This window comes from Methylophilus luteus, assembly GCF_042676265.1.
Lineage (GTDB): Bacteria > Pseudomonadota > Gammaproteobacteria > Burkholderiales > Methylophilaceae > Methylophilus > Methylophilus luteus.
In genome coordinates this window covers 401056-458726 of the sequence record NZ_JBHTKB010000002.1, presented here as the reverse complement: position 1 = coordinate 458726, position 57671 = coordinate 401056, and the positions used below count along the sequence as shown (strand labels likewise).

57 protein-coding genes and 1 tRNA gene (2 of these 58 only partly in view) are annotated in these 57671 nt (G+C 51.9%); 13 read left to right on the top strand and 45 right to left on the bottom strand.

The window, feature by feature from the left end; genetic code table 11:
- The 24 genes from ACFQ1Z_RS11710 to ACFQ1Z_RS11595 form a co-directional block, all read right to left on the bottom strand.
- Positions 1-2392: the 5' portion of a TonB-dependent receptor domain-containing protein gene (locus ACFQ1Z_RS11710; RefSeq protein ID WP_449288890.1), read on the bottom strand. 1151 nt of this gene lie to the left of the window's left edge; only the first 2392 of its 3543 coding nucleotides appear in the window; its start codon is at positions 2390-2392; its stop codon lies off the left edge, out of view.
- A gap of 71 nt (positions 2393-2463) precedes the next feature.
- Positions 2464-3453 carry a FecR family protein gene (locus ACFQ1Z_RS11705; protein ID WP_379057804.1) on the bottom strand — a complete coding sequence of 330 codons (990 nt, stop codon included), beginning with the start codon at positions 3451-3453 and terminating at the stop codon, positions 2464-2466.
- 17 nt (positions 3454-3470) lie between these two features.
- On the bottom strand, positions 3471-3995 hold the full coding sequence (locus ACFQ1Z_RS11700; RefSeq protein ID WP_379057802.1) for an RNA polymerase sigma factor: 525 nt from the start codon (positions 3993-3995) through the stop codon (positions 3471-3473).
- Between the two features lie 327 nt (positions 3996-4322).
- Entirely contained in the window at positions 4323-5132 is an 810-nt protein-coding gene (locus tag ACFQ1Z_RS11695) for a TonB family protein (RefSeq protein ID WP_379057801.1), read from the bottom strand.
- Positions 5133-5136: 4 nt separating this feature from the next.
- Entirely contained in the window at positions 5137-5550 is a 414-nt protein-coding gene (locus ACFQ1Z_RS11690; protein ID WP_379056723.1) for an ExbD/TolR family protein, read from the bottom strand.
- 3 nt (positions 5551-5553) lie between these two features.
- Positions 5554-6192, bottom strand: a complete 639-nt coding sequence (locus tag ACFQ1Z_RS11685; RefSeq protein ID WP_379056725.1) for a MotA/TolQ/ExbB proton channel family protein — start codon at positions 6190-6192, stop codon at positions 5554-5556.
- A gap of 245 nt (positions 6193-6437) precedes the next feature.
- Entirely contained in the window at positions 6438-6929 is a 492-nt protein-coding gene (locus ACFQ1Z_RS11680) for a type II secretion system protein (protein WP_379057799.1), read from the bottom strand.
- Positions 6916-7287 carry a type II secretion system protein gene (locus tag ACFQ1Z_RS11675; RefSeq protein ID WP_379057798.1) on the bottom strand — a complete coding sequence of 124 codons (372 nt, stop codon included), beginning with the start codon at positions 7285-7287 and terminating at the stop codon, positions 6916-6918. Before ACFQ1Z_RS11675 ends, ACFQ1Z_RS11680 begins: the two co-directional genes overlap by 14 nt.
- Before the next feature lie 3 nt (positions 7288-7290).
- Entirely contained in the window at positions 7291-7770 is a 480-nt protein-coding gene (locus tag ACFQ1Z_RS11670) for a prepilin-type N-terminal cleavage/methylation domain-containing protein (RefSeq protein WP_379058011.1), read from the bottom strand.
- 32 nt (positions 7771-7802) lie between these two features.
- Positions 7803-9734, bottom strand: coding sequence for a type II and III secretion system protein (locus tag ACFQ1Z_RS11665; RefSeq protein WP_379057797.1), 1932 nt, complete (start codon positions 9732-9734; stop codon positions 7803-7805).
- Between the two features lie 47 nt (positions 9735-9781).
- The gene (locus tag ACFQ1Z_RS11660; protein ID WP_379057795.1) at positions 9782-10294 is read right to left on the bottom strand and encodes a hypothetical protein; all 513 of its coding nucleotides are present in this window, start codon (positions 10292-10294) and stop codon (positions 9782-9784) included.
- Positions 10291-10854 (bottom strand): hypothetical protein, encoded by a 564-nt coding sequence (locus ACFQ1Z_RS11655; RefSeq protein WP_379057794.1) that lies wholly within the window; start codon positions 10852-10854, stop codon positions 10291-10293. Before ACFQ1Z_RS11655 ends, ACFQ1Z_RS11660 begins: the two co-directional genes overlap by 4 nt.
- Entirely contained in the window at positions 10842-11363 is a 522-nt protein-coding gene (locus ACFQ1Z_RS11650) for a hypothetical protein (protein WP_379057793.1), read from the bottom strand. The genes ACFQ1Z_RS11655 and ACFQ1Z_RS11650 overlap by 13 nt, the downstream gene beginning before the upstream one ends.
- Complete coding sequence (locus ACFQ1Z_RS11645) at positions 11363-12265, bottom strand: hypothetical protein (RefSeq protein WP_379057792.1); 903 nt, start codon at positions 12263-12265, stop codon at positions 11363-11365. Before ACFQ1Z_RS11645 ends, ACFQ1Z_RS11650 begins: the two co-directional genes overlap by 1 nt.
- Positions 12246-13946 (bottom strand): GspE/PulE family protein, encoded by a 1701-nt coding sequence (locus ACFQ1Z_RS11640; RefSeq protein WP_379057791.1) that lies wholly within the window; start codon positions 13944-13946, stop codon positions 12246-12248. The genes ACFQ1Z_RS11645 and ACFQ1Z_RS11640 overlap by 20 nt, the downstream gene beginning before the upstream one ends.
- 94 nt (positions 13947-14040) lie before the next feature.
- Positions 14041-15234: a type II secretion system F family protein gene (locus ACFQ1Z_RS11635; RefSeq protein ID WP_379057790.1), complete on the bottom strand. Its 1194-nt coding sequence runs from the start codon at positions 15232-15234 to the stop codon at positions 14041-14043.
- A 53-nt stretch (positions 15235-15287) separates the two neighbouring features.
- Positions 15288-15719, bottom strand: a complete 432-nt coding sequence (gene gspG, locus ACFQ1Z_RS11630; RefSeq protein ID WP_379057788.1) for a type II secretion system major pseudopilin GspG — start codon at positions 15717-15719, stop codon at positions 15288-15290.
- 24 nt (positions 15720-15743) lie between these two features.
- Positions 15744-17090 (bottom strand): TolC family outer membrane protein, encoded by a 1347-nt coding sequence (locus tag ACFQ1Z_RS11625; protein ID WP_379057786.1) that lies wholly within the window; start codon positions 17088-17090, stop codon positions 15744-15746.
- Positions 17090-18484 carry an HlyD family type I secretion periplasmic adaptor subunit gene (locus ACFQ1Z_RS11620; RefSeq protein ID WP_379057784.1) on the bottom strand — a complete coding sequence of 465 codons (1395 nt, stop codon included), beginning with the start codon at positions 18482-18484 and terminating at the stop codon, positions 17090-17092. The genes ACFQ1Z_RS11625 and ACFQ1Z_RS11620 overlap by 1 nt, the downstream gene beginning before the upstream one ends.
- 10 nt (positions 18485-18494) lie before the next feature.
- Complete coding sequence (locus ACFQ1Z_RS11615; protein ID WP_379057783.1) at positions 18495-20222, bottom strand: type I secretion system permease/ATPase; 1728 nt, start codon at positions 20220-20222, stop codon at positions 18495-18497.
- Positions 20219-21988, bottom strand: coding sequence for a type I secretion system permease/ATPase (locus tag ACFQ1Z_RS11610; RefSeq protein ID WP_379057782.1), 1770 nt, complete (start codon positions 21986-21988; stop codon positions 20219-20221). Before ACFQ1Z_RS11610 ends, ACFQ1Z_RS11615 begins: the two co-directional genes overlap by 4 nt.
- 218 nt (positions 21989-22206) lie before the next feature.
- Positions 22207-24390: a calcium-binding protein gene (locus tag ACFQ1Z_RS11605; protein ID WP_379057780.1), complete on the bottom strand. Its 2184-nt coding sequence runs from the start codon at positions 24388-24390 to the stop codon at positions 22207-22209.
- Positions 24391-24480: 90 nt separating this feature from the next.
- The gene (locus tag ACFQ1Z_RS11600) at positions 24481-25491 is read right to left on the bottom strand and encodes a hypothetical protein (RefSeq protein WP_379057779.1); all 1011 of its coding nucleotides are present in this window, start codon (positions 25489-25491) and stop codon (positions 24481-24483) included.
- A 410-nt stretch (positions 25492-25901) separates the two neighbouring features.
- Positions 25902-29414, bottom strand: coding sequence for a TonB-dependent receptor domain-containing protein (locus tag ACFQ1Z_RS11595; RefSeq protein WP_379058010.1), 3513 nt, complete (start codon positions 29412-29414; stop codon positions 25902-25904).
- A gap of 82 nt (positions 29415-29496) precedes the next feature.
- Between ACFQ1Z_RS11595 and ACFQ1Z_RS11590 the strand changes: the two genes are divergently transcribed.
- Complete coding sequence (locus ACFQ1Z_RS11590) at positions 29497-29670, top strand: hypothetical protein (protein WP_379057778.1); 174 nt, start codon at positions 29497-29499, stop codon at positions 29668-29670.
- An 18-nt stretch (positions 29671-29688) separates the two neighbouring features.
- Here ACFQ1Z_RS11590 and ACFQ1Z_RS11585 read toward each other — a convergent pair whose 3' ends face one another.
- Positions 29689-30651, bottom strand: a complete 963-nt coding sequence (locus ACFQ1Z_RS11585) for a FecR family protein (RefSeq protein ID WP_379057777.1) — start codon at positions 30649-30651, stop codon at positions 29689-29691.
- Positions 30652-30686: 35 nt separating this feature from the next.
- Complete coding sequence (locus ACFQ1Z_RS11580) at positions 30687-31103, bottom strand: sigma-70 family RNA polymerase sigma factor (protein WP_379057776.1); 417 nt, start codon at positions 31101-31103, stop codon at positions 30687-30689.
- Between the two features lie 446 nt (positions 31104-31549).
- Here ACFQ1Z_RS11580 and ACFQ1Z_RS11575 point away from each other — a divergent pair, with 446 nt between their 5' ends.
- From ACFQ1Z_RS11575 to ACFQ1Z_RS11565, 3 genes are all read left to right on the top strand, one after another.
- On the top strand, positions 31550-31954 hold the full coding sequence (locus tag ACFQ1Z_RS11575) for a hypothetical protein (RefSeq protein ID WP_379057774.1): 405 nt from the start codon (positions 31550-31552) through the stop codon (positions 31952-31954).
- 398 nt (positions 31955-32352) lie between these two features.
- Entirely contained in the window at positions 32353-35220 is a 2868-nt protein-coding gene (locus tag ACFQ1Z_RS11570; RefSeq protein WP_379057772.1) for an AAA family ATPase, read from the top strand.
- Positions 35217-36521: an McrC family protein gene (locus ACFQ1Z_RS11565; RefSeq protein ID WP_379057770.1), complete on the top strand. Its 1305-nt coding sequence runs from the start codon at positions 35217-35219 to the stop codon at positions 36519-36521. Before ACFQ1Z_RS11570 ends, ACFQ1Z_RS11565 begins: the two co-directional genes overlap by 4 nt.
- A 147-nt stretch (positions 36522-36668) precedes the next feature.
- Here ACFQ1Z_RS11565 and ACFQ1Z_RS11560 read toward each other — a convergent pair.
- Positions 36669-36753, bottom strand: a tRNA-Leu gene (locus ACFQ1Z_RS11560).
- A 54-nt stretch (positions 36754-36807) separates the two neighbouring features.
- On the opposite strand from ACFQ1Z_RS11560, the gene queA reads away from it, so the two are divergent.
- Positions 36808-37839 (top strand): tRNA preQ1(34) S-adenosylmethionine ribosyltransferase-isomerase QueA, encoded by a 1032-nt coding sequence (gene queA, locus ACFQ1Z_RS11555; RefSeq protein WP_379057768.1) that lies wholly within the window; start codon positions 36808-36810, stop codon positions 37837-37839.
- A gap of 94 nt (positions 37840-37933) precedes the next feature.
- Positions 37934-38806, top strand: a complete 873-nt coding sequence (locus ACFQ1Z_RS11550) for a hypothetical protein (RefSeq protein ID WP_379057767.1) — start codon at positions 37934-37936, stop codon at positions 38804-38806.
- An 82-nt stretch (positions 38807-38888) separates the two neighbouring features.
- Here the strand turns inward: ACFQ1Z_RS11550 and ACFQ1Z_RS11545 are convergent, their stop codons facing one another.
- The 14 genes from ACFQ1Z_RS11545 to ACFQ1Z_RS11480 form a co-directional block, all read right to left on the bottom strand.
- Positions 38889-39521 carry a lytic transglycosylase domain-containing protein gene (locus ACFQ1Z_RS11545; RefSeq protein WP_379057766.1) on the bottom strand — a complete coding sequence of 211 codons (633 nt, stop codon included), beginning with the start codon at positions 39519-39521 and terminating at the stop codon, positions 38889-38891.
- Positions 39522-39585: 64 nt separating this feature from the next.
- A complete protein-coding gene (locus ACFQ1Z_RS11540; protein WP_379057764.1) occupies positions 39586-41295 on the bottom strand; it encodes a proline--tRNA ligase in 1710 nt (569 codons plus the stop codon).
- A gap of 108 nt (positions 41296-41403) precedes the next feature.
- Entirely contained in the window at positions 41404-41997 is a 594-nt protein-coding gene (locus ACFQ1Z_RS11535; protein WP_379057762.1) for a hypothetical protein, read from the bottom strand.
- A gap of 1 nt (position 41998) precedes the next feature.
- The gene (locus tag ACFQ1Z_RS11530) at positions 41999-42508 is read right to left on the bottom strand and encodes a TPM domain-containing protein (protein WP_379057760.1); all 510 of its coding nucleotides are present in this window, start codon (positions 42506-42508) and stop codon (positions 41999-42001) included.
- Complete coding sequence (locus tag ACFQ1Z_RS11525) at positions 42508-43386, bottom strand: TPM domain-containing protein (protein WP_379057758.1); 879 nt, start codon at positions 43384-43386, stop codon at positions 42508-42510. Before ACFQ1Z_RS11525 ends, ACFQ1Z_RS11530 begins: the two co-directional genes overlap by 1 nt.
- Before the next feature lie 19 nt (positions 43387-43405).
- Positions 43406-43999: a LemA family protein gene (locus ACFQ1Z_RS11520; RefSeq protein WP_379057756.1), complete on the bottom strand. Its 594-nt coding sequence runs from the start codon at positions 43997-43999 to the stop codon at positions 43406-43408.
- Positions 44000-44090: 91 nt separating this feature from the next.
- Positions 44091-44813 (bottom strand): hypothetical protein, encoded by a 723-nt coding sequence (locus tag ACFQ1Z_RS11515; RefSeq protein WP_379057754.1) that lies wholly within the window; start codon positions 44811-44813, stop codon positions 44091-44093.
- A 49-nt stretch (positions 44814-44862) separates the two neighbouring features.
- Complete coding sequence (gene rimI / locus ACFQ1Z_RS11510; RefSeq protein WP_379057753.1) at positions 44863-45324, bottom strand: ribosomal protein S18-alanine N-acetyltransferase; 462 nt, start codon at positions 45322-45324, stop codon at positions 44863-44865.
- A 40-nt stretch (positions 45325-45364) separates the two neighbouring features.
- Positions 45365-46066: a tRNA (adenosine(37)-N6)-threonylcarbamoyltransferase complex dimerization subunit type 1 TsaB gene (gene tsaB / locus ACFQ1Z_RS11505; RefSeq protein WP_379057752.1), complete on the bottom strand. Its 702-nt coding sequence runs from the start codon at positions 46064-46066 to the stop codon at positions 45365-45367.
- 48 nt (positions 46067-46114) lie between these two features.
- On the bottom strand, positions 46115-46924 hold the full coding sequence (panB, locus tag ACFQ1Z_RS11500; protein ID WP_379057750.1) for a 3-methyl-2-oxobutanoate hydroxymethyltransferase: 810 nt from the start codon (positions 46922-46924) through the stop codon (positions 46115-46117).
- 77 nt (positions 46925-47001) lie between these two features.
- A complete protein-coding gene (locus ACFQ1Z_RS11495) occupies positions 47002-47640 on the bottom strand; it encodes a deoxynucleoside kinase (RefSeq protein WP_379057749.1) in 639 nt (212 codons plus the stop codon).
- 26 nt (positions 47641-47666) lie between these two features.
- Complete coding sequence (gene folK / locus ACFQ1Z_RS11490; protein ID WP_379057748.1) at positions 47667-48164, bottom strand: 2-amino-4-hydroxy-6-hydroxymethyldihydropteridine diphosphokinase; 498 nt, start codon at positions 48162-48164, stop codon at positions 47667-47669.
- A complete protein-coding gene (gene pcnB, locus ACFQ1Z_RS11485; RefSeq protein ID WP_379057747.1) occupies positions 48164-49540 on the bottom strand; it encodes a polynucleotide adenylyltransferase PcnB in 1377 nt (458 codons plus the stop codon). The genes folK and pcnB overlap by 1 nt, the downstream gene beginning before the upstream one ends.
- A gap of 30 nt (positions 49541-49570) precedes the next feature.
- Positions 49571-50122, bottom strand: coding sequence for a cob(I)yrinic acid a,c-diamide adenosyltransferase (locus ACFQ1Z_RS11480; protein ID WP_379057746.1), 552 nt, complete (start codon positions 50120-50122; stop codon positions 49571-49573).
- 62 nt (positions 50123-50184) lie between these two features.
- Here ACFQ1Z_RS11480 and murI point away from each other — a divergent pair, with 62 nt between their 5' ends.
- A complete protein-coding gene (gene murI, locus ACFQ1Z_RS11475; RefSeq protein ID WP_379057744.1) occupies positions 50185-51021 on the top strand; it encodes a glutamate racemase in 837 nt (278 codons plus the stop codon).
- A gap of 52 nt (positions 51022-51073) precedes the next feature.
- Here murI and ACFQ1Z_RS11470 read toward each other — a convergent pair whose 3' ends face one another.
- Both ACFQ1Z_RS11470 and ACFQ1Z_RS11465 read right to left on the bottom strand, forming a co-directional pair.
- Positions 51074-51262, bottom strand: coding sequence for a zinc-finger domain-containing protein (locus ACFQ1Z_RS11470; RefSeq protein WP_379057742.1), 189 nt, complete (start codon positions 51260-51262; stop codon positions 51074-51076).
- A 37-nt stretch (positions 51263-51299) separates the two neighbouring features.
- Entirely contained in the window at positions 51300-52217 is a 918-nt protein-coding gene (locus tag ACFQ1Z_RS11465) for a branched-chain amino acid transaminase (RefSeq protein WP_379058009.1), read from the bottom strand.
- Positions 52218-52346: 129 nt separating this feature from the next.
- Between ACFQ1Z_RS11465 and ACFQ1Z_RS11460 the strand changes: the two genes are divergently transcribed.
- The 6 genes from ACFQ1Z_RS11460 (at position 52347) to ACFQ1Z_RS11435 (ending at position 56100) form a co-directional block, all read left to right on the top strand.
- A complete protein-coding gene (locus ACFQ1Z_RS11460) occupies positions 52347-52937 on the top strand; it encodes an SCO family protein (RefSeq protein WP_379057740.1) in 591 nt (196 codons plus the stop codon).
- Positions 52938-53105: 168 nt separating this feature from the next.
- A complete protein-coding gene (gene bfr, locus ACFQ1Z_RS11455; RefSeq protein WP_379057738.1) occupies positions 53106-53594 on the top strand; it encodes a bacterioferritin in 489 nt (162 codons plus the stop codon).
- A 9-nt stretch (positions 53595-53603) separates the two neighbouring features.
- The gene (gene bfr / locus ACFQ1Z_RS11450; protein ID WP_379057736.1) at positions 53604-54080 is read left to right on the top strand and encodes a bacterioferritin; all 477 of its coding nucleotides are present in this window, start codon (positions 53604-53606) and stop codon (positions 54078-54080) included.
- Positions 54081-54227: 147 nt separating this feature from the next.
- A complete protein-coding gene (locus ACFQ1Z_RS11445) occupies positions 54228-54443 on the top strand; it encodes a (2Fe-2S)-binding protein (RefSeq protein ID WP_379057735.1) in 216 nt (71 codons plus the stop codon).
- Between the two features lie 208 nt (positions 54444-54651).
- Complete coding sequence (locus tag ACFQ1Z_RS11440; RefSeq protein WP_379057733.1) at positions 54652-55575, top strand: DMT family transporter; 924 nt, start codon at positions 54652-54654, stop codon at positions 55573-55575.
- An 18-nt stretch (positions 55576-55593) separates the two neighbouring features.
- On the top strand, positions 55594-56100 hold the full coding sequence (locus ACFQ1Z_RS11435; protein WP_379057732.1) for an SRPBCC family protein: 507 nt from the start codon (positions 55594-55596) through the stop codon (positions 56098-56100).
- 196 nt (positions 56101-56296) lie between these two features.
- Here the strand turns inward: ACFQ1Z_RS11435 and ACFQ1Z_RS11430 are convergent, their stop codons facing one another.
- Both ACFQ1Z_RS11430 and ACFQ1Z_RS11425 read right to left on the bottom strand, forming a co-directional pair.
- Positions 56297-57010, bottom strand: coding sequence for a M48 family metallopeptidase (locus ACFQ1Z_RS11430; protein WP_379057731.1), 714 nt, complete (start codon positions 57008-57010; stop codon positions 56297-56299).
- A 10-nt stretch (positions 57011-57020) separates the two neighbouring features.
- Positions 57021-57671 carry the 3' portion of a lysophospholipid acyltransferase family protein gene (locus tag ACFQ1Z_RS11425; RefSeq protein WP_379058008.1) on the bottom strand. 66 nt of this gene lie beyond the right edge of the window, so only the last 651 of its 717 coding nucleotides appear in the window; its start codon lies off the right edge, out of view; it ends in the stop codon at positions 57021-57023.

Sequence of the window (57671 nt, the reverse complement as noted above, 5' to 3'; positions counted from 1 at the left end):
AGTCACCATTGGGGCATACTGCAAACTCACTTGGTACGGCAATCACATCACCAATTTCATAGGCTGCCAATCCACGACGTGCTGCAATTTTATTTTTTGTTTGCGTTTCGTTATACCGCGCTGAGACGTTGAAATGCCAGTCATCTACAGGTGTCCACGTCTCGGAGAAATATAAACTTTTTGTCGTATTAGTACCGGCAAAATTATTATTTTCGATTGGCACAAATGCACCTACAAATTGCGGATGTGCTTGTGATGGATCAAGATAACCATTTCTTTGTGCATCAAAAAAACCCAAGCGCTGTGAATTAGTATAATCGGCGCTGGCGGCATCAATAGCTGCACCCACCATGAATTTGTGATGCTCAAGATTCCAGTTAAACTGGATTGAAGCACCATCTACGATTTGATCGATTTGGTTATCAGTCAACAGTGCAGTAGGAGTTCCCTGCACATAGCCTGGTTGCCCAGTACCCGCACCATCTATATAAACGGGATTTCCATTCTGAGTAATTTCATAACCTGGGGAGGGAGAACGGAGAGACAGACAATTTGATTCGTTCGTTGCGGCTAGTATAAATACATAGTTTTTAATTAAATCGGTACCATTAGTGCCAGTAGAGTAGAAGTAATTTGTATCAGAAAGCAAAATACCACTACCTTGACTGTCTAAATTCTGAAGTGTTGCGTCAAAGTCACCATAGAATGAATAGTCACCAATTGCGGGATCAATTGAGCTTCTGCTAGGCGGTGGGGGCGGAGCTACCCTGTTGTATACAATTTGTTCAGTAAAATTACTGAATAAATTGAAGTTATAGCGATAGGTATCTACAAGTCCTTGCTCAGTTATCGCAGCATTCAGATTGCTTGCATAGCCAGGATTCGAGCGGAAATCAACGGTTCCTGGAGCACCTAAATTAGTACCTACATCACTAATGAAATTAGATGATCCTATATCTTCGCCTAAAGTAACATTAATAGGTATAACAAGATAATCAGGTAGCCCATAACGATTACTGCTTGTCGTCGTTGTGAATGTACATGTAAATTCTTCCGCGGAAATACCATTTGCAGGGTCGGCTGGTCTAGGTAAACGCTTAGCTGTTAACTCTTCATCCCAATTTGTCATCACATCAGAACCTTTCTGATGTCGCCTACTATTTCTTCGATAAATCTGACCCGTTATAGAAAAAGTATCATTAACAAAATAACTGCCGCTTAATTGAAACTGTTGCAGTTTGTTTTTAGTTGTATCAGGAGAGGTGAATACGCTGTTTCTATCCCTTTCGTACATCTCGTTTGGCACTAAGCCATTACCCACCAAATCAGTTTGTACTAATAAGGTACTAAAGTTCAGATCTAATTTATCGCCACGATAACTGGCTTTAGTAAAGAGTTGGTTAACTTTACTTGGTGAGTTTGTACGCCAGCCATCTTCTATAAAAAAGTTACCTGCAGCAAATAAACCAACCGTACCATTATTCCAGCCGCCTTCAACCTGCAGCTGTTTACGCCCAAATGAACCCGTTAAAATATCTGCATCTACGCCTGGATTGTTGAAACCGTCTTTCGTTTTAAGTGCAAACGCACCACCCAGAGTATTTAGGCCAAAAATCGGATTTGAGCCAGGAAACACCTCCACACTCTGCAAGGCGTTCATGGGCATCATGTCCCAGTTAACTACATCACCAAATGGTTCATTCATGCGAATGCCATCCAGAAAAACGCTTAATCCCTGAGGAGTGCCAATCTGTGGACCAGCACTGAAACCACGATACTGTATATCCATCATAAATGGATTACCTTGATAATCATTCACTGTCACAGATTGCAGCTTGCGGTTCATCAAATCAGCCAGACTTAACGAATGAGCCTCTTTGATTTCTTTGGCGGAAATGCTTTGTACATTGCCAGGTATTTGCTCTTTTGTGAGTCCCAGACCCGGCAAAGGCCCGATCTCGTAAAAACGTTTAGCACGCACCTCAACGCCTTCAATTTTTAGACTCTGCAAATTTTGTACTGGTTCGGGCTTTATAACTGCCGAGTCACCACTAATCGTAGTTTGTAAACCGCTACCTTGTAGCATCTTTTTCAATGCATCTTGCGGTGAGAGAAAGCCCTTGATTGCTGGGGCTGTTTTGTTTTTGGTAAGTTCGCTATCAAACGAAATGCTGAGACCAGTCTGGTTGGCCAGTTGCCTGATGGATTGATTCAGAGGCTGTGCAGGTATATTGAATTGCTGAGGGAAGCCGGTGCCGTCAGCTACCGCAGGTACTTTTGTATTCAGCTCAGCGGCATGCAGATAAGGTAAGGCAGCACCTGCACTTAGTGTGGATAACACAGCACATGTTAAAAACCTGCGCGTGTACGAGAATTTCTTTGCCATTGCCATCCCTGAATTTCGTCTTGTTGTTGCAATGACGCTTTAGGGCGGCAATATTATGATGTCGATTTTTGAAATTATTATTTATTTACAGATTTGCTTTTAATAACCGTAGCCTTATCAGTCGGCACAATGCGAACCGGCGCCATTTCCGGTAACTGATTGATGAAGGTTTCAATTGAGTTTGCCTTGAGCATAGAAGAAATATGCACCTTACTTGAAACAGGTTGCTCAGCTAGCAATGGCAGCTTGCGGTATCTGGATAAGGTTTCGGCAATTTCATCCAGATCAGCTTCTTCAAACACCACCACGCCTTTTTCAAAGGCAAAAGCATCTAAAGCATGCCTATATGAGCGTGCAGGCTGCGTGCTATCCGTTTTCACTTCCGCGACTTCACCATCGTGCAATATCACGGCATGTGGATTTATGTTGTGATCGACATCTTGCTGCTCTACTTTAACGGTGCCGTGATCGACACTGACACGCACTAGTTTTTTCATGCGGTTAACGGCAAACCGGGTACCTAAGACTGTGACTTGTGCGTTGCCACTGTCGATAATAAACGGACGATTTTCATCCCTGGCCACTTCAAAGATGGCTTCGCCCTGCTTGAGGGTGACTAAGCGACGATCACGGTAATAGGTGACTTCGATTTCGGCGCCGGTATTCATCGTCAGTAGAGTGCCATCGTCCAGGCGATGCGACTTCACCTGGCCGACTTCCGCCTGAGCGACCATTTGCATAGTTGGCTGGGCCCGCCAGGTTTGAATTCCCAGCATGCCGCCTAACCCGATCACAGCGGCAACCATGGCCACAGTGATATATTTTCTGACACGCTGCGTGCGCTCGGCTTTTTCGAAGAACTGGTCTTGCTCGACGATGCCCGCCAGCTTTTCCAGCTCAGGCGTCGAATCAAAAGATTCCCAAACTGCTGACACATCCGCATAGGCTTGCTGATGCGCTTGATTGGCCATCAACCATTGCTCGAATTTGGTCCTGATCGCGTCATCTGCGTCGGCATCCCTGATTTTAATAAACCAGGCAATCGCCGACTCGCGTAGTTTGTCCATGTGAGTCCGCGACATGGTTAACGGATTTGATCCTGCAGCCTGGTTAAATCAAGCATGGCGCGGGTGATGTGCCTTGACACCATATTGACTGTAATAGACAGTTTGTCAGCAATTTCTTTGAGAGTTAGTTGCTCGACCCGATATAGCCAGAAAGCTTCGCGGCATTTTGGTGGCAGCCGGTTGATCACTTTTTGCAAAGCCTCCAGCCGTTGTTTAAGTGAAATTAGCTCTTCCGGAGATGGCGCGACTCTGGTTGGGTCATTGATAAACTCCGGCAGACTGAATTCTTCAGTGGAAGAAAATGCGATCAACTTTTTATTGATTCTACGATCTTCATTCGCCAGGTTTTGCGCAATGACCCGCAGGTAAGCGTGAGGCTTTTCAAGATTGATGGCAGTTGGAGAAATGGCAAATTTCAACAAGGCATCATGCAAGATATCGTAGGCTTTATGACGGCAGCGAATATCGTTATAGATAGCCGGCAATAATTCGCTATATGCCCATCTTAAATTAATGCCATGCCATTCAATTAAGGAATTCATTTCCGTGATAGTTCCGATTTCTTTATATGGCTGGAGCAAATACTATTCCCAGCTGCTGGTTGCATCTCAAGGCTTATACTCTCGCGCTTTGATTTAAAAGTGTTTCATTTCAACCAAATTTAAATGGCTTCATATAGCCATATCGGCTTTATATAACCATCGATATCTATTAAATTTATTATTTAATTCTTCAATATAACTACAGAAAAAAATCCCCTGCACTTACCGGAGGAAGATGGCAAGTACAGGGGTGGAATGCAAACATCATCGTTTAGAAAGTGAGGGATTGGCTTTCCGATAATGCCTGCTGCAGACTGCTTTTATTTTTTATTCCAGCCTGAATGAAACCGGGATGGTGATCTTGAAAGTTTTTTTCCTCAGGCTTTCCTTGACGCCTAGCTGGGCGATGGCTTTTTTCACCATGCGCACCGCCTCTTCATCGAGTGGCGCATGCTTGCTGCTATCCACCAGCGACACCTGCACCAGCTCGCCGCGCACGAACTGCGCCTGTATAGTCGCATCGCCCTCCAGATGCCGCCTGATGGCGATGGTCGGATATTGCTTGCTCTTGTTGACCAGGTTGCGCAGCTGATCGCCATAATCGCCCCAGGCATCATTGTCACTGGCTGCCAGCTCCTCAGACTCGTTGCTTACGGGCGCACTCACCGCAGGCGCGGCCCGCGTTTCTTTAGCGGCCGATTCTGTCGCCGTATGGTTGGCCGCATCACTGCTGCTAGGCGCAGCGGTGGTATTCACTGCTGGCGCTGGCTCTACCCGCGCCGGCAATGCCTGCTCAGGCACCTGGTAATCCGCTTCGTTCTGCGCCGGGGCGGTGATGACTGACTTCTGGTTCTCCACCGGTGGCGCTGTGCGTGGCTTGACCGTGGTGGGGGTCGTTTGTGGCTCGGGTGGAGCCGAGGTCACCACCGGCGGAGTTACCTGCTGCTCGCTGGGTTTGGCAGCGGGCATCTTCATGGTGAAGAATTCGATCTCCAGCTTGTCTGGCAATGCCGGCAGCGGGATATGGCTGAGTGTAGGGTAAATGGCGACCACTAATAAATGTATTGCGATGGAGATGCCTACCGCACGCCAGACCTTGGCTTGGCTTTCATCATCTATCAACACCAGGCTGGTCATAGACTTATCTGCCTGCTTCCGGCGACATGACGAAACTGAACTTGCTGATGCCCGCGCGCTGTATCGCCGCCAGCACTTTGGCGACTATGCCATATTCGGCATGCTCATCGGCATAGATCTCTACTGCGGGGTCCTGTTGCTGCTTTAAGCTGCCCAGCTTGCTGGTCAGTGTGTCTAAGGCGAGTTTCTGCTGGTCGAGAAAAACATCGCCAGCATCGGTGATACTGATATGTGCTGTTTTAGGCACGGTGATGGCCACTTCAGCACTGGCTTTGGGCAGTTTGACCTTTACTGCATTCATGAGCAAAGGTGCGGTGACGATAAACACCGTCAGCAATACCAGCATGACATCCACCAGCGGCGTGACGTTGATCTCGCTCACCAATTCTTCTTGTTCTGCATCCCCAAGGATAGCCATGGCTTAGCCTTCTATGCCTGATTGGGTGAGCAGGCTATGAAAACGGCTGGCGACTTGTTCCATATCGGCGCGGTGCACTTTCTGCCTGCGCATAAAGTAGTTGTAGGCCAGCACTGCCGGCACGGCGGTGGCGATGCCGATGGCAGTGGCGATCAGGGCTTCGCCTATGGGGCCCGCCACCACGTCCAACCCGGCTGAGCCGGTAGCGGTGATGGTCTTGAGCGCGTTCATGATGCCCCACACCGTGCCGAACAATCCGATAAAAGGTGCAGTGGACCCTATGCTGGCCAGGACGGCGACACCGCCATCCATACGCTTGTGTTCCAGGTAGGCCTGTTGCTTGAGCGAGAGCAGGATCACTTCCTGGCGCTCGTTGCGGCGCAGCAATGAGTTGGCCATCACTTCATTCATGGCAGTCATGCCGGCATGGCACAGGCGGGCAAAGCTGCTTTCACTTTTAGAGATCAGCAAGGGCAGCTCGTAGATGCTGCGCATCTGCTGCCATTCAGACAGGAAGTCCGTCGATTCACTTTGTGATTTGTACCAGGCCCAGCTTTTGATAATGATGATGGCCCACACCACCACCGACAGCACGCCCAGCAGATACAACACTAAATCTACGATGTCAGGTACCAAGTCCACAAACCACTCCAATAGTTAAAAAGCCAGCCTTTTATAGTCAGAGACGCAAAGTCAGGAAAAACACCCATTGACATGGGGAATATTTCCTTTTAGTGCGCTTACATATATTCATCGCTGGCAAAGCAAAAAACCTCATGTTTTTAACTTATCTTTACATTTAAGGCTGAAAAAGCGCCATATGGCTGGCAGGCCGTTTGAAGATAAGTCGATGTGGTTACTTGTGTAGTGAAAGGACTGACTGCGGCTTAAAGCGGATTCTGGCCGGAGATGGCAGGTGGCACATAGACAAAATACCATTCGCCGTAATAGCGTTTGTTATTCAGGTGCTGCAATTCACCACGGTAACCTTTGCTCTTGAACGGCGGCTTATCCGACAAACTGTAAACCCCCATGATGCCACCACTAGGGGCTTCGACTATGCCCCAGCCTTCGCGTTGCGTGACCGGGTCCTGATAAAGACGGCGCAAATGGCGGCGCGGGGTGGGAAAACGCGTATCCTCAAGCAACAGCTCCAGGGTCTGCGGAAACACTTTCACCACCGCCGGCGTCTGGTTGTAATAACGGCCTATGGCGTCTCTATAAGCCAGGCCGACGCGGATCAGCTCCTGTTCCCTTTCGCGCAACACCTGGGTTTGCCAGCGCATGGCCGCCTGCGCCATGACCAGGCCACTCAGCATCACCAGCATGAACATGCCTATAAGCACGAACCCCAGCGGTGCCTGCTTACCAGACGGCATAAGGCGTACCATCGCCGGAAAGCTGGTTGGAACCACTATGCACATCAAAGACGCTGCCCTGCTCGTCTATATTGGGCGGCAAGGTGATCACCCAGGTATCGTTACGCTCAGTCATAGGGTCGGGCGGGATGGCTTTCAGGTACTGCCGCTCTACCAGTTCTTCCAGCACCTCCGGGTAACGGTTCTTATCACTGTAGAACTTGTCTATGGCGTCGCGCATGGTCAGCAGGTCATGGCGCAAGGTGGTTTCCTTGGAGCGCTGCAACATATGCATGAATTTAGGGCTGACGATAGTCAGCAGCATGGCCAGGATAGCCAGCACCACCAGCATTTCTATCAGGGTGAATCCGCGTTTCATCTGTTACCACTCACTATATGGCTGCTGGTTGATGCCGATAGCACCCGAGCGGGAAGCCACGTCATAAACATCCTCGGCCATCTCATCCACGCCGCCGTCATAAGCGCGTATGCGCCAGGTCTGGGCGTCATTCAGGGTGACATCCGCAGCGAACGGATCACGCGGGATGCGCCTTAAAAAAAACATTTTTTTCTTTTTCGGGTCCTGGGCATTTACAACGCCGGTCACCAGTATCCTGAGGTTGGGCGGGTAGCCGCTGCCATCTGCCGTTTTCTTGATCAGGCCCTGGTCGACTGCGTCTTTATAGGCATCCAGCGCATCACGTATCTGCCACAAGGCCCGCTTCAGTTCGCGCTCTTTTTCGCGCTTGCTGTTCAGCTGCACCACCGGGCTGGCCGAAGTCACCAGCAACGCCAGCAGCGCCAGTGTCACCAGCAACTCTACCAGTGTGAATCCCCTGCTGCGGCGTGGTGCGGACATCATCATGCTGTTCACAGTGCTATGGCTGCACATTTCTAGGGCTGCACCGTGCCGGTATCAGTGCTGTTCATGATCTGCGCACCAAATCCGCCATCGTTACGCGCGTTGCTGCTTTGCGTAGATTGCGGCGTGACTGGCTGTGGCGCTGACGGTTCTGCCGCCTGCACGGTGCGCGCACCGCCGCCAGTCACCGGATTGGCGGTGGCTGCCACCCCGGAAGGGATCAGGCTATATACCGCATTGGCCGGGCTGATATTGTGCATGATGCGGGGCGTGATCAGCAGTACGATCTCGTTCTTGCGCTTGTCCTGGTTATTGTTGCTGAACAGTTTGCCTATGATGGGCAGGTTGCCCAGCCCCGGCACCCGGCGTTGCGTTTTCTGCTCGTCATCGCGGAACAGCCCAGCCAGGATCTGCGTCTCGTTATTGCGTAACTGCAAGGTGGTATTGGCGTTGCGGCTGCCTATGGTGTAAGCCAGCACGCCGGTACTGGTGGTCACCTGGTCGGTGATATTGCTCACTTCCATGCCGACCTTGATGCTGACCTGATCCTGCATCTGTATCACCGGTTCGACATCGAGTTTGATACCCACCTCTATATAGTTCACATTCTGGCTGACAAAGCCCTGGGCACTGGCGACGCTGGTCAGCACCGGGATCTTGTCGCCGACATGTATCTTGGCGCGGTCGCGGTTTTTCACGCGTATCTTGGGGCTGGCCAGCAGGTTGGTATCTGTGTCCTGATGCAACAGGTTGAGCACTATGGCCGGGTCGTTAATGGTGAAGACGCCGAGGTTGCCATTAAAATTGCGCAGTTCGGTCAGCGTCAGCTTGCCGGCCTGCGGCTGGGTGCCGTTGCTATTACCGAGCGCATTGCCCTGCACGCCTACCCCGATCTGGCTCGGATACTGTATGCCCAGGTTTTCCAGGTTGCGGCGGTTGATCTCCATCACTTCTACTTCCAGCATGACTTCAGGTTCGTTGAGGTCCTGCGAGGCGATCAGTTTCTCGGCGACCTTGATCCTGTCCATGGTGTCGCGTATCACCAGTGTATTTAATTTCTCGTCTATATAGAGGTCGCTGGCACGCAAGACAGTCTTCATCAGGTTTAAAGCGCGCTTGGCATCCATATGATTCAGGTAAAAACTGCGCACAAACAGTTCTTCATATTGCGCGGCGCGTGACAGCGGGTAGATCAGCAAGGTGTTCTGGTTGAGCACTTTCTTGCCTAACTGGTGGCTGGTGAGTATGACGTCCAGCGCCTGCTCTATAGGCGTATCGCGCAAAAACACACTGACACGTATGCCTTCATTCAACTCCTGGTCGAACGAAAAATTCAGGTCTGCGGCTTTGCCCAGATATTCGAAGGCATTTTTAACCGGCGTGTTTTTCAGTTCCAGCGTGATCTTCTTTTTCAGCGACGATTGCAGCGGCCGCACTATGCTCACGCGCTCACTTTTGTTTTGTTCCAGTTGCTCGAACAGCTTGCGCGCTTCTGCATGTGCAGGCTGCTCGGCCAGCACATTGCGTAACATATACTCGCCGCCGGCAAAGTCCTGGGCGGCAATGGCGGTTTTGACCAGCTCTATCTGTGCTGCGTGTTTCTGCATGATGGCGACCTTTTGCAGACCATCACTGGCGGCGCGATTGGTGGGCGATGCCTGCAACACTTGCTGGTAGATCTGCGCTGCCGCCTGGTACTGTTGCGCCTCCAGCAGGCTGTCAGCCTGTTGCAACTGCTTTTGCAGCTTTTTCTCCTGCAGCAAGCTCAGCCAGTTTTTATATTGCGGCTGGCGCGGGTTGGCTTCCACCAGCGGCTGCAGCAGCTTGATCGCTTCATCATCCTGCCCGCGCGCAGCGTAGATCCTGGCCTGTTCCAGCGTGACATCGCCGGGTGTGGCAGTGGGGAACAGATTGCTACAACTGACCAGCAGCAAAGGGCTAAGCCACAGCCACGGCCTGGCCACTGCGCTCAGCCAGCGACTATGATTTTTTCTATTTATGATCTGCTTATTCAAAACACCACCCCGTTATCCAACCCATGATCCAACCTTATCTCAAAGCGATCAGCCGCATGCTGCAAAATGACTTTCTGTTGATCCAGCACCGCCACCTTCCAGCCTGCAGCGAACTGGTCGCCTTCGTGTAATACATATTGTTGCTGACCATCGGTCAAAAACACCGTCCAGCGCCCGTCTTCCTGCAGGCGGCCAGCATAGGTATACGGGCTGACCGGCACAGCGACAGCCACTGCGGCGCTTTCTGCTACCGGCTCCGGCATGGCACTGAATAAATTCACGCCGGCCTGCTGCTCGGCCAGCGGCAAGCCAACGCTAGCGCTGGCCAGGGTTGCTGTCGAGGTTGCTGCCGGCAGTTGCGGCATGGCCTGCGCCAAAGGTACGCGCGCCCGCACCCGCGGAGTGGCCATGCTGCTGGCTACAGTAGATGGCTGCTCAGCCTGATCTACCCACCAGCAGGCCAGCAAGGTCAGCCCCAGGGCACCCAGCATGATCCAGCCCCGCATCATGCCGGCTCCTGCCTGCGCGTATACAGGCTGAACTCGATATAGGCTTCTACTGCGGTTTGCATCACATCGCTACGTTGCAGTTTGAACTTGCTCAGCGCCAGGCTGGGGTAGTCCTGCAATACCTGGTTAAGGAATTGCCGCACCTGCAGGTAATCGCCTTTCAGCGGCAGCTTGATACGCTGTATCTGCAAGGTGGCATGCTCAATGGGGATAGATTGAAACTCGGCGCGCTCGAAGATCATGCCCAGGGCATCGGCCTGTGCCAGTATCTCGGCGCTGATCGCGTCGGCCTGTTCTTCTGACGGCCATTGCTGCAGCGCCTGGATCGTAGTGGCTGCAGCAGAGGCTGCTAAAGATGGCAACGGCGTTCTACTTGCCGGTGCCGGCTCCGGTAGTTGCTGTAGCGCCTGCTGCAATTGATGGCGCGTAAACAGCGCATGGCTCAATAACGCAGCAAGTAGCAATACCAGAACCAGCATGGCAGTCAGCCAGCGCTGCCCCGACCTGCCCTGCTGCCAGCGGAAAATCAAACGCTGCATCTGTAGCTTTAATAGCGCCATCCGGCCTCCAGCTGCAAGGTGGTCATGATTACTCCGTTCACATCGGTAGATTCACTGGTATTCAATTTCACGTCTGCCAGGCCGGGTTGCTGTTTGAGCCGCTCGACCAACGCCCAGCCCTGCTTGCGATGCGGCGCCAGCACCGTCATGCGTATATGCTTGCGTTTGGCATCCGGTGCCAGTTGCATCCAGTACAGTTGCGGCTGCTGCACTTTTTCCAGCGTATTCAGCAAGGGCAGCCACGGTGTCTGTATCTGCGCTTGCGCCTGAGCTAATTCTGCACTGCTGGCCTGTTTGCTAGCCAAAGCAACTTTGTCAGGTGCTGCGCCGGCCGGTGCAATCATGGCCTGCCGCGCCTGCACCTGCTGTTGCAAGGCCGCATTGTCAGCTGCCAGCTGGTTATAAACAGCAAGCAGCACGCCCGCCACCAGCAGCAGTAGCAGCCCGGCCAGCAGCGTGCCTGGCCCCGGCACCTGGCCTTGTGCATGATTGAATGACAGCCGCCGCATTACGCCAGCCTCCTGCGTAATTGCTGGTGAAAAGCCTCACCCAGCCAGTACACAGGCTGCACATCCACCAGGCGGAATGGCGCCAGCGAGGCTGCCGTCATGCCACTCGCTTGCGCCTGTGGCATATACACCGGCAACGCAGCCCAGTCAGGGTGCATGACCTGCTCGCGCAGCAGATACTGGCTCAGGCTGGCGCGCCATTGCTCATCAACCGGCAGATAACGTATCTGCTGCCATTGCCCGTGCAGCAGACAGCCTATGGTCAGGCTGGCGGATTCGCGGCTGATGATCCAGCCGGCCTGTGCCAGTTTTTGCTGGCGCATGCCATGCAAGGCCTGGTTCGCCGCCAGCATCCAGGCTGGTGCGATCACGCCCGGCGTTAAACGCAGCTCGGCAAACAGCGCATGCAGTTGCTGTGCCAGCCCGGGTGGCATGGCACTGAGCAGGGTGCTCTGCCCATAACCGCCGGCCTGGGCCTGACTCTGCCAGCCTTGCAGCTCCGGGCCGAAACACTGTTGCAGGCCATGGCTGTAATAAGCCTGTTTTTCGGCGGCACTGCGTACCTGTTCTTGCCAGGGCAGCACCAGCCAGCGCGTATATTGCTCGGAAAGCACTATCACCACATGCCAGCGCTGGCCTGCCAGCGGGCTGAGCACCTCGCGCAAGGTCTGCCATAGCATTTCCGGCGGCAGCGTATCCTGCGCTGTGCCGGGCAGGGGGTGATGTTGATGGCTGGCCAATGTGCGTGGTGCGCCCGGCCGCAGCTGGCGCTCAAACTGGAATATCTCCAGCGCATCGCAACTTACCACCACCCTCAGTTCAGGCGCAAGCAGTGCCTGCCACCAGCGGCGGCTGTCAGCAAAATGACTATCGATGCCGGGATCAGGATAATGCTGTAACACGGTTGATCTCCTGCAAAGTGGTTTCGCCTGCCTGCACCAGGGCCATGCCTGCTTCACGCATGCTGCGTGTGCCTGACTTTGCCGCCAGCGCCTTGATCTGGCTGATAGGTGCTTTGGCGACTATCAGTTCGCGCATGGCATCATCGAACAGCAGCAATTCGGCGATGCCTTTACGCCCCTTGTAGCCGGTGCCGTGGCACTGGCCGCAGCCCTGGCCTTTTTTAAACTTGAACTGGGCACTGGCCTGGGCATCGAGGCCGGACTTTAACAACAAGTCCGGTTCGGGCTGGTCGTCTACTTTGCAGAACGGGCAGATCACGCGTATCAGCCGCTGCGCAAGAATGACGTTCACCGCCGACACAAAACTATAGGCATCCACCCCCATATTGGTAAAACGGCCTATCACGTCAAATACATTATTGGCATGCACGGTGGTCAGCACCAGGTGTCCGGTCAGCGCCGATTGCACGGCGATCTGTGCGGTTTCGCCATCGCGTATCTCGCCGACCATGATCTTGTCCGGGTCATGCCGCAAAATGGAGCGCAGGCCACGCGCAAAGGTGAGGCCTTTTTTCTCGTTGACCGGTATCTGCAGCACACCGGGCAGCTGGTATTCGACCGGGTCTTCAATGGTGACTATCTTGTCCTGGCCGGTATTGATCTCGGAGATCATGCCATACAGAGTAGTGGTCTTGCCGCTGCCGGTGGGGCCGGTCACCAGGAACATGCCATACGGCGCCTCGGCCTGCGTGCGTATCTGCGTGAGCATGGCCGGGGCAAAACCCAGCACTTCCAGGCTGATGCCCTGCGCTTCACTGAGTGCCTTGCGATCGAGTACGCGCAGCACGGCGTCCTCGCCTATCACGCTGGGCATGATAGAGACACGCAGATCTATCTCGCGCCCCAGCGCATGCACTTTGCAGCGGCCATCCTGCGGGATACGGCGTTCGGCGATATCGAGTTCCGACATCACCTTGATCCTGGAGATGGCCTGCTCTGCCTGCATGACACCGCTCAGGCCACCGACTTCATTGAGCACGCCGTCGATGCGGTATTTCACGCGCAGGCCGTGTATGGTGGATTCAAGGTGGATATCGCTGGCGCCGGCTTTGAGCGCGTCGTATAAAGTTGAGCGCACAAAACGCACCACCGGGCTGCTGTCTTCGCTGATGGATTTAAGTGACAGCTGCTCTACCGGCACCTGGTCTTCGCTGCCGTGGCCGTCTTCGGTGTGCATCTGGTCCAGCGCACGCATCTGTGATTCGTGAAACTGCAGACAGGTGGCGATATCGTTGCGGTGCGCCAGGCACCATTGCACCGGCACGCGCACGCTATTCTGCAAACGCAACTGCAGGCCGTGATCAAACGGGTCTGCGATCACCAGCTTCACCTGGCCCTCCTGGTTCTGCATCAGCACCGCCTGCATGGCCACCGCCTGATTAAAGCTCAGGCGGTCAAACAGCGGCTGCATGGCATTCAGGTCCAGCGCAGTCACTGCCGGGTAGTGCATCAGGCGGGACAAAGCCAGCACAAACGCATCCGGCAATAATGCAGATAACTCTTCCAGCACTTCAAGCAGCGGGCGCCCGCTCTGCGCAGCCAGGCTATGGGCTTCAGCCAGCAAGTCTGCTGTCAGCGCATGCGGCTCGGTGCCGGCCAAGGGCAAATCCTGCATATTCATTCCATATTCCCTGGATCTTGCCTAACTATCATTCGATGGTGCTCTTGGTTGTGAGTAGCAATCATTCGATGGTACTTTTGGTTGTGAGGAGCAATCATTCGATCGCTCCTGCCAGCTCAAAAATAGGCATATACATCAACACCACCACCAGGCCGACGATCAGCCCTATCAACACCATCAGCGCCGGCTCCAGCAGCTTGCTCAGCCACTCGACCCGGCGCGCCGTATCTTCATCATAAAAAACACCTATGCGGCCCAGCATCTCATCCATCTGCCCGGTGCGCTCGCCCACGCGCAGCATGCGGTTGGCGATAGAGGTGGTCAGGCCGTGCGCTTCCATAGAAGAAGAAAGTTGTTTGCCTTCGCGCACCTCACTGATCACACGCTGCAGTACCTGCTGCAACTCCTGCGGCAGCAAAGATTGCACCATGCCCAGCGCGGTGAGCAAGGGAATTCCTCCCTGTAATAACATGCCCAGCGTGCGGTAAAAGCGTGCCAGTTGGTATATGCGCAAGGCCTCGCCCAGGCTGGGGATACTCCATACCCGCTGCATGACCCAGATCTTGCTGGCCGGGCGGCTGAAGATCAGCCACAGCAGCACGCTGATGCCCACGGTGCCCAGCAGCACCCACTCACCATGCCCCTGCAGCAACTGCCCCCAGCGCAACAACATGCGGCTGGCCCAGGGCAGGTTATCGCCGCCACTCTCGTAAATAGTGCTGAAGCGTGGCACCACATAACCGAGCAGGAACAGCACCACCATGCCGCCGACCACGATCAGCAACACCGGGTAGATAGAAGCAGAAATGATCTTCTTGCGTATGGCGTCGACTTGCGCCTGGTAGGCGACATGCCGGCGCAAGGCCTGCGCCATATCGCCGGTGCGCTCACTGGCGCGTATCAATGCCACATACAGGGCACTGAACACCTGCGGTTGCAGCGCCAGCGCCTGTGACAGTGGCAGGCCTTCGTAGAGGGCAGCACTGAGCCGGGTCAGCACATGCCGTGACTGCTCGTGCTGCTCTTTCTCGGCCAGACCTTCTATCGCTTCGATCAGGCTAAGCCCGGATTCGAGCAATGCCAGCAGCTCCTGGCTGAACAGGCTCAGGTTAAAACTCTGCTGTTTGAATGGCCATTTCGGCAGCCAGCCAGCGCCATCGGCCTGGCGCACCTGCAAGATGCCATAGCCTTGTGCCTGTGCCTGCTGGCGCGCAGATTGCTGGTCAGCCGCTTCCAGCGACAGCCAGCTGACCTGCGTGCCTTGCATGACTTTAAGCTCGAATTTCATGCCTGCCTACTTTCTTTACCGGCATGCTCAAGCATGCCAACTACAGACTGCCATCACCAGTTACCGACATCACTGTCTGCATCCTGCCCGCCGCTGACGCCGTCACTGCCCAGGCTCCACACATCGTAATCGCCATGCTCGCCCGGGTAACGGTATTGATATTGCCTGCCCCATGGGTCGGCCGGCACGCCTTTGGCCAGGTAGGGGCCTTGCCATTTGGCCTCGTTGTCAGGGTTGCGATTGAGCGCGGCCAGGCCTTGCTCACTGCTAGGATAATGGCCGACATCCAGCCGGTAAGTGTCCAGCGCGCGTGACAGCGCCTCAATCTGCGCCTTGGCAGTCTTGGTTTCCGACTTGCCGATCTGGGCAAAGTATTTGGGGCCTACATAGCCCGCCAGCAGACCGATGATCACCATCACCACCAGCAATTCCAGCAGGGTGAACCCAGTTTGTCTGATTGTTTTCAATAGATTAGTTTTTTTCATAAACATAACTCCTACACTCACACTTTATTTTTTTGCGATAAATAACTGGCTGACGCGGCCTAATGCGTCCAGCGTCAGCTGCCCGCTGCTGAACTGCAGATTCACCCAGTCGCTGATCAGGCTGTAGTACGCCTTGGTGAGCGACAACTGGTTGTTGAATAATTTCTGCTGCGCATCCAGCACTTCATGGTTGGTTTTAAAGCCGGCCTGAAAGCCTTTTTGCGTGCCGTCCAGCGCCACTTTTGCCGACTGCACCGCTTGCTGGTAAGCGCTGATGGATTGCTGCTGCGCGATCAGGCTCTGGTAATATTTGCGCACATTGAATTCGATCTCGCGCGATTTGGCGGTCATGGTCTCTTCACTGGCGGTGAGGCGGCTGGCACTCTGGCGCACATTGGCACTGACGTAGCCACCGGCAAATAAAGGCACATTCATTTGCAGGGCAATGGTAGAAGTATCAAAACGCGAACCCAGCGTATTGTTACTGTCGTTCTGGCTGTATGAACGCACGCCGACCAGGTCCAGCGTCGGGTAATGGCCGGCCTGTTTTTTCTCCACATCTTTTCTGGCGACATCGATATCCAGGCTGGCGGCCATCAGTTCCGGGTGATGCTGGCGCGCAAGCTCCAGCCAGCGTTCCACACTGTATTCGCTGCCCGACAGGGTATTCAAGCCAGCGACCACCAGCTCGGCTGACAGTGCATGCGGTGCGCCTGTCAGTATCTGCATGCTTTGCTGGCTGGAAAGCAGGTCGTTGGCCGCCTGTATCTTCTCGACTTTGGCGATATCCAGGTTAGATTGCGCTTCATTCACCTCTACCACCGTGCCACTGCCACGCTGATAGCGTTGCTCGGCCTGGCGCAATTGCTGGTTCACCGCCTCCAGCTTGTTGGTCTGCAAAGTCACCCGGTCTTGCGCGTACAGGGTCTCTAGGTAGACCGACACCAGTTTGAGGATAAGCTTGGCATTTTCCTGTTCCAGCAGTGACTCCTGCGCGGTGACATAAGACTTGGCACCGCCGTAAATGGCGAAGGTCTCCTTGTTGTACAAAGGCTGCCTGACAGTCAGGCTGTAGTTCTCCAGCTCGTAATTGATATCAGAGTTGAGCGCGCCTATGCTGGTCTGCGTGGTGCGGTCGGTATTGCCGCGCCCGCGCATCAGCCCCAGTTGCACCTTGGGGTAAAACAGCGCTTTGGCCTTGGTCAGCTCTTCACGCTCGGCTTCGGTATTGGCGAGTGCAGCACGAAAATCGGCATTGTGCGTGACGGCCAGCTGATACAGGCCGTTGAGGTCGTCTTGCGCCTGCGCTGCCAGCACGCACATCAGCAGGCCCAGGCCGGATAACACGTTTGATCGGTGACCCCAGGGCATTACTCTTCCTTCATTGAAGCGGCTAAACGTTTACTCAGCGGATGCAGCCAGTAATCCCATAGCGTGCGTTCACCGGTTTTGATCACCACCTGCACCGGCATGCCAGGTTGCAACTGGCGGCCTTGCAATGCTTTAGTGCCTTTTTCGGTCAGCACTATCCGCGCCAGGTAGTAGCTCTGGCTACCTTCTACGGTGGCCGCCGGTTTGCTGAGCAGGTCTTTAGAAACCGATTTCAACTTGCCTTCTGCCAGCAATTGCGGGCTATTGGCAAAGGTGGAGAAGCGCACGTCGGCGGCCTGGCCGGTGTGTATCTTGTCTATCAGGTGCGGCGGGATCTGCGCATCAACGATCAGCGCCTCACCGGAAGGCACGATATCCATCAGTTTCTGCCCTGGCTGTATCACCGCGCCGGTGGTGTGCACCTGCAAACCGACCACCTGGCCGGATGCCGGCGAGCGGATCTCGGTACGGCCCAGCTCGTCACGCAGCGCCAGCACCTTTTGTGCATCGGCTTCTACCTGCAGTTTGACCTGCGCCATTTCGGCGTCTATCTCTTTGCGTTCCAGCTGCTGGCGCTGGTTGATCTGCTGCTGCAGCTCCATGATGGCGCGCTGGGCGCGTATGATATTGGCCTGCGTATTGGCGCGCTCGCCATGCAATGCCGCCACGCGCTGCTCAAGGTCGTTCTGCTGGTTGCGCGGCGCATAGCCTTCGGCGGTCAGGCCACGCACGCCCTGCAACTGGTCTTCAAGCAGCCGCAGTTGAGACTCGTGGCTGGCAAGCATGCCCTGGTAGCCCTGCACCATGGCCTGGTAGCCGGCGATGGATTCGCGTTTGCCGGCGATGTCGGCGGCCAGCGCAGAAGTCCTGGCCAGCAGTAATTGTGACTGGTTGCGCATTTGCTGTTGTATCAGCGGGTCTTGCTGTTGCGCGAGCAAATCAGGGTGAAACGCGATTGCACTGCGCTGCGCCTGCTCGGCGCGCAAGCGGTCTTCCTGCGCGCGCAGCCCGGCATAGCGCTGGCGTACTTCTTCGTAGCGCGCCTTGCTCGCCATATCATCCAGCCTGAATAACACATCGCCGGCCTGCACCTCTTGCCCTTCGTGCACCAGCAAGGCACTGACTATGCCACCAGACAGGTGCTGTACCACTTTGTGGTTGCTCTCTATGCTGATCTGGCCTTCGGTAGGCACGCCTTCGTCTAGCGGCGCATAGGCGGCCCAGAGTACGAAACCGATCACCCCGGCCAGCAGGATGGCAGCGCCTTTTCTGGTGTGGCCGCTGCTTTGCGCATAGCTTTCTATCGCATGTACATTGCCAGGGCCGGCATGGCTGCTATTGCTCAGCGCCGCATCTGCATGTGTAGGGTTCAACTGCATAGGATTTAACTGCATAGGGATACACTCATGTGGATGGCGCAGTCATGCCAGAAGAAGCTGGCTGTGGCGCAGCAGACTGCAATTGATTCAGGTAGGCGATGGCGGCATCACGCGGGCCGTGATGCACCACTTCGCCGCGTTTGAGGATCAGCAGGTCATCGGTGACTTTCAGCACACCGGAGCGATGCGTCACCACCACTATGGTAGTTTGCAAGCCTTTCAAGGCTTGCAGCAATTCCATCAGCCGTGCTTCGCCAAACTCATCCAGGCTGGCGTTAGGTTCATCCAGCACCAGCAAAGGCGGCTCTTTATAAATGGCGCGCGCCAGCCCCAGCAGCTGGCGCTGGCCGCCGGACAGGGGCAGGCCCTGCTCATCCAGCCGGGTATCGTAGCCATGTGGCAAACGCAATATCGCTTCGTGCAGGCCTACGCGCTGGCAAGCCTGGATGATATGCTGGCTTTCGAGCGCGCCAAACCTGGCCACATTCTCGGCGATGCTGCCTTCCAGCAATGAGACCTGCTGCGGCAGATAGCCTATGCCGGTTAGCAGCGTGCGCGCATTGCTGGCCAGTATGGCGGACTGGTTGATCTGGTAGCTGCCGGCCTGCGGGGTGACCACCCCTACCAGCAAGCGCGCCAGCGTGGTTTTGCCGGAACCGGAAGGCCCCATGATGCACAGTAAACGGCCGGGCGAGATGCTGAGGTTAAGGCTATTCAGTATGCGCCGTGCCTGCAGCTCTACCGTCACCCCGTGCAGTTGCAGCTGGTAAGGGCGCTGCAGTGGCTGTATGGCAGGCAAGGTCTGCAGGTGCTGCTGCCGGCTGGCCAGCATAGCCTGCAGGTCGCTGGCTGCGGCATTGGCCTGCAACCATTGCCGCCAGCTATGCACGATCACATCGAACGGTTGCAGGGCGCGGGCGATGAGTACGTTAGAAGCGATCATGGAACCGACGCTGATCTGGCCTTTGATGGTCAGCCAGGCGGCGATCGCCAGCATCAGCGATTGCATGGTGTAACGCACCCATTTATTAACAAACTGGCTAAGGTCACTGGCGGCCAGCCAGCCATGTTCGGCCTGCGACTGCTCGGCCAGCAAGGCCTGCCAGCGCTGGCGCAAAGTGTTAGACATGCCCAGCACATGGCTGGTCTGCAGATGGCGTATCTTTTGCTGGATAAAGTTCTCAGTGTGCTGCTTGCTTTGTTGCGCTTGCTGCGCCGGGCCGGCGATGACGCGCTGGTTCCACCACGCCACCAGGCACTGGACCAGGCAAAACACCACAGCGGTGGCACCCAGCACCGGGTGCAGCACAAACAGCACTGCGATATACACCACACTCCACGGCATATCCAGCATGGCAAACAGCCCTTGCCCGCTCATAAACTGCCTGACTGTGGTCAGTTGTTGCAGAGACTGCACCGGCGACTGGTTGAGCGTGGTGCGTGCATCAAAAATGGCAGAGAAGACCTGCTTGCCGTAGGTGAGGTCGAACTGCACACCGGTTTTGATCGCATACAGGTTGCGCAACCAGTCTGCCCCTGCCATCAGCAACAACAGGCCGGCAGCCAGCGCGGTGACCGCCACCAGGGTCAGGGTGTTACGGCTTTGCATGACGCGGTCATACAATTGCAGCATATACAGGGTAGGCACCAGCATCAGCACATTGGTCAGCAGGCTGAGCCAGGCCATCTGCATGAATTGCGCGCGGAACGGCTTGATCAACACCCACAGTGAATGTTGCCTGGCTGGTTTCATGGCTGCGCGACTTTCACTGCTTGGGCGGTGGCGGGTTCAGGCTTGACTGGCCCGGACTTGACTGGCCCGGACTTGACTGGCCCGGACTTGGCTGGCCCGGATTTAGCCGCCTCGGGCTGAAAGCTCGCCAGCACATCATGCGGCTTGCCGTAACGTATCATCTGCCCCTGGCACATCACCAGCATAAAGTCGGCGATATTGAGGATATGCTGCAGGTGGCTGATAATGATAAAGGTGGTGCCCTGCTGCTTCAGGCGCGCGATCGCCTGCTGAAAAATGCGCTCGGCAGCGGTATCCAGATTGGCGTTCGGTTCATCGAGCACCACGATGCGCGGTTTGCCATACAGTGCCCGCGCCAGGCCCAGCAACTGCCGTTCACCACCAGACAGCGGCACGCCGGATTGCCCGACCAGGGTATCCAGCCCTTGTGGCAGCTGGTTGATCCAGTCGGCTAAACCCAGCAACTCTATCACCTCAGACAACGCCTGGGGGTCAGGGCGGTTAAAGCGGCAGATATTATCAACCACGCGGCCATCAAACAGGTCTACTTCCTGCGCCAGGTAACCCACATATGGCCCCAGCCTGTTCTTATCCCAGCCATGCACGTCTACGCCGTCGTAACGTACGCGGCCACTAGTAGGCGCGACCAGCCCGACCAGCAATTTTGCCAATGTGGTCTTGCCCGAGGCCGAAGCGCCGGCCACCACCAGCACATGCCCGGCAGGCAGGCTGAACTGTACCTGGCGGATAAACACTTCGGCCTGGGCCTTGCCCGCTTGCGGCTGCGCATAAGCCAGCTGGTCTACCGTGACTTCACCGCTAGGTGGCGGCAGCACTAGGCCGGCGCTTTTTTGCGTAGCACCGGCAAACAGGCTTTCTATGCGCTGCCAGGCAGTCCACGCTTGCTCATAGGTTTTCCAGTTGCCCACACATTGCACCAGCGGTGCCAGCACTCGTGCCGCCAAAATAGAAGCCACTATCATCATGGCGCCGCCATTGAATAACTCGCCGGCGATAAACAGGTAGCAAGCCAGACCCAGGATCAGGCTGGTCTGCATGGTCTGCAACCAGCGCGAAGCCGCCGCGTTCTTGCCTGCCAGCTCAGAAGCCTGCGCCTGTTGCCATAAAAAACCATGCTGGCTTTGCAACCAGCGCTGCTCCACCGGCACTATCATCTGCATGGCCTGCATGGCATCGGCATGGCGGCTGATGCTGGCAAAGTAACGCTGCGATTCCATGGCGTGCTGATTGGCCTGTTTCATCATGGGCGCCACGCGCGCCTGGTTCTGCAGGGTGAGCACCAGTTGCACCAATAGCCCTAACAAGGTGAGCACACCCAACGCCGGGTGGATCAGAAAAACCGCGACCAGAAAGATCAGGCAGAAAGGCGCATCCATCAGGCCCAGCAAGGCAGAAGAATGCAAAGTGCTCTTCAGGGTAGAAAAATCAGAGAATACTTGTTGTGCCGGAAAGTCCGGCATGGATAATTTGGCACTGAACACACGCTCGAACAAACGCTGTTGCAGTGATTGCTCAAAATGGTGAGAGGCGGCCTGTAACAGGCGGCGGCGTTGCCACTCCAGCGCTTCCATCACCAGGTAGGCAAAAGCGGCCATCAAGGTCAGCATCAATAATGTAGACACATTACGGCTGTTGATGACACGGTCATACACCTCCAGCATATACCAGGAGGGCACTAAAATAAGCAGGTTGGTGACGACGCCAAACAGCCATACTTTGCGCCAGGTGGGCCAAAGTTCGGACATGACTTGTTTGATAACTTCAGATTGCGACAACATATTCACCAGGGATAATCATAAGTGGCTACGTGGGCAAATTGCTGCGTTGCGCGGTACTCGTAACCAAGCCGTACTTCTTGTACTGTCTTGGTTCCTGCGTTCCGTGCGCCTTGCACTTTATCCCGCTCGCTCACTTATTTTTTAACTAAAAACTGCGGACGCTAGGCCGTCCACAGCTATCGCAATTAAACGATGATAAAGTCCGAAGTGGACAGTGTGTTCACGCCAGTCAGAATGGCAATGTCTACCTTGGCACCGCTACCATTACCGTCAGCGTCATAGCTGAGAGTTTTGGTCGTGGTGTTGTAAACCAGGTAATCATTGGCGTCCTGTGCAGTACCAGTGGCATTCACACGCAACATGCTGGCGTTAAAACCAGCCAGGTTGCTGTACTGGTCAAGATGCAATTCCAGCTTGTCAGTACCACGGGTGAAGTCAGTGATGGTATCTACACCAGTCAGGTTGAACGCAGTGTTGGTGTAAGTCTGCACAGTAGTTGCAGAACCTGTCACCACTTGCTCATATACTTTGCCGAAGACGAACTTGTCGGCACCGCCACCGCCAGTCAGCGTATCGTTACCACCATTGCCAACAAACACGTCAGCCTTGCTGGTGCCGATAAAGGTCTGCTGGTTGGCATTACCTTCAAAACGCAAACCATTGGTAGTCACGCCTGAAGCATCCACCACTACATTGTTGATAGTGCCGCCGTTGTTACCCAGGGTGTTGGAGAGGTCAGCCACTGTGCCATTGGCTTTAAAGTAGTAGTGGTCATTCAGCAGTTGCAAGTCTGTATTTTCTACATTCAAGCGACCAACCGTACCGCCCACTTGTACGACTTCCATAGACTTGAAGTTGTCGTTGTTGAGCACAACAGTACCGTTAGCCTTGGTGTTGGCACCAATGCCGGTAGTGATACGCAATGTGTCTACGCCATCACCACCCACGATCACATCGTGTTTAGCGCCAGTAGCGATCCACTCTTTGTTACCGTCATCCGCTTTAGAAGTCGTGCCTTGCACACCACTACCAAAACCGCCGATCACAAAAATGTCATTGCCTTCGCCACCGTCCAGGTAGTCAGCACCACCATGGCCGATCAACAGGTCATTGCCGCCGTTACCATAAGCAGTGTCATCACCCAGACGCAGGGTCGCGTAATCAACACCTTCACCACCGATCAAGGTCTCGCTGGCACCGGCTGACTCATTAGCACCGTCAACACGGGTAAAGCTACCTGCTTCGCCTTCGCTGGCGTCATAGATGATATCAACGTTGTGGAACAAGTTAGCAACAGAGTAATCGTCAAACTCGATAGAAGCTTTGTTATACTCCACCTCAACCGCACCTACGATAGTGCTTGCAGGCTCAAACTCAGCTTCTTCAAACTCGAGCTCAATAGTCACTGACTCAGAAGGGCCGCCTGCTACACCATAAATGTGAGTACCTGGATTCAGGAAACCTAAACCTAAAGACTCACCATTATTTTCTAATTGCTCAGCTGACAGAGTGATATTTACACCGCTAGCTAACTCAATACGTTCTATACCAGTGAATGCGATATTTTCAAACTCACCAGACTGGGTGAATGCGAGAGTATCTACCGCGTTATAACCAGCAATCGTTGTAGCGAATGTGCTAATTGCTGAGGAACCAGGACGAGTTACAATATTTAGACGAACATCAGTCTCAATCTCTTCAGACATTTCCTGATCTTCGATTTCAACATATTCATTAGTTACTGTATCAAAGACGACTAACTCCTCCTCCTCTTCGCCACCCTCTTCTTCTTCGCCCTCTAATTCACTTACATTAATATAACGAGCTGCATCACCATTGTTATCAAGTCCAGAAACGCCACCACTGATAAAAAGATTAGTTGCATTTTCTTCAGAACTAATTAAAAAAGTATCATTCCCTTTACCACCAATCAAAAAATCATCACTGGTAGCCAGATACACGTTTCCATCAATAGTTTCGTCTCCAGCAGTTGCTCCTTGGCCTTCTACATAATCAGCCCCAGCACCACCCGTTAAGATATCATTACCTTCACCGCCAAATATCGAATCTGCGCCATCCCCACCTGAAAGCACATCATTGCCATCTCCGGCAGCGATATAGTCATTACCAGCGCCTCCATCAACAACATTATTCCCATTGCCAGCATCAATTACATCATTACCAGCACCTCCTGAAATAACATCATTACCTTCACCACCGAGCAAAACATCATCTCCGCTGCCACCCACAATCACATCATTCCCATCGCTGCCATCGATAAAATTACCTAAATTATTACCAATAATTAAATCAGCACTTGTGGTACCTGTATATTCCGTTTCCGTTGCATTGAAAATTTTTGTAGCCATTTTAAACTCCTTAATCTCAAGAACTTATCAGTAAGCGGCAAGGCAATAATCTTCTGCCTTGCCTTACTCGTTTATTTACTCACTGCCTAATTAATATGGTTGCAATGGAGTTGGAGAGTTGGCAGTTAATCCATTTGGAGGAACAAAACCACTGATGTTAACTTGGATAAAGTTCTGGTCTGCCGCAGGATTTGCACCATCTGTACTTTGCTCTTGGAAAGTCTGACGTAAGCGAATTGCGTTACTTTCAGTTGCTGGAGCAGCGGTTGTGCATGATGTACGAATATAGAACATTGCAGAGCTAGCTGTAGTGGATCCATCGTCATCTCGTGCATTGACGTCAGTCGTAAACTCAACCCAGTTATTGTCTAAATCTGCGGTTTGTTGCGCAGCACCCGCACTACCCGGCCAAGCATTTAAACCATTAATAGAAGGGTTGCCGCCCAAACCGGTTTGTGGGACATCTTGGTCACCAGGACGATGTTGGACAGACTTATAAGCACGACCAGCGCGGAACAATACTTCAGAGACGGCTGTCATTCGAGCATACGCCACTTCCACATTCCTCGGAGTTGCTGCCACAGTATCAATGAAACCACCTCGTGCTATGCCGTTTGCCTCAAAATACTGGTTACCTACAGCCGTTGTATTGTAGTCAGTAGCTGTTGCAGTAAATTTGGTACCATAAATGCACATTGGCGTTGGTGTTACAGGTGCGGTGGCAGCTGGTTTACGCCACACTACATCTAGCACATTGCCGATAACAATTGGGGTGTTTCCAGAATAAATATTATTCAAAGTGACTGGCCTATTTGCTGATGTCACTAATGTATATCCAGTAACAGGAGAGGCAAGGTCTGCTGCTGGATTAGGCGTTAAAAAGCACTCGTTAGAAGGCGAAGTGGTAGGACTTTTGATACTTACACCTGAACCAAAATTACCAGTATTGTTACATGTAACATAAGCCGTTGTTGCTCCAGCAACTGTGGGATGAGGTAGAGGCGTAGTTGTTGGCAACGCTGTAAATCCTGGTGCTGCTAATGCATATGCAGAATATGCAACACTTCCTAATACTGCTAACCTCAATGTCATGTTTTTCATGTTTTAGTCCTTTTAAAGAAGGTACAATTAGCAGGCATTTGTGGCTGCCCGCATTCACCAATTCACCACAATCGTTAGTTCCTGATAGTTCTAAGCCGGTTGTAGTTGAATGCTGTAAAAAGGCATGTCACAAATGCCTCCTGTGGAACTTAGTAAAATTGGCTGACCGGTAACGGATTTCCTGAAGGGTTGACCAGCTTCCGAAGAGCAAGACAAAAAAAACGCTCCCCGTGAAAGGCACAATTTTTACTTCCAATGCTGGCACTACACTCTCTAAACAAAGAGTGCTTACGGCGACCTTCACTAAGCGCTCCATTTGCCCTACCCTTTCAATAAATTAATCATTTGAAAGCATGTTCACCATAATCAAACTCATCCCAACTTTCATTAGGATTCTTTCCCTTTAGTCCTTAATCAGGAACAAAATGCCAGTTGAGGCTAAACCAGATCCCGCGCGGCGCTCCCGGCGCAACAAAGTTTGTGCTCAACCAATCTCCTGAGTTATGGTTGTATCCATCAGGACCGACAGCACCGTTAATGCTGGGAGAAAATGGGTTCACACCCAAGCGTCCTGCACTGAAATACTCTTTATCAAACAAGTTATTAACCAGCATTGTCGCCGTCCATTCTTTGTTCAACTTATAGCTTGTTTGAAAATTGAATACGGTATAGCCAGGTATTTTTCCTGGGTTCGATGATGGCTGACGATAAACGGTCTGATAACCCGTTGCTGTCCCATTTGCATCATAAGTAGGAATGATGACGGGGCGAGCCACTCCAGGACGATGCTCATTGTTTTCATTCCCACGTAAATAAGACCACGAATGCAGAACCGCACCTAAATTCACGGTCCAGTCAGGCGTGATGTCATAACTGAAATTAGCATTAAGGTTATGTAATGACACCCCAGGAATGCGATCACCCGGCTTTACGGTAATCTCGCCAGACGTTGTATCATCTGTACCGGCTATCACAATCGGTGTAGTCGCACTACTATTGGCATCGCCACCGGTTACAAAGGTACTGCGGAATTTGGCGTCAGTGAGGGCATAGTTAAGGCCAAATCTGGCCTTGCCTAATTCGCCTTTCAACCCCATTTCAAGACCTTGACGTCGTGTTTTACCAATGCTGTCAAAAAAGTTCTGGTTACCAAAGTAGGTGACCATATAAATATCATTCTTCAATTCGGTACGGTAATACCCCATATTCCACTCTAGGGACTCACCTAAACGACCACGTGCCCCAACGTCGAATGTTTCTGCCCGCACTTGGGGTAAATAAGGGTCACCAGATAAACCACTAGGCAATTGGCAAGAGCGACCCAAGACAACACTTCTGGGCATAAAAATGGGATTGCCACTTGGGTCAGTACCGTAACGCATTGGCGTTTTATCCAATGCACAACCCAACTCAACGACACTTGGCGTTCGTGTACCTTGGGCCCAATTGGCATATATATTCAGATTTTCTTTGGCTTGCCATGTCGCACCAAGTGAGGGATTGAGCGAGTAATAACTGAATTTTTCATGCTCAGCTGGGAGGGTCTGAAAACTTGGAAATGCGCTTGTATAACCAGTGCCGGGACAAGTACCATTTTGCATACAAAATGCAAAAAGAGCTGGGTCGTTTAAATACCGATTTAGGGTGATTTCTGATTGACCAAAGTCTCGTGCTGCCAGGGTTGTATTTACTTGCGTTTGGTTATAACGTAGCGCGCCTGTCATATGGAAAGACTCGACAGGAGTCCAAGTCTCACTTAAGTAAATACTTTTGGTAATTGAGTTGCCATCGAAGTTGTTATTAGGAATAGCAAAATCCGCAGCTTTAAACACATCAAGGGCACGGTCCGGGTCTATTGTTCCATTCCTTTTACTATCAAAAAAACCAAGCTGTTGTGAATTGTTATATTCAGCATAAGCATTATCGATGGAAACACCCACCATAAACTTATGTTTTTCCAGATTCCAGTTAAATTGGAATGAAGCTCCATCTACTTTTTGGTTGATATTATTGTTGTTAATCACTGCTGTGGGAACACCATCCACTACACCGCGACCACCGTTAGATAATCCATCAATCGTAACAAGACCATTTTGAGCAACGAGTGGATTGTAATACTTGCCAAGTGCCGTATTCACTTGTGTGTTCAAGCATTCTGTTCCATTTCTAGCCTCTTTAAATGCGACTAAATGCCACACGCCATCCGGGGTAAAGTAATTTGAATGCGCCATTGCCCCTAAAATGCTATAACCAAATCCTGCACCAAAAGTGCTGGGGGTAGAATCCACGGCAAATTCGTTTTGAAATATTGGACCAGCAGTGAATGTTGCAAACGGTAGAGTAACCCCAGGCGCAGGCACATTAGCTCGGACTAGCGGAGCCGCATTACCCCAATAAGCAAGATTAGCGCGAGCAAGTTCCAAAAATGCAGAGGCCTCTGGAGTGTTTGATAATGTTTGCGAGGCTTGATCTAGCAAACCAAAGTCTGCATTCCCGGTATTAAAGAAGTTATTTAAAAACGCACTGCTAGACAAGTCGTTAGGATCTGGTACGTCGATAACTATAAAGTCAGACAAACCAAGCTGCGCAGCTTGACCTGTACTATCAAACAAACATGTGAAATCTTGTCCATTCAGATTTTGGCTAAGTGCCTGACCTCTGTAATCTGTATAAACATCAGCGTTTTTTTGAGTTCTTTTGCTATTTCTCCGGTAAACCTGACCAGTGATGGTAAATATATCATTTACAAAATAGCTACCAGATAACTGGAATTGCGACAGCCGATTTTTAGTTTCATCAGGACTGGTAAATACGCTGCTACGGTTTTGCTCGTAAAAGTTTGTAGGCACTACACCGTTGCCTGTCAGGTCATTTCCCACAAGCAATGTGCTTAAATTGAGATCTAATTTATCACCTCGGTAACTAGCTTTACCGAAAAACTGATTGACCTTACTCGGGGAGTTATCCCGCCAGCCATCTTCAAGGAAAAAATTACCAGCGCCAAATAACGCAACAGTGCCATTATTCCAACCAGCCTCACCTTGCAAATACTTTCGTCCATAAGAGCCAGTTAAAATAGTTGCATCTGTGCCTGCATTATTAAAACCATCTTTGGTTTTTACTGAAAAAGCACCGCCTAAAGTCCCTAAACCAAAAATAGGATTAGAGCCTGGGAATACGTCCACACTAGATAACGCATTCATGGGGATCATGTCCCAGTTAACTACGTCACCAAATGGTTCATTCACGCGAATGCCATCAAAAAATACTGACAAACCTTGCGGAGTACCGATCTGCGGGCCAGCAGTAAATCCGCGGTATTGCACATCCATCTGGAATGGGTTGCCCTGGTAATCATTGACCGTCACTGATTGAAGCTTACGATTCATTAAATCGGTAATGCTTAGGGAGTGTGCTTCTTTGATTTCCTTGGCCGAGATACTCTGTACGTTGCCGGGAATTTGCTCTTTGGTTAAACCCAAACCGGGCAAAGGGCCGATTTCATAAAAGCGTTTGGCCCGTACCTCTACTTTTTCAAGTTGTACGCTTTTATCCTCAGTTTTAGGTGTTTTCTGAATATATACGCTATCCCCCTCAATTTTAGGGACAAGACTACTGCCATCCAATAAACGTCTTAGAGCCTCTTTGCGCGTCATACGACCTCTCACCTCTGGAGCAGTCTTGCCAGAAACCAGGTCATTGGGAAAAGAGATACTCATGCCGGTGGCTTTGCCTAAAGCATGCAACGAGTTAGCCAATGGCTGCTGTGGAATATCAATATTGACCGGCACACTGAACGTCTCCTCTTGCTGTTTAGGCACTTGTGTATTCAATGCTTCAGCGCAGGCAAACTGCGCCGAAATCCCCTGTAACAATGCAAACAATGTGTACATTGCACATTGTTTAAATTTTATGATCTGCATCACCTGAATCTCCCTCTATATAGACTCATCTCTGGGAGAGAGAAAAACCTGACGTCGTTTACCTAACTTTACATTTATTGCCATGCGCGTGATTTTTCCAGGCGAGCTTTTTGAAAAATTTAGAGGAGAAATTGATGTGCCACTGCCGAGCTTTTGTGAGCCATTAATCAAATGGCGCGGCTTGATGGCGCCCTCAAAAATGCTGCTTGCAGCGGGAATAACAGGCATAAAAAAAGGTGCCTGCAGGCACCTTTAATTAGAATTGATTGTCGGCCTAGCGGCTTTTAACCAATGTGTACTGCGGAGTGTCTTTGACTGTGACCGGGGCGATATTTGGTAAGCCGCGCAGGAATTGGTCTATATCGCGGATATTGATATCGGCTGAAATATTACGGATATCTTTACCCAGGGAATGCACTGGTTTTTGACGGTAACGTGAAACCGTGGTGGCGATCTCGTTGATATCCGCGCGGTCAAACACCAGGCGGCCATTGAGGAAAGCGAAGGCATCCGCTGCCGGACGATTCACCAGCACAGTGGCATAATTGGGGAAAACTTCTACCACCTGACCATTGGTGATCACGCGGGTCTCGGCTTGAATATTTTGTGTCTCTTGGACTTTGGGCTCTACTTTGACAGTGCCATGGTCTACACTCACGCGCACTAATTGCTCTAATTTATTCACTGCGAATCTGGTGCCGAGCACGGTGACACGCGCGGTGTCGGTCTCCACAATAAATGGGCGGTCCGGGTCTTTAGTCACCTCAAAAACGGCTTCGCCTTCTTTAAGCAACACATGGCGCTCATGCCGGTAATAAGTGACTTCCATATCACTCTTGGCGCTGAGGGTGACGCGTGTGCCGTCATCCAGCGTTTTAAAGGCTATTTGCCCCACCGGGTTTTGCGCCGCCATTTGCATCACCGGCGTAGCCTGCCAATCAAGGTATTGCTGGTGAAAGACAAAACTCATGATGCACAGCAGGCTGACAAGGAACAATTGGCCGACACGGCGCTGCCGGTTTTTGCGACGTGCTTCTTGCGCCAGAAAAGCATGCTGCTCGGCTTCATCCGCCAGGGTAGATAATGACTCAGGCGAACTCATCCTACGCATGGCGCGCGTGATACTTTCATACTCCGAAGCGTGCCTGGGGTCATCTGCCAACCAGCGTTCAAACGCGTCACGCTCAGGCGTACCCTGAGAATGCTCGCGCATCCGCAGATACCATCGTGCTGCCATTTCGCTGACTGTCATCGGTTTAAGCATGTGTAAGATTAATGTGCCATTTTTTGCTGGAAAGCGCGGATATCTAGCATAGCACGAATGAGGTGTTTTTCGACCATACTGGTACTGATCCCCAGGTGGGTAGAAATGTCGCTTTGTTTCATTTCATCCACATGGTAAAGCCAGAACACCTGTCTACACTTTTTAGGCAGTAAATCGACGATGCGCTGCAGGTTATAAAGCATCTGCCGCGTCTCATAGATCTGCTCAGGCGAGCATTCGAGGATCATCGCCGTTTCGTCGATCTGATCTTCTTCGACAAACCGGGTGCGATAGCGATATTCGTCCACCATCAGGTGATTCACGATACCGTTAAGAAAAGCCTCAGGGGCAGATTCGCGCGCCGGATTGCTAGACACAGCAAAAAACACCAGCGCATCATGCAAAATATCTTTCGCGCGCTGCACGCATGCCGTCCTGCGTCCTATGCGTCTGAGCTCCACTGTATAAGCCCACTTCAAATCAATTCCGCACCATGCAAGCGTGTCGCTCATATTTCCCACCACTCAAGATTTTACATTTACGCAAACATGTGCAAAACGCGTGCCATTACATTTATTTGCATTAAGAGACTGATTCTCAATTATAAAAATCTTTGCTAGTGAATTTTTCCCGAATTAATTCGGGTTGAATACAACCATTTTTACCAAAAATGGTTTTTTACAGCCAAATCAAACCAATTATGTAAAAGGATTGTTTCAAATTTTTATGCCTGCATGCTTACTTCTATTACGAATATAAGCATCTGAAACTTTGCTTCATTTTATGCATCGATAAGTCGTTTAAAACTTATATACTCACCGCAGAACCTACCCAAGCTGTATTGCAAACAAGCAAATAGAAAGTATAGCCAATGTTGAAAAGAGCACTCATCCCCCTGCTGGCCTTATTGGTTGCATCCTGCGCCCAGCAATCAATCACCACAACCAACACTTACGAAAAGGCAATGCCGTACTCGAAACCCGAAATTAAAAAAGTGGAAGCCAATCAAGAAGCAGCATGTGCTAAATATTCATACAAATCCAACATCCGCATCAAACGGATGAAAGCAATCAACGCAGCCATGAATGAGCCAGGCTTATCCCAAAAGCAAAAAACCGAAAGGTATGATGCTGCAATGGCACACCTTAATGACGGGCTGGAAGATTCCGAACAGTTAAAAGACAAATGTGATGCATTGAATAAACAACTGGACGAAATGTATAAGGCAAACCACATCGCCGGCGATAAATACCTAGATCAGCGCAAAGGCAAATGATTGGAGATAAGCTTCTGCAGTTAATTAAAGTCTAATGCTGGCCCTAGCTGGGGTAGTTTCACATCGCCCTTATCGACGTATATTTGGTTACCCGCAATCAACTCTGGATGCTACTGAACCATTTCGGAACCTATAGATAAAAAGTATCGTAACTCATTGATTTATCGATGCTTTACAAAATATCCACAGACTCGGCAATAAATGTCGCTCGTCTGCCTAAATTTTCCTCTGTAAATCGTCTCCTCCCTCACAATAAGTTAATAGTCGCTTTAGGAACTACATAGTAGGCAAAGACATTATCCTAATCAGAATATAGAGCCTTAACGATCCACACATAAATCTAATTTATACTAATTAGAATTTTTATTATTCAAAAAAATAACAAAGGAATAAATCTGGTGGCTTCTATCATTGAACGTCAAGCCTTATGGGATCAATTTCTAAAACGATGGCCTATCGCAAATCTTGAAATGCTAACCCTTCAAGAATATTGCCAGGCAGGGAATACCGATGTCTTTATCTTTTGGATGGAGTCTAAAACAAGTATTTTAGGCTCCATGTGGGGAGGATCTGCTTTTAAATTTGGCGTTTACTCCCGTAAAGATCAATCAGAAAAGGTAGAGGGCTCTGGCAAATCTTATAACGAACAATACGCTTGGTATACAAAATACGGTGACAACGCAGAAAAGGCGTTTGAGATAGTAAGAAGCCACATCGTCGCTATTGCAAAAGCGGCTCAGAATGGGGATTTAGAGCAGATTGAAAAGATTGATATTGGTACCGCTTTTAAATGGAAAATTGCCTTCTTGTACCAGAATCAAAATCGCCCCAGTATTTTGCCTATTTATAAAAGCGAATATCTTCGCATTATCACTGAGTCGACTGAAAAGCGCATGTCAATTATGAATAGACAGATAATGCAAGAGATTAACGATAGAAATGTTCTTGAATATGGTGATGAATTATGGAGCACGTTAGAGCCAAAGCTAAAGACTGAGCTATCACCCTCTGAGGCAAAAGCATATCTAGATCAGTCTGAAAGCTTTGGCTCCATTAAAGCACCTACCAAATATATTGCTGGTTATCAGCACAAGCTTGAACAGAGGCATCAACTCGCATTAACTTTAGATAATCAGAAAACGACTATTTACTTTAACCCAGGCAATTGGATTCAAAGTATTGAATCCCAATTGCAAGAGGTTATTTACTATACGGCAGAAAAATCAAGAAGCAGTAACATAGCCGCCAATGCTCCACAACTGGCTGTAGGTAATCCCATGATTAAAGCCGTTGTGCCAAATATGAGTGCGTTGATTGCCGTGATTGAAGCTTATGAAAAAATCGATAGTAGTGACACTAAATTAACTAACAAAAGCAATTCATTACCAACAGATTCTGAGATAAGAACAATGCCACCATTAAATCAAATCTTATTTGGCCCCCCAGGCACAGGTAAAACGTACGCTACCATTGATGAGGCTTTACGTATTTTAGACAAAAACTTTCTGACAACTAATCAAAATAATAGAGATGCACTAAAGAAACGTTTTGATGAATTAGAAGCAGGTGGACATATCCGATTTGTTACCTTTCACCAAAGCTTCTCGTACGAAGATTTTGTTGAGGGTTTGCGTGCGGAGAATGATCCAGATGGTAATTTACGCTACGAGGTAAAAGAAGGTGTTTTTAAGGAAATTTGTGACTCAGCTGCCGCTAAAGTGACCAAGCAAGCAGAAACCCATATTGAGCTTACTGGCAGAAAAATCTGGAAAATGTCACTGGGAAACACCCAAGGTGAAGATGCTTACATTTATGAGGACTGTATCGAGAATGGTTATGCCCTCTTAGGTTGGGGTGGACTTACAGACTTCAGTAATTGTAAAAATAGAGAAGACGTATACCAAGAGTTTCTTAAATCAGGCCATAAAGTTAATAAAGATGATTACGCAGTTAGAGCTGTAAGCACTTTTTTACTGAAACTAAAGGTGGGGGATCTTATAGTTGTTTCAGATGGAAATACGAAATTCCGTGCTATCGGCGAAATTACCAGTCAGTATCGGTCTATTAGTCGTGAAGCTCAAGAAGATTTGTATGGTCAATGTAGAAATGTCAAATGGTTAAGGGTTTATAAACCCTCGTTGCCTTCCAATCAATTAATGCATAATCAGTTTAGTCAGATGACTTTATATCAATTGCATAATAGCTCAATTGATCTTAAAGCATTAGCTGCATTATTGAATGTTGCTACACCACCCAACTACAGATTAATCTCGGACATTTATCAAGTTAATGAATTAATTGGCAATTATAAAGTCGCCAAAATCACAGAAGATTTAATCGAATTAACCAAGCCTAATGGCAGCACTTTGCCAATTGGAATGTCATTACTAAAGGCGCTTGCTGAATACGTTCGAAATGGAAAAATAAGTATAGAAGATATTCGTAACAAAGCAGTGTTTGACAAGGTACCAGATTCAAGCCTTGAAAAATTTTTAGTGAATGGTTACAACAACATTTTGCCATATCTGGTCAGTAAATTAGTATCAAATAAAATCTTAGATCCAAACTTAAATGCGGGCCATTTAGAAAACAATAGAAAAGTATTGATCATTGATGAAATCAACAGAGGCAATATTTCACGCATTTTTGGTGAGCTGATAACACTAATCGAACCCTCCAAGCGTGAAGGTGCGGATGAGGCACTAAAAATCACGCTGCCCTATTCTAAAAAGCCATTCATGGTGCCTGGAAATGTATTCATCATTGGAACAATGAATACAGCAGACCGCTCCTTGTCTGGTTTAGACATTGCGTTACGTAGACGATTTATATTTAAAGAAATGCCACCTCAACCAGAACTATTAAAAAATACTTTTGTAGAAGGAGTAAATGTTGGTGATATCTTAGAAGTAATGAATGAGCGTATTGAAGTGCTATTCGATAGGGAACATTGCCTGGGCCATGCCTACTTCATGCCATTACGTAAAGAAAATACTCTTCCGAAACTGTCTTTAATATTTAGATCACAAATATTACCTTTGCTTCAAGAGTACTTTTTTGAAGATTGGGAGCGTATTGCTTGGATATTAAATGATCAAAACAAATCCAGTAATCAAGCATTTGTACAAAATTCAAATAATAACTTGTCAGGCTTATTTGGGAATACAGCAGAGATGCTACAAAACCTAGACAAACGTTGGCATATAAATGAAGCCGCTTTTAATAATATTGAAAGCTATAAAGGTATCTTAGGAGTTGCAAATTGAAGTATGTAGTCGTGCGTGAATATGCGCGACTAACCACAGATACGATTGAGGCGACGATCGATCAAGCGTCTGTCTCAGTGTCAGCGTTTGAATATTTATGCAATCTCTCAGCATTATATGGCAAGAGCGGTGCATCACTTTTACAAGTAGAGAACCGACGTTGGCTGCGATTAAATAACCATGTTGGAGTGATTGAAACCCCTTGCGGCACGTTGCTGGAAATCTTACCCAAGACTACCAAAGAAACGGGAGACAATAAGACTCAGGCATCAAGGGACTTGTTAATTAAAATGCTTTCAGTCGCGCTTGATCTTCCCGTACGCAATTCGGATAAAACCAATATATCAACCTTCAGACATTCGTTGCTTGAATGGGTAATGAAAGAGTTTACATTGGCTTTTGATCAGTTAATTAAGTGTGGGGTTCGATTTGATTACAAGCGAATAGAAGATGAGCAGCGATTTCTGCGAGGGCAACTAGATGTCACTAGACAAATGCGTCAACCTCCAGGAAAAGGGCATATATTCCAAATTAACCATGATCTATTTTTGACAGATAGACCAGAAAACCGGTTACTCAAATCTGCAATTGACCGAGTTTGTAAACATACTCAGCAAGTAGAAACTTGGCGACTGTCACATGAAATCTCAACTCTAATATCAGATATTCCACAGAGTAAATGCATTGATATCGACTTTAAGCAATGGTCAAAAGATCGCCTAATGGCCCATTATCAACCAATACTACCCTGGTGTGAGCTAGTACTAAGCCAACATATGCCTCTATCGATACGAGGTAATACGCAAGGTATTAGTTTGCTTTTCCCAATGGAGAAACTTTTCGAGCGCTATGTTGAAATTAAAATACGGAAGCAGTTATCAGCCATTTATTCGTTAAAGAGACAGGCATCTAGTAAATATTTATGTGCCCATGAAAATGATGGAATGTTTAGGCTATTGCCAGATTTGTTAATCCAACGAGATGGACAGAACATTGCAGTACTTGATACTAAATGGAAATTGATTTTCTCTACTGACAAAACAAACAAATATGGCCTAAACCAACCTGACTTTTATCAGCTTTTTGCTTATGGGCATAAATACCTAAATTCAAATGGGCCTTTGTTTTTAATTTACCCTTTGATTGACACTTTTAGTGCTCCCTTGCCTTCCTTCGACTTCTCACAGACTCAAGAGCTTTGGGTAATTCCATTTGACCTGGAAAAGGACATGCTACATTGGCCTGCATCATGGGATTTTAAACGAGACATTACTACTCAATTAAATAGATACACACCATAGTATTTTTGCTGTTTGCGGTCTGATATGTACGCTCTCAGATATACATGAAAAATGCATAATCAAGCAACATATGATAAGAAAAAAGGCCTAGATTTTCATCTAAGCCTTTAGAATTCATATACTTTTGAGTCTTTTAAAAGTATTACTTGGTGCCGGGAGCCGGAATCGAACCGGCACGCCTTGCGGCGCTGGATTTTGAGTCCAGTGCGTCTACCAGTTCCGCCATCCCGGCATGGGATATAATGTAGGACATCAAAGACCGCTATTATAACTGTAATTTTGATTTATGAGAACTCTAGATTTCGATTTTTATCTCCCGCCGCACCTGATTGCACAACACCCGCTACCCAATCGTTCACAAAGCCGCCTGCTGGAAGTCAACGCGATTCAGCAGACTATAGCGGACAGTTTTTTTAGCCAGATCAGCGACCATTTTGCTGCCGGTGACGTGCTGGTGCTTAACGACACCAAAGTGATCAAAGCGCGGCTGTTTGGGCAGAAATCCACCGGCGGTAATATTGAGGTGATGATAGACCGCGTGTTTGAGTTGCAGGAAGCCTATGCGCAGATCAAATCATCGCGCTCGCCTAAAGCGGGCGGTCTGCTGCACCTGGCAGGCGGTTATCAGGCTGAGGTGCTGGGGCGGCATGCCGATATGTTTCATATCCGGTTGTTAGGTAATGACTCCTGGTATGACTTTCTCGAACGCTATGGCCAGCTGCCATTGCCACCTTATATTGAACATGCGGCGGATACTGCGGATGACACACGCTACCAGACGGTGTTCGCCAGGCATGCCGGGGCGGTGGCGGCGCCGACGGCGGGGCTGCATTTTGATGATGCTCTGTTGCAGAAGCTCGCAGACAAAGGCGTGCATGTGCATTACGTGACCTTGCATGTGGGCGCCGGGACTTTCCAGCCGGTGAAGGTAGACAATATCGCCGAGCACCATATGCATAGCGAGGTGTATCACCTGCCGCAACAAACCATAGACGCCATACTGCAGGCACGCTCAGCCGGCAAACGCGTGACCGCAGTGGGCACTACCTCATTGCGTACGCTGGAAAGCGCGGCCCGTGCCGGAAAACTGTTTGCGCACCATGGCGAAACCGATATTTTCATCACCCCAGGTTTTGAGTTTCAACTGGTGGATAGACTGATCACTAATTTTCATCTGCCCAAAAGCACGCTGATGATGTTAGTCTCGGCCTTTGGCGGCTATGATCTGCTCAAGCGCGCGTATGCGCATGCCATTGAGCAGTCATACCGCTTTTTCAGTTATGGCGATGCCATGTTGATTACCCGGGCACCTGGCTGATTACACGGGCACCCGCACAAAAAAAGTAGCCGCTTAAAACTTGTCGTTTAAAATAGCGTCTACACAGCACATATAAAAACAGGATCACGGAGCTATGCAATTTAAAACAAACACACTGGGCGCACTGGCACTGCTATGCCTGTCGCTCACCAGCCAGGCGGAGATTCTGCCGGAAGCTGAAGTCGGTATTAAGATCCCGCTAGTCAAAAAACCCACCACGCGGCCGATGACGGCGGCTTACCTGCCTAGCAACCAGCATTACTATATTGCAGATGGCGGCCTGGCGCCTTTGGGCACCGAGTTTGAAGCGCCCATCTCAAAATCCGAGGTACATGCTTATACCGCAAGCGGCCAGTATGTGAATTCCGCGCGGCCAGGCTTTGATAACCGCTCGCTGTATTACAACGCCAACTCCGGCAAACTGGAAACCATCACTTATAACATTTCCACCGCTGCCGGCTTTTCACCTAACACCGGCATTTTCGGTTTGGAAGTGAACGAAAAAGGTGAAGTGCTGACCAGCTCCAGCGATATCAGCCAGTTCAACCCGGCCTTTGGCGATGCCGGCACCATGCCGAGCTACGACCCTGCCAGCCAGATTTATTATGCCAAGCAGGAACACGGCAACCTGGTGTTTGTGGTGGACAACAAGCAGCGCGAAAAGCTCAAGCAGATCGCACTGGACTTCAGCAAGGCGCAAGTAGCGCATGATGATGTCAGTGACCATTTTGTCGGCTTTACCGGTGTGGCCGGCAATGAGCTGGCCTTGCTCGACGTGGACCATAAAGCGGTACTGATTTTTGACCTGGCTGGCCAGTATATAGGCAAAAGTGCCTTGCCCAAAAGCATGAAGCTGCGTTCACACAACCATTACAATGGCACCGGTTACAGCAACGGCATGCTGTTTGTTTACCATGAGAACGAAGGCGAGTTCGGCACTTATTACGGTTTCAAAGTCGTTAAATAAACAAAAGTCGTTAAATTAACAGGTGCCCAGCAATCAAAAAAACCGCGCATCAGCGCGGTTTTTTTTGTGAGCTCGCCAGTGCTTACTGGCTGGCGATATTCATTTTTAACGGGGTATCGTAATGCCAGTGGTTGCGCCAGGCACCCACCACTAGGTTAGGGTATTCCGGCTTGCCCAGGCTGCCATTATAACGCCCTAGCGCACGGTAATAATCGCCACGCTCTATATCCAGATAGTGGCGCAAGATGGTACAACCGTAGCGCAGGTTGAGACGCATATCAAACAGGTTATGCTCGTTGGCACCTATGCTTTTCACCCAGAACGGCATCACCTGCATATAGCCGCGCGCACCAACGCTGGAGAGTGCATATTTCTTAAAGCCGCTTTCAACCTGTATCAGGCCCAGCACCAGTTGCGGGTCCAGGCCGGCACGCGTCGCTTCATAATGCACAGACTTGAGAAAGTCTTCGCGGTACTGGCTATCCGGCATGCGTTTTGCCAGCCTGAGCGACATTTCCTGCAACCATTGCTGCGCCGTCTGCTCACTGTCAAACAGCAAACGCGGCGCCGCCAGGTCAGTGACAGATTTTTGCATCAGCGATTTAACGCTGTTGGCTAAAGGTTCTTCCTGCTGGTTGCCGGCCATAGCCAGTGCCGACCACAACAACAGGCCGGCCGCCACTAGCGCATAAGGTAAAACACGGGTGCGATTCATCTTACCTATTCTATCCATTTCAGAAGCGGTTCAGACGTCAAACAGAATGACTAAAAGCTTCCAGTTATTGACCAAGTTTGTCACGTAAAAACGCAACACTGTCAGTCACTTGCAAGTTTTGTGCCTCAGTATCGGTGCGGCCCTTATATTCTACGTTGCCTTCAGCCAGGCCACGGTCACCGATCACGATACGGTGCGGGATACCGAGCAGGTCGCTTTCGGCAAACATCACCCCCGGGCGCTCGCCCCTGTCATCCAGCAACACATCGACACCAGCCTGCTGCAACTGCTGGTAGAGCGCAACTGCCGCCTGTTTGACCGCATCACTCTTATCCAGGCCTATAGGGCAGATCACCACATCAAACGGTGCCATGCTACGCGGGAAGATAATGCCTTTATCATCATGGCCCTGCTCGATCGCGGCACCGACGATACGTGACACGCCTATGCCATAACAACCCATTTCCATCACTTGCGACTGACCATTTTCGTCAAGGTAAGTCGCCTGCATGGCCTGAGAGTATTTGGTACGCAACTGGAAGATATGGCCGACTTCAATACCGCGGCACAAACTCAGCGTGCCTTTGCCATCCGGGCTGGCATCGCCAGCCACCACATTGCGGATATCGGCGACCAGCGCAGGCTCAGGCAGGTCATGGCCAAAATTGACGCCGGCAAGATGCAATTTCGGTTTATTGGCGCCGCAGACAAAATCGCTCAACACGGCGACAGAACGGTCGGCGATCACGCGCACACTGGCATTGACCGCGACCGGGCCGATAAAGCCGGGTGGGCAGTTCAGGTTGGCGCGTATCTCTTCTTCAGTCGCCAGGCGGAAGTTCTGCACGCCAGGCACTTTACCGAACTTGACTTCGTTCAACTGGTGATCGCCACGCAGCAAGGCCAGCGTAAACACTTCATCCACCACCAGGGCGACTGACTTCACGGTTTTGCTCACGTCTATGTCGAGCAGCTTTGCCACATCGTCACAGGTGGTCTGCTTGGGCGTATCTACCTCACGCATGGTTTCAGCTGGCGCGGCACGGCTACCGGTCGCCACACCTTCGGCCATTTCGACGTTAGCGGCATAATCAGATTGCTCACAATAGGCCAGGGCATCTTCGCCGCTGTCGGCCAGCACATGAAACTCCTGCGAACCATCGCCACCGATAGCCCCTGAATCAGCTTTCACCGCGCGGAACTTGAGGCCCAGGCGGGTGAACACATTGCTGTAAGCCGTGTGCATGCCGTTGTAGGTATTCACCAGGCATTCAACGCTGGTGTGGAAAGAATAAGCATCTTTCATCAGGAACTCGCGCGCACGCATCACGCCAAAGCGCGGGCGGATCTCGTCACGGAATTTAGTCTGCACCTGGTAAAAATTCAGCGGCAACTGTTTGTAGCTGCTGATCTCTTTACGTGCGATGTCAGTGATCACTTCTTCATGGGTAGGGCCAAAACAGAAATCGCGCTCGTGCCTGTCCTGTATCTTCAGCATCTGCGGGCCAAACACCGCCCAGCGGCCGGTTTCTTCCCACAGTTCTTTCGGTTGCACGGCTGGCATCAGCAATTCCAGGGCGCCGGCTTTGTTCATCTCGTCGCGCACTATGTTTTCTACTTTGCGTAACACGCGCAGGCCCAGCGGCATCCAGCTATATAAACCACTACCCAGTTTTTTGATTAGGCCAGCCCTGACCATCAGTTTATGGCTGATCAGTTCAGCATCGGAAGGAGCTTCTTTTTGGGTAGCAATGAAAAATTGTGATGCGCGCATAAGAATGGAGTTCTAACAGAATTCTAAAGGGCGAATTCTAGCCTTTATTGCGGCGCTAGTCAGCAGTAAACCAGTCAGCAAGTAAACAAGCCGGCAAATAAGCTGGCTTTATTCGCGCTGAAGGATAGGGCTGTCTTCAGGAATATAACCGTCTTTCCATAACGCTATAGGCACTATGGTGGCGGCATGGCCGTTATCGTAAAACCAGCTGTCGACCGCGAACTCGGCCTGGCTGTCATTTTCGCGTATCACCGCCGTGCTATGCGGCCAGCCGGTAAAGAAGAATTTGCGCGTACGTGTATCTGTGATCGTGTGCAGGCGTATCAGGCCAGCCTGTTGCATGAGGCGCATATAGGTGGTGCTGTTGATGGCCTCATCGTTACAGTCCTGCTGGTGCAGGTAGTCGCTATTGTTAAAGGTGCCTGCACGGTCTGCAGCGGTGCCTATCTTGGTGCCGGTGATATCTTCCAGCATGCCTATCGCTTGCGCGATCTGCTGCCGTTCCTGTTCAGCGGTTTCAGCTTGCGGGGTAAATATCTGCACCACGTTATCCCACTCGGGCGGGGTCAGTTGCAATATATCAGAGCGGGTGCAGCCGCCACCCTGGCAGATCTCGAACGCCTGCAGGCTGGGCTGGCTATGGTAGATACGGGAGATATCTTTGAGATCGGCCTGGGCAGTGCTACCGCAGGCCAACAACATGCTACAGCACCAATACGTGATTGCAGAGCTCGTTGCGCGGCGTCGCTTCGGGAGGAAAGTGTGTAGCCAGGTGCTGGCCGATCGCCGTAATGCCGTGTGTGACGCCTTGTTCAAACTGCCCACTTCTAAACATCCCTTCCATTTGCTGGCAAATCTGCTGCCAGCCCTGCTCACGCACATGTTGATGTATGCCACGATCAGCGACGATTTCTACATCTTTGTCCGCCAGCAGCAGATAGACCAGCACGCCGTTGTTGTGTTCAGTATCCCAGATATTCAGCTGGCCGAACAGTTGTATAGCCCGTTGCCGCGGTGACATGCCCTGCAGGATACAAGACAGCGGCAGGCCTGACTCTATGACGACGCGCACTTCACCGGCGTGCAGATGTTCGCTGGCGGCGATGGCCTGCTCTATGTGCTGCAAAGCGTCCGCCGAGAAGTGGCGTTTGACCTGCCACGGATGACTGCTGAGATGGCGCAGGAAGCGCCGTAAAGGATGTACCGGTTTCATTACCAATCTCCTGACGCGCCACCGCCACCAAAACCGCCACCGCCGCCGCTGAATATATCGCGGCCACCACCGCCACCGCCAAAGCCACCCGGAAAACCGCCTATAGGCAAGCCGCCTTGTCCGCCACCCATGGCCAGGGTGAAGATGAATGCGGCCAGGCCCACCAGGCCCATGACCAGCAAGCCTGCGCCGAGGAAACCGGCCAGCACGGCCAGCGCACCACCCGTCGCCGCACTGCCAAAAAAGGCACCAAACATGCCGCGCAGTATGGCGCCGCCTATGATGGCGGCAAACATCAGGATAGGTAACCAGTGCATAAAGCCTTGTTGTGCGGTCGCTGGCTGACGCTGGGCTGGCGCGGGCAACTGTTCACCCTGTATGAGTTTGATCAGTGTGTCTGTCGCCACATGCAGGCCCTGGTAAAACTGGCCTTGCTTGAATGCCGGCGAAAGCTGTTCGGCGATGATGCGTTTGGCGACCACATCGGGGATGGCACCTTCAAGGCCGTAGCCGACTTCTATGCGCATTTTACGGTCTTGTTTGGCGACGATGACGATCACACCATCATCCTGCTTTTCGCGGCCTATCTTCCAGGCATCGGCCAGGCGGATACCGAATTGCGCGATATCTTCCGGCTGCGAGCTGGGCACCAGCAATACCGCGATCTGCGAGCCGGTCTGTTGCGAGAATTGCGTTAACTTCTCGTTGAGTGCGGTCTGCTCTTCAGCCGAGAGTGTCTGCGTCAGGTCAGTGACGGCACTGGTGAGTGGCGGGATCTCCACCAGCTCGTTGCCGGCATGCGCACTCAGGCCTGCCAGCAGCAAGACTAGTGTCACCAGCGTGCGCAGCCAGCCCGATACTATTGCGGTGACAGCCATCAACAGGTCATCCTATCAATCATTTATCGCCAAAATCTACTTTTGGCGCAGATGAGATCTCTTTTTCATTTTCTACGGTAAAAGATGGTTTAGGCTGGTAGTTAAACATCATGGCGGTCAGGTTATTGGGGAAACTGCGCACGGTGACGTTGTATTGTTTCACCGCCTCGATATAGCGGTTACGCGCCACGGTCACACGGTTCTCCGTGCCTTCCAGTTGTGCCTGCAGATCACGGAAGCTGGCATCGGCTTTCAGGTTAGGATAATTTTCTGACACCACCATCAAGCGCGACAGCGCGCTGGTCAACTGGCCTTGTGCCGCCTGAAATTTTGCAAACGCTTCCGGGTCATTCAGCAACTCCGGTGTCACCTGCATGCTGCCCACCTTGGCACGCGCTGCGGTCACTTCAGTCAGCACTTTTTCCTCATGGCTGGCATAGCCTTTCACGGTAGACACCAGGTTAGGCACCAGATCGGCACGACGCTGGTACTGGTTCAACACTTCTGCCCAGCTCGCCTTGGCTTCTTCATCCAGCGATTGAAACTGGTTATAGCCACAGCCGGACAGGGTCAACATACCAGCCAGCAACACGATCTTGAAAATTTGACGCATCAGATATTCCTCTCAAATGGATATCAGTTAGATGGGGGCTGGCCGAATCGCTTCAAGCAGCCCGGTTTTTTTATTTTTCTGCCTGTCCTAATTATGCAGACACAGGTTGTGCAGACAGCAGCAGACACAGATCATGCCAGACCTGTTTTTTTAGTAAAGGGTTTTCCAGCATGGCCTGCGGATGATGGGTGACCACATAGCTGACATCTGCATGCGTCAGCAAGCGGCCCCTGACCTCAGCGATGTCGGCATGGCTGCTGCCGAGGAAAGTATTGGCCGCCTGCAGGCCGAACAGCACACAAAAGCTGCTTTGCACCTGGCTGGCCTGCAATGCTTGCTCAGAAACATGTAATGTTTCGTGCGGCAACTTCAAGGCCTGCACTATATTTTGCAGCAATTGCTGTGCAGCGGCATCAGCCGCTGACGGGCACAATATCAGCCAGGGCGTAGTGACCAATGGTGGGGAAATGACTTCTGCAGCGGCAATTTCAGCCGCAACTTCAGTCGTTGTTAACGGTGGGACTGCCAACTCTTCAGCCGCTGCCGGGACGACTGTAGGCTCAACCAAAGCAGGCTCAACCAAAGCAGGCTCAATCATGGCAGACTCAACAATAACAGGCTCAGCCACCACCGCCGTCGCCACCACGGTCTCAGGCAAGATATCGGCAGTCTGTGCCGGCTGTGGTTCAGCGAACGATGTGGCTGCTGCCAGCACCGCCGTATCCGGCAAGTTAGCCGCCGCTATGGGTGCGCGCAAACGCCACACCGGCAACAATTCCAGTTCGCGCAGCATATCTTCGCGGGTCAGACTCATGCAGTGCCTTTACGTTTACCAGCCATAGTGTGACTCAAAGCGCGACTCCTCATAATGCCAGGCCCATTAACACGGCATCTTCACGCCCGTGGCTGGTAGGATAATAATGGCGACGGATACCCATTTCACAAAAACCCATCGCTTCGTACAAACTGATCGCCTTGTGATTGCTGGCGCGCACTTCTAGGAACATATTGCTGGCTAGCCGTTGCCTGGCAACTGTGATCATCTGCGCCAGCATGGCCCGGCCCAGGCCCTGGCCCTGATAGTGCTGGCTGACGCTGATATTCAACAAGTGTGCTTCATCCAGCACCATCATCAGCAGCGCATAAGCGATGATCTCGCCCGACATTTCCATCACCCAGGCGTGATAGCCGGAATCCAGCGAATCTTTGAAGTTGCCGTAGGTCCACGGGTGGCTGTATATGGTGGGCTCAATACGGCAAACCGCGATCAGGTCCTCGTAGGACATCAGGCGAAATTGCGGCTGCTGTTGCGGTAGTGCACTCATGGTCCAAGGTCTAAATAATCTGGCTCTAAATAATCTGGCTTTACAAAATCTGGCCTTGCGCGCGCTCGGCGGCGGTCAGCGCCACCCGGTTGCGTATATACAGCGGCGCAGCCTGCTCTGCCGGCTGGGTGTCACCGGCGACAAATCCCGGCGTGGCCAGCGTGAGCATGGCGAGTGCAGTCGGCATGATGTCTGCACGCACCTGGCTGACCTGTGCCTGATATTGTGCCGACAACGCCTCGGCAAATACAGCCCAGCCAGAGCCGGCAGCCAGCCAGCCCTCACCTGCCACAGCAGGCACCTCATGTGGCTTGCACACCATGGGCGGCGACACTTCCTGCCAGCCATCTGGTTGCCTGACTAACGCTGCATGATACACCTCACCCATGCGCGCATCGAGACATACCAGTATCTTTTCCGCCTGAGTTTCAACCCAGGCTGCTTGCGCCACCGCCTGCACAGAGCTGATGCCCAGCACAGGCAAACTGGCACCTAACGCCAGCCCCTGGGTGACGCCTACCGCCACCCGCACCCCGGTGAACGCGCCCGGGCCAGTGCCATAAACCAGGCCATCCAATGCAGCCAGTTGTATGCCGGCAACGGCCAGTAAGCGCTGGATCTCCGGCAGGATGCGCTGTGACGCGGCAGGGCCGGTGGACTCATGAAATGCGCTGACACCGGCCGCAGTTTGCACGGCCAGTGACAGGAATTCGGTAGAGGATTCGATTGCCAGTAGTTTCATATTAATCAAGTGGCGTCGCAGACTAGCGCAGAGTGCATGCTGCCAGCCTTAATAACTATGCTGAGCGGCAGGAAAGTCGCCGTTTTTGACTGCCTGCACATAGTTTAGCAGTGCCTGCGCTATGTTACCCGACTGGCCCAGGAAATCCTGGGCAAAACGCGGCGCTTTGTAGGCCTGCGGATCTGTTTCGGCCGGGCCGCTGTATATGCCCAGCAGGTCATGCAGTACCAGCACCTGGCCGCTACAGCCTGGCCCGGCACCAATGCCTATGGTGGGCACAGTGATATTTTCTGTAATGCGGGTCGCCAGCGCGGCGGGCACCATTTCAAACAGCACCATGCTGGCACCAGCGTTGGCCATGGCCTGGGCATCTGCCAGCATGGCGGCGGCTGCCTGTTCGGTCTTACCCTGTATCTTGTAGCCGCCTAATTTTTCAACCGATTGCGGCGTGAAGCCCAGGTGGGCACACACCGGGATACCATGCGCTACTAGATGGCGCGCGGTGTCTACCATATGGCCGCCGCCCTCTATCTTGACGATATGCGCGCCAGCCTGCAGCAGGGCCTGCGCATTGGCCAGTGCCAGTGCCTGGTCATGCTCATAACTACCTACCGGCATATCACTCATGATCACCGTCTGCGGCGCACCTCTGGCGACGATGCGGGTGTGGTAGAGCATATCCTGCATCTTCACCTGCAGTGTGCTGGCGTCGCCCTGGATCACCATGCCCAGCGAGTCGCCGACCAGCAATACATCTACCCCGGCCTGCTTCATCAGCTTGGCAAAGGTGGCGTCGTAGCAAGTGAGCATGGCGATCTTTTCGCCGGCTTTTGCGCGGGTAAGGAGTGCATTCAGCATAGTGTCAGCCATGATAATGTGGCGCAGCAAATACGCAAAGCCGCCGCTGTGCGGCAGGCGGGCATGTGCTGCTGCGCCTAGAAATTGGGATTAAAGTACTCGCGGCTGCTTTTGATCTGGTTGATGCGCTCAATCAACAGATTGAACGCTTCCTGGTCCTTAATGATATTGAGTTTTTCATTATTGACGATCAGCAGCGGCGAGGCGTCATAAGTATGGAAAAACTCGCTATAGGCCTCGGCCAGGCGTGCAATATATTCGCGCGGCATGTCCTGCTCATAACTGATATTGCGCTCTTCTATGCGGTCTACCAGCGCATCTATCGGTGTTTGCAGATACACCACCAGATCGGGCTTGGGTGCTTTTAGCTGCAGGTGCTGGTAGATCTGGTGATACAGGGAATACTCTTCGTCATCCAGATTCAGGTGCGCGAACAGCGGGTCTTTTTCGAGAAAGAAGTCAGACACTGTGGGCTGGCCGAACATGTCGCGCTGGGCCATATCTTCAATCTGGCGTGAACGCTGAAACAGGAAAAACAGCTGCGTAGGCAAGGCATAACGCTGGGCATCCTGGTAAAAGCGGGTCAGAAAAGGGTTAGCTTCGGCTTTCTCAGAGAGCAGTTCTACCGAGAACTTGTCTGCCAGCATACGGGCCAGCGTAGTTTTGCCACTGCCTATAGGCCCTTCGATTACAACATAAGGAAAACGGGTAAACATTGTGATTGCTCGTTCAGCTAATTTAATCAGTGATCCAGTTTTTGCGCGTCCAGTTTTCGCACATCAGCATGCGGGTATGCTGTTGCCCATTCTACAGCAGTCTGCCCTTGCGCCAGTATAAAGTCGGGCACAATTTCAGCCAGCGGCAAAATAACGAAAGCGCGCTCATGCATGCGCGGGTGCGGCAATGTCAGTAGCTCTGTCGCCATCTGCAGACCGGCGTAATCGAGCAGGTCGAGGTCCAGGATACGCGGAGCATTGGGGAATGGTCGCTCACGGCCGAATGTCTGCTCAATGGCTAGCAATAACTGCATCAGTGCAGGCGCCGGCAGCTCGGTGTCCACTTGTATCACCGCATTGATAAAATCCGGCTGGTTGTCATAGCCGACCGGTGCAGTCGCATACAGGCTGGAAGCCTGCAGCAAGTTCAGGCCTGGCGTTGCGGCCAGCACCTGTATAGCTTTAGACACTTGTTGTTCAGGCTGTTGCAGATTGCTGCCCAGCGCGATCAAGGCCAGGGCCATTATGCCGACTCACCATTGCCGGCTGCCGGTTTTTTCTTGCGTGGACGGCGGCGGCGCTTAGCCGGACTGCTGTCAGGCAGCAGCATATTGGTGCGCTCTTCAGTGCCGGCATCGGCAAAGCGTGTCCACCAGGCACCCAGCTCTTCAGGCAATTCACCAGAAGCACAACGCAACAGCAGAAAGTCATAACCAGCCCTGTACTTGGGGTTGGTCAGCAAAGCGTATGGGCGCTTGCCAGAGCGCTGTTCAAAGCGCGGCTGCATGGCCCAGATCTCTTTCATGGTGGCAGTGTAGCGATTGTGTATCGCCATCTTTTCACCCTGCTTATCGATGATCTCGTTCATGGCCGCATGCAGCGCCGGGATCACGGGCTCACCGCGCCTCTGGTTTTCCAGCCAGGCTTGCAGCACCTCATGCCAGAGCAAAGTCGCAAACAGGAAACTAGGGTTGGAAGACTTGCCCGCCTGTATGCGCTCGTCAGTGTTTTTTAGCGCCAGCATGACGAATTTCTCGCCCAGCGGCTGCTCCAGCACCACATCCAGCAATGGTAACAGCCCATGATGCAGATGCTGGGCGCGCAGTGCGCCTATGCTTTCAATGGCGTGGCCGGATAAAAACAGCTTCAGCATCTCATCAAACAGGCGGCTGGGTGGCACATCTTCCAGCAGGCCTGCCAGTTTTCGTATAGGCGCTTCTGTGGTTTGTTCCAGCTTGAGGCCCAGCTTGGCCGAAAGGCGTACCGCGCGCAGCATGCGCACCGGGTCTTCCTGATAGCGTTTGACCGGGTCACCGATGATGCGCAGGGTTTTGGCACGGATATCGGCCACGCCGTGATGGAAATCCAGCACTTCATGGCGTTTGGGGTCGTAGTACAGCGCATTGGCAGTGAAATCACGCCTGACCGAATCTTCTTCAATAGAGCCAAAAATATTGTCACGTATGATGCGGCCGCTATCGTTGGTTTCACCATCGCCTTCACTCTGATGATGGCCGCGGAAAGTAGATACTTCTATGGTCTCTTGCCCCCACAGCACATGTACCAGGCGAAAGCGGCGGCCTATGATGCGCGAGCGGCGAAATGTTTTATGCACCTGTTCCGGCGTGGCGTCGGTGGCGATGTCAAAATCTTTGGGCGGATGATTGAGCAGCAGGTCGCGCACGGCACCGCCAACGATATAAGCCTGAAAACCGGCTTTTTGCAGGCCGTCGCAGGTTTTCAATGCCGCCTGGCTGATCAGCTTGTGGTTGATCTTATGTTTGCTGGCGGGGATCACCAGCACAGCTGACGACTTACCACGCCTGGCTGCCGGGTCTGAATCCAGGTCGTTAGACAGACTACGCTTGCCAAATACTTTTTGCAGAAATTGTTTAATCATTACTCAGTGCACACAGGCGCTAATCGCGCATTACAGTTTATGTTGGTTGTTCCACAGCACGTCCGGTAGCCCGGCATGCCTGTTCAAGGTACGGCATAGTACAAACAGCAGGTCAGACAAGCGATTCAGGTATTGCAGGTTCACCGCTGTCACCGGCGATTGCGCGTGCAGCGCATGCAGCACACGCTCGGCGCGCCTGCAGACCGTACGCGCCAGATGGCACACCGCAGCGGCACGGCTGCCTCCCGGCAATATAAATTCTTTCAACGGACTCAGTTCGGCATTCCAGCCATCCAGGGTCTGCTCGAGCACAGCCACACGGCCGGCCTGCATAAAATGATGGCCAGGCATGCTCAGTTCGCCACCCATATCAAACAGATCATGCTGGATAGCTTGCAAACTGTCACGTACATCCTCAGGCAGATCTTCAGCCAGCAACATACCGAACACGGCATTCAGCTCATCCACCTCGCCCATGGCCTGCACACGCAGGTCAGATTTGCTGACACGCGAGCCATCGCCTAGGCCAGTGGTGCCAGCATCTCCGGTACGTGTATAAATCCTGCTCAGCCGGTTGGCCATTCCTATAACCCGTTTGAAATCCTATATAATCCGCTCATTATAAATCATACCGTGCCATTTCGATGTGCTCAGCGATTGCAGTGAACGCCCCGGTCGGCGTGATGGATTCAGGCGTAGGCGGATTGACCGTGCTCAAACACCTCACACGCCAGCTTGCACACGAGCATTTCATCTATTATGCCGATAGTGCCTATGCACCTTATGGCAATCAATCTGCGATAAAAATCCAGCAGCGCTGTTTTGCCATTGCCGACCTGCTGATAGAGCAAGGCGCCAAAGCGCTGGTGGTCGCCTGCAATACCGCCACCGCCGCCGCCATCAGCCCATTGCGTGATCACTACGCCTTGCCCATCATAGGCATGGAACCCGCCGTCAAACCCGCTGCTGCTGCCAGCAAAACCGGCATCATAGGCGTGCTGGCCACCACCGGCACCTTGCAGAGCGCACAGTTTGCCGCCTTGCTGGAACACTACGGCCACGGCGTACAAGTGGTGACGCAAGCCTGCGTCGGGCTGGTGGAATGCATAGAGCAAGGCCAGCTGGACCACGCGCACACCCTCTCCCTGCTTAAAACCTATTGCCAGCCGCTGATAGACGCTGGTGCCGACACCATAGTGCTAGGCTGCACCCACTACCCTTTTGTACGTGCGCATATCCAGCACATCGTCGGGCCGCAAGTCACGCTGATCGACACCGGTGCCGCCGTTGCCAAGCGTTTGCAGCAGATATTGGCAGAGAAAAACCTGCTCAACCCGGCTAGCGACCAGGTTAGCAATCAGGCTGGCTACTTAAGTACCGCTGATGCACAACATGCAAGCACCAGTGTAAAACCGCTATTTTTAACCAGCGGCAGCCAGCAAACCCAGCGCGTGATGCAGCAGCTCTGGCAGATACTTTAAGCCATATAAACAAAACCCACGCCAGGCGTGGGTTTGTTCAACGGGTCAGACTTTAGTGGTGATGCACCTGTGTGCCAGGTTTGAGCTTGAATTTGGTGCCACAATAAGGACAAGCCACTTGCCCGGTTTTGGCTACATCCAGGAATACCCGTGGATGCGAAGCCCATAAGGCCACTTCCTTGGTCGGGCAATGCAATGGCAGATCATGGCCATCTACTTCAAACTCTTTTACATCAGACATTCAGTTTCTCCCGCATACAGCCATTCAAAACAGAGACTTAAACCAAAGTCAGCCAGTGCTGATATTTGGCGTTTTTACCTTTAACCACATCAAAATACAGGCTTTGCAGTTTTTCAGTGATAGGGCCGCGTGTGCCTTCACCAATGGCACGGTTATCCAGTTCACGGATAGGCGTGACTTCAGCGGCGGTACCGGTAAAGAAGGCTTCATCGGCACTGTAGACCTCATCGCGCGTGATGCGTTTTTCAATCACTTCCAGGCCCAGTTCGTCTTTGGCCAGGGTGATGATGGTGTCGCGGGTGATGCCTTCCAGCGCAGAAGTCAGGTCTGGTGTATAGAGTTTGCCGTTGCGGATAATGAAAATGTTCTCGCCTGAACCTTCAGCTACGAAACCATCCACGTCCAGCAACAATGCTTCCTGGTAGCCATCTTGTGCCGCTTCCTGGTGCGCCAGTATGCTGTTCATGTAGTTGCCGTTTGCTTTGGCCTTACACATGGTGATGTTGACGTGATGACGGGCAAACGACGAAGTCTTGACGCGTATCCCTTTGGTGATCGCTTCTTCACCCATATAAGCACCCCAGCTCCAGGCACCGACGATGACGTGGGTAGACAATGTTTTGGCAGAAATACCCATGGCTTCGGCACCATAAAACGCCATAGGGCGCATATAAGCTGATTCCAGATTGTTTTCGCGTACGGCGGCTTTTTGCGCTTCAACCAGGGTCGCTTTATCAAACGGCATTTTCATGCCCAGGATATGCGCACTGCGGAACAAGCGGTCGGTATGCTCTTTCAAACGGAAAATAGCCGTGCCTTTGTCTGTTTTGTAAGCGCGCACGCCTTCAAATACGCCCATGCCGTAATGCAGGGTGTGGGTTAATACATGGGTAGTGGCATCACGCCAGTTGACCATCTTGCCGTCGTACCAGATAACGCCGTCACGGTCTGCCATCGAACTCGGTATTGCCATTTAAACTCGCCTCTAATCCGTCTATCGTCAAAAACCATTATTGTAAACCAATCTGCACCCTTTTCGCCTATGCTAAAATCCAATTCAATGATGATTTACAAGGATTTTTGTATGCGCGCTCGTTTCACGTGGCTTTGTTTTAGCGCAGTATTGCTGGCTGGCCTGCTAGCGGGTTGCCAGGCTGACAAAACCGCCAGCTTTATCGGCACCGACCTCACCGGCACCCAGTTCGGCAAACCGTTGAGCCTGACAGACCACACCGGCAAATTGCGCAGCATTGATGATTTCAAAGGCAAAGTGATCGTATTGTTTTTTGGCTACACTCACTGCCCGGATGTCTGCCCCACCACCATGAGCGACCTCAAACAGACCATGAAGCTGCTAGGTGACAAGGCCAATGAGGTACAGGTATTGTTCGTCACCGTAGACCCCGAGCGTGACACGCAGGAGGTGCTGGCGCAATTCGTGCCTGGCTTTGATGCGCGCTTTATCGGCCTGCGCGGCACCCCGGCTGAAGTCGCCGCCAACCTGGCGGAATATAAGGTCTACGCCGCCAAGGTAGCCGAACCTGGCCAAGCCGGCTACACCATGGACCACAGCGCCGGGCTTTATGTATTTGATAAAACCGGCGCACCTCGTATCTACCTCGGTTATGGCGAAAAACCTGCCAATATCGCCCATGACCTGCAATTGCTGCTCTAGCTGCAGGCGGCAGCTGAAGTCTTGCTGCACTGCTAAATCACGAACGATTCTTGTTTAGATTTTTATTTAAAAACTCATTTTAAATCAATAACTTATATAATATTTCTATTGCAAAGACGCGCGTTTCCTGTATCATGCACTGCATTAAAGTACACACAGGAGCCGATGATGAAAGGCGATAAGAAAATTGTAGATATCCTGAATGATTTACTGGCCGGCGAGCTCACAGCCACCGACCAGTATCTGATTCACGGTGAAATGTATGCCGACCTGGGTTTGGGCGTGATCTCCCAGCGCATACTGCACGAATCGCTGCATGAACGCGAACACGCCCGCGCACTGATACAACGCATACTGTTTCTCGAAGGCACTCCCAACCTCACCAAGCGTGACCCTATCCACATCGGCAAAGAAGTCAAATCCATGCTGGAGTCTGACCTGGCCTTGGAATATGCCGTAGTCAAGCACCTGAAAAAAGCCATGGAAGCCTGTGAGCAGGCGCAAGACTTTGTCACGCGTGAAATGCTGCTGGTACAGCTGGAAGACACCGAAATGGACCACGCCTACTGGCTGGAAAAACAATTAAGCCTGATCAAACTGATAGGCATAGAAAACTACTGCCAAAGCCAGATGGGCGATGGCCCGGTGGCCGTTTAAGGAGCCCGTATGAAAGGCGAAAAACACATTATCGGCACTTTGAACAAAGTGCTCAAAAACCAGCTGACATCTATCAACCAGTATTTCCTGCATGCGCGCATGTTCAGGAAATGGGGCCTGGAAAGACTCAACGATTACCAGTACAAACAATCTATCCGCGTCATGAAAGAAGCCGACGAAGTGATAGAACGTATCCTGTTTCTGGATGGCCTGCCTAACCTGCAGAACCTGGGCAAATTGTTGATAGGTGAAGAAGTGATAGAGTGCCTGCAAGGCGACCTCAGCTTTGAAAAAGATGTGCAGCGTCCGCAACTGGTAGAAGCGATCGCCGAAGCCGAAAAACTGCAGGATTACGTGACGCGTGACCTGCTGACCGAACTGCTGGAAGCCTGCGAAGAGGCCATAGACTGGCTGGAAACTCAGCAACGCCTGATCGCAGACGTGACATTGCCTAACTACCTGCAAACGCAGATCGCATCCGACTAGCCGCCGCCGGCTGGTTTGAGCTCCTGAATTAAGCCGCTTTTGCGGCTTTTTTCACGCCCTGATGGAACCAATCTGCGCTTGACACAATCCCAATAAATGATAATAATTATCATTAGTAACTTAACTTGGAAACATATGTACGTTTGCGTGTGTAATGCAGTGACCGAGCGCCAGGTGCATCAGGCAGTCAGGCAAGGCGCCAAAACCGTTAAGCATTTGAAAGAACAGCTGGGGGTTGGGGCAGAATGTGGCAAATGTGTCAGCTGTGCCAAAGCCTGCCTGAAAGAAGCGCATGCCGAGCAGCATCCTGGCCTGGTCAAAAAACTGATACAGTTAACGCCGGTGCAGTTGGGCGCCGTCTAAGCGCAGCGATTACATAACATAGCGCGACTGTTACATCGCATATTCTAAAAAGGGGCTTACCAGCCCCTTTTTGCATTTGCCGGCCATTCTTGCATTTGATGGATCAGCATTTGCCGCCGCTGGCCTGGTCACTTACAATCGTTATCCTGTTATTCATCTTCTCGACCCTGGTTTGACTTGAATAAAGGTCTAACCCCGACTAAACACCATGCCTGAGACTCCTGCCAGCCCATTACACTGGCGCATATTGATATTGTTATTACTACCGCCGCTATTCTGGGCGGGTAATTTTATTGCCGGACGCGCCATCAGCGGCGCTGTGCCGCCGGTCGCGCTCTCGCTGATCCGCTGGAGCATCGCCGGCCTGTGCCTGCTGCCGTTTGCCCTCAAACCATTTCTGCGTGACCGTGCCCACTACCTCAGCTATCGCTGGCATATACTGGGCACTGCCATCACCGGCGTTGCTGCCTTCAATTTACTGGTTTACTGGGGCTTGCACACTACCAGCGCCACTAACGGCATCATCCTCAACTCATTCATCCCTTTTCTGGTGGCGATATTCGGCTTTTTGTTTTACCGGCAACAGCTGACTAGCAGCCAACTGCTAGGCCTGTTGGTATCGCTGTGTGGCGTATTGCTGGTGGTGACACATGGTGAGCTGCAAGTATTGCTGACATTGGCTTTTGCTGAAGGCGATGTGATCATTTTTCTGGCCATGGTGTTCTGGGCCTTATATACCTTGTGGGTGAAAGAGATTCCCGCCACTATCAACCGCAGCGGGCTGATGCTATGCCAGGTCATGATCGCGCTGCTATTGCTGTTGCCGCTGTACCTGTGGGAAAGCCAGACCAGCGCAGTGCACCTAGATCAGCCGCACACGTTGTGGATACTGGCCTATATCGGTATTTTTCCGTCTGTGATCGCCTTGCTGGCTTACTCCAGAGCCGTGACCCTGGTCGGTTCTGTGCGTGCCAGCGTGTTTATCCATGCCATGCCTATCTTTGGCTCCATACTTTCCACCCTGCTGCTAGGCGAAGCATTCCACTGGTATCAATTTCTGGGTATGCTGACCATATTCACTGGTATCTGGCTGGCCAACAGCACCCGGCGCTCAACTGCCAGCACCCATTAAACTCAAAGGAGAAGCGTGATGACGACTGCATTCAACCCGGAACTGGATCTGATCCTGGAGCGCGAAGTCGATGTATCCCCCGCAGAACTCTGGCAGGCATGGACCACGCCTGAACACCTCAAACAATGGTTCTGTCCGCAGCCGTGGAAAACCGTGGAATGTGAGATCGAGCTCAAGCCCGGCGGGCGCTTTTACACCGTGATGCAATCACCAGAAGGCCAGCAGTTTCCGAATACCGGCTGTTACCTTGAAATCATCCCCGAGCAGAAACTAAGCTGGACCAATGCGTTGCAACCCGGCTTCCGGCCGGCAGACACCCCGCCACAGTCGCCAGGCCATGAGTGTGCAGAGCTGTTGATGACGGCCAGCATCACGCTGCAGGCCACCGCAAAAGGCACCCTCTATACAGCCCATGTTTTGCACCCGAATGCGGCGTCAAAACAACGGCATGAGGCCATGGGCTTTGAGGCCGGCTGGAGCGCGGTACTGGACCAGTTGCTGGCGGCCATCAAGCAGTCTCGCTAAACGCAGCCAGCAGATAATCGACAAAGGTGGTCAGCCCCACCGTGCTGGAAGAATCTTGGCATATCTATGGCGCGGCCTTTCCCGGGCTGGAAGCGGCACCCGGTGCCAAGTGGCGCTAGCCTATCAGAGAAGTGTGGAAGGGTTCGAGATCGGACAGGAATATCGCGTCTGGTAATTTGCCGGCAGGCAGCGTAGGTCACGCCATGCGGTGCAAGATGGCCGACAGTGACTTCAATTCTTTTTCAGCCTGCTCATAATTGGGAAACAGGCTGGCTTGCACTGCATAAAACTTGGCGGAATGGTTCATCTCGCGCAGATGGGCCATTTCATGGCAGATCACGTACTGGATAATGTGCGGTGGTGCCTGGATCAGGCGCCAGTTCAGGCGTATCTGCTTGCGGCTGTTGCAACTGCCCCAGCGCGAACGCGCATTAGACAACGCCACCGCAGTGACTTTCTCGCCCATCTGTGCCGCTATCAGTTCTACCCGGCGTTTAAAATCCGGCAACGCCTGCTGGGCGAACCACTGCAATACTTTGCGCGCGACAAACGCCGGCTGGTCTATCTGCGGCGAGCGGACCAGCAACTGATTACCCTGCAGGACCACCGCTTTACTAGTGGCATGCTGTTGCAGGGTGAGCACGATATCCTGGCCCATGAACAGCAAGTGTTCGCCATCGACCCACTGCATGGGGCTGACCTGGTTCACTTCACGCAAGGCGAGTTTTTGCTGTATCCAGCGCGCCTTTTGCAACAGCACCTGTTGCAGCTGGCTGGCAGCGATGCGCTTGGGCGCATGCACCACCAGGCCCTGGGCGGTGATCTTAAGGCCTATGGTCCTACGCACGCGCAGGTCTAGCTGGTAGGGGATGGTTTGCCCGTCAGGCAATTGCAGCAGCTGCTCTATCATGGGGTGGTGATCACAAAGACTGCATCTGGGTTTCTATCCAGTCTTCCACCAGTTTATTGATCGCATCCGGCTTGAGGCCGCTGGTATCTATGGGCGCCCCTATCACTACTTGGATGACGCCAGGGTATTTGAGGATAGAACTCTTGCGCCAGAAACGGCCGGCATTATGCGCGACCGGCACCACGCAGCTTTTGCTATGGCTGGCCAGCCAGGCGCCGCCTATATGGTATTTGCCGCGTGACCCCGGTGCGATGCGTGTCCCTTCAGGAAAAATAACCACCCATAAGCCGCGCTTCAGCCTGTCCTTGCCGTGATTGACCAGCTTTTTCAAAGCCTCGCGGCCTGAGCTACGGTCTATGGGGATAGAGCCTACCGCCCACAACGCCCAGCCCAGAAATGGCAATAGCAGCAACTCTCTTTTCAGCACCCACACCTGGGGTGGGAATATGCATTGCAGGGCGATGGTTTCCCAGGCCGATTGATGTTTGCACAAAATGACTGCCGGGGTGGCCGGGATATGCTCGCGGCCCTGCACTTCATAGCGCAGATCGCAGGTGACTTTCAGCCACCACAACACGGCGTTTGACCAAAGGCTGACCCAGCGCGAGCGCGTCACCGCTGAAGGCAAGGGCAGCAACAGCAGTGCCAGCAACGAGAAAGG

What these genes read in the sequence shown, in the direction of transcription:
- ACFQ1Z_RS11690 (WP_379056723.1), bottom strand. Translation starts at nt 5,550, where the DNA reads ATGGCTATCCTTGGGGATGCAGAACAAGAAGAATTGGTGAGCGAGATC.
- ACFQ1Z_RS11610 (WP_379057782.1), bottom strand. Translation starts at nt 21,988, where the DNA reads ATGTCCGAACTTTGGCCCACCTGGCGCAAAGTATGGCTGTTTGGCGTC.
- ACFQ1Z_RS11530 (WP_379057760.1), bottom strand. Translation starts at nt 42,508, where the DNA reads ATGAAACCGGTACATCCTTTACGGCGCTTCCTGCGCCATCTCAGCAGT.
- ACFQ1Z_RS11525 (WP_379057758.1), bottom strand. Translation starts at nt 43,386, where the DNA reads ATGGCTGTCACCGCAATAGTATCGGGCTGGCTGCGCACGCTGGTGACA.
- ACFQ1Z_RS11480 (WP_379057746.1), bottom strand. Translation starts at nt 50,122, where the DNA reads ATGGCCAACCGGCTGAGCAGGATTTATACACGTACCGGAGATGCTGGC.
- ACFQ1Z_RS11640 (WP_379057791.1), bottom strand. Translation starts at nt 13,946, where the DNA reads ATGAATATGCAGGATTTGCCCTTGGCCGGCACCGAGCCGCATGCGCTG.
- ACFQ1Z_RS11550 (WP_379057767.1), top strand. Translation starts at nt 37,934, where the DNA reads ATGCAATTTAAAACAAACACACTGGGCGCACTGGCACTGCTATGCCTG.
- panB (WP_379057750.1), bottom strand. Translation starts at nt 46,924, where the DNA reads ATGCTGAATGCACTCCTTACCCGCGCAAAAGCCGGCGAAAAGATCGCC.
- ACFQ1Z_RS11495 (WP_379057749.1), bottom strand. Translation starts at nt 47,640, where the DNA reads ATGTTTACCCGTTTTCCTTATGTTGTAATCGAAGGGCCTATAGGCAGT.
- ACFQ1Z_RS11460 (WP_379057740.1), top strand. Translation starts at nt 52,347, where the DNA reads ATGCGCGCTCGTTTCACGTGGCTTTGTTTTAGCGCAGTATTGCTGGCT.
- murI (WP_379057744.1), top strand. Translation starts at nt 50,185, where the DNA reads ATGTGCTCAGCGATTGCAGTGAACGCCCCGGTCGGCGTGATGGATTCA.
- ACFQ1Z_RS11435 (WP_379057732.1), top strand. Translation starts at nt 55,594, where the DNA reads ATGACGACTGCATTCAACCCGGAACTGGATCTGATCCTGGAGCGCGAA.
- ACFQ1Z_RS11520 (WP_379057756.1), bottom strand. Translation starts at nt 43,999, where the DNA reads ATGCGTCAAATTTTCAAGATCGTGTTGCTGGCTGGTATGTTGACCCTG.
- bfr (WP_379057736.1), top strand. Translation starts at nt 53,604, where the DNA reads ATGAAAGGCGAAAAACACATTATCGGCACTTTGAACAAAGTGCTCAAA.
- ACFQ1Z_RS11695 (WP_379057801.1), bottom strand. Translation starts at nt 5,132, where the DNA reads ATGACCAGCCTGGTGTTGATAGATGATGAAAGCCAAGCCAAGGTCTGG.
- ACFQ1Z_RS11660 (WP_379057795.1), bottom strand. Translation starts at nt 10,294, where the DNA reads ATGATGCGGGGCTGGATCATGCTGGGTGCCCTGGGGCTGACCTTGCTG.
- ACFQ1Z_RS11625 (WP_379057786.1), bottom strand. Translation starts at nt 17,090, where the DNA reads ATGCCCTGGGGTCACCGATCAAACGTGTTATCCGGCCTGGGCCTGCTG.
- bfr (WP_379057738.1), top strand. Translation starts at nt 53,106, where the DNA reads ATGAAAGGCGATAAGAAAATTGTAGATATCCTGAATGATTTACTGGCC.
- ACFQ1Z_RS11635 (WP_379057790.1), bottom strand. Translation starts at nt 15,234, where the DNA reads ATGAAATTCGAGCTTAAAGTCATGCAAGGCACGCAGGTCAGCTGGCTG.
- ACFQ1Z_RS11680 (WP_379057799.1), bottom strand. Translation starts at nt 6,929, where the DNA reads ATGCCGTCTGGTAAGCAGGCACCGCTGGGGTTCGTGCTTATAGGCATG.
- ACFQ1Z_RS11700 (WP_379057802.1), bottom strand. Translation starts at nt 3,995, where the DNA reads ATGAATTCCTTAATTGAATGGCATGGCATTAATTTAAGATGGGCATAT.
- ACFQ1Z_RS11620 (WP_379057784.1), bottom strand. Translation starts at nt 18,484, where the DNA reads ATGCAGTTAAATCCTATGCAGTTGAACCCTACACATGCAGATGCGGCG.
- rimI (WP_379057753.1), bottom strand. Translation starts at nt 45,324, where the DNA reads ATGAGTGCACTACCGCAACAGCAGCCGCAATTTCGCCTGATGTCCTAC.
- gspG (WP_379057788.1), bottom strand. Translation starts at nt 15,719, where the DNA reads ATGAAAAAAACTAATCTATTGAAAACAATCAGACAAACTGGGTTCACC.
- ACFQ1Z_RS11705 (WP_379057804.1), bottom strand. Translation starts at nt 3,453, where the DNA reads ATGGACAAACTACGCGAGTCGGCGATTGCCTGGTTTATTAAAATCAGG.
- ACFQ1Z_RS11605 (WP_379057780.1), bottom strand. Translation starts at nt 24,390, where the DNA reads ATGGCTACAAAAATTTTCAATGCAACGGAAACGGAATATACAGGTACC.
- ACFQ1Z_RS11545 (WP_379057766.1), bottom strand. Translation starts at nt 39,521, where the DNA reads ATGAATCGCACCCGTGTTTTACCTTATGCGCTAGTGGCGGCCGGCCTG.
- ACFQ1Z_RS11465 (WP_379058009.1), bottom strand. Translation starts at nt 52,217, where the DNA reads ATGGCAGACCGTGACGGCGTTATCTGGTACGACGGCAAGATGGTCAAC.
- queA (WP_379057768.1), top strand. Translation starts at nt 36,808, where the DNA reads ATGAGAACTCTAGATTTCGATTTTTATCTCCCGCCGCACCTGATTGCA.
- ACFQ1Z_RS11600 (WP_379057779.1), bottom strand. Translation starts at nt 25,491, where the DNA reads ATGAAAAACATGACATTGAGGTTAGCAGTATTAGGAAGTGTTGCATAT.
- ACFQ1Z_RS11515 (WP_379057754.1), bottom strand. Translation starts at nt 44,813, where the DNA reads ATGAGTCTGACCCGCGAAGATATGCTGCGCGAACTGGAATTGTTGCCG.
- ACFQ1Z_RS11440 (WP_379057733.1), top strand. Translation starts at nt 54,652, where the DNA reads ATGCCTGAGACTCCTGCCAGCCCATTACACTGGCGCATATTGATATTG.
- ACFQ1Z_RS11590 (WP_379057778.1), top strand. Translation starts at nt 29,497, where the DNA reads ATGCGCGTGATTTTTCCAGGCGAGCTTTTTGAAAAATTTAGAGGAGAA.
- ACFQ1Z_RS11585 (WP_379057777.1), bottom strand. Translation starts at nt 30,651, where the DNA reads ATGGCAGCACGATGGTATCTGCGGATGCGCGAGCATTCTCAGGGTACG.
- pcnB (WP_379057747.1), bottom strand. Translation starts at nt 49,540, where the DNA reads ATGATTAAACAATTTCTGCAAAAAGTATTTGGCAAGCGTAGTCTGTCT.
- ACFQ1Z_RS11470 (WP_379057742.1), bottom strand. Translation starts at nt 51,262, where the DNA reads ATGTCTGATGTAAAAGAGTTTGAAGTAGATGGCCATGATCTGCCATTG.
- ACFQ1Z_RS11615 (WP_379057783.1), bottom strand. Translation starts at nt 20,222, where the DNA reads ATGAAACCAGCCAGGCAACATTCACTGTGGGTGTTGATCAAGCCGTTC.
- folK (WP_379057748.1), bottom strand. Translation starts at nt 48,164, where the DNA reads ATGGCCCTGGCCTTGATCGCGCTGGGCAGCAATCTGCAACAGCCTGAA.
- ACFQ1Z_RS11650 (WP_379057793.1), bottom strand. Translation starts at nt 11,363, where the DNA reads ATGCGGCGGCTGTCATTCAATCATGCACAAGGCCAGGTGCCGGGGCCA.
- ACFQ1Z_RS11430 (WP_379057731.1), bottom strand. Translation starts at nt 57,010, where the DNA reads ATGATAGAGCAGCTGCTGCAATTGCCTGACGGGCAAACCATCCCCTAC.
- ACFQ1Z_RS11670 (WP_379058011.1), bottom strand. Translation starts at nt 7,770, where the DNA reads ATGATGTCCGCACCACGCCGCAGCAGGGGATTCACACTGGTAGAGTTG.
- ACFQ1Z_RS11575 (WP_379057774.1), top strand. Translation starts at nt 31,550, where the DNA reads ATGTTGAAAAGAGCACTCATCCCCCTGCTGGCCTTATTGGTTGCATCC.
- ACFQ1Z_RS11675 (WP_379057798.1), bottom strand. Translation starts at nt 7,287, where the DNA reads ATGAAACGCGGATTCACCCTGATAGAAATGCTGGTGGTGCTGGCTATC.
- ACFQ1Z_RS11540 (WP_379057764.1), bottom strand. Translation starts at nt 41,295, where the DNA reads ATGCGCGCATCACAATTTTTCATTGCTACCCAAAAAGAAGCTCCTTCC.
- ACFQ1Z_RS11655 (WP_379057794.1), bottom strand. Translation starts at nt 10,854, where the DNA reads ATGGCGCTATTAAAGCTACAGATGCAGCGTTTGATTTTCCGCTGGCAG.
- ACFQ1Z_RS11595 (WP_379058010.1), bottom strand. Translation starts at nt 29,414, where the DNA reads ATGCAGATCATAAAATTTAAACAATGTGCAATGTACACATTGTTTGCA.
- tsaB (WP_379057752.1), bottom strand. Translation starts at nt 46,066, where the DNA reads ATGAAACTACTGGCAATCGAATCCTCTACCGAATTCCTGTCACTGGCC.
- ACFQ1Z_RS11535 (WP_379057762.1), bottom strand. Translation starts at nt 41,997, where the DNA reads ATGTTGTTGGCCTGCGGTAGCACTGCCCAGGCCGATCTCAAAGATATC.